This window comes from Marinobacter sp. SS13-12, assembly GCF_030227115.1.
Taxonomy (GTDB): Bacteria; Pseudomonadota; Gammaproteobacteria; order Pseudomonadales; family Oleiphilaceae; genus Marinobacter.
Genome location: NZ_JASSUA010000001.1, coordinates 1,611,767 through 1,669,437, shown reverse-complemented (window position 1 = coordinate 1,669,437; position 57,671 = coordinate 1,611,767). Strand labels below are relative to the sequence as shown.

Annotated in this window: 52 protein-coding genes and 1 pseudogene (2 of these 53 running past the window's edge); 24 read left to right on the top strand and 29 right to left on the bottom strand. The window is 58.1% G+C overall.

What is annotated here, in order from left to right; genetic code table 11:
* From QPL94_RS07640 to urtA, 13 genes and pseudogenes are all read right to left on the bottom strand, one after another.
* Positions 1-1,020 carry the 5' portion of a nucleoid-associated protein gene (locus tag QPL94_RS07640; protein WP_285356578.1) on the bottom strand. 39 nt of this gene lie to the left of the window's left edge, so the window shows 1,020 of its 1,059 coding nt (coding positions 1-1,020); the start codon lies at positions 1,018-1,020; the stop codon falls past the left edge of the window.
* Positions 1,021-1,205: 185 nt separating this feature from the next.
* A complete protein-coding gene (locus QPL94_RS07635) occupies positions 1,206-2,309 on the bottom strand; it encodes an FRG domain-containing protein (protein WP_285356577.1) in 1,104 nt (367 codons plus the stop codon).
* Between the two features lie 35 nt (positions 2,310-2,344).
* Positions 2,345-2,887: a hypothetical protein gene (locus tag QPL94_RS07630; RefSeq protein ID WP_285356576.1), complete on the bottom strand. Its 543-nt coding sequence runs from the start codon at positions 2,885-2,887 to the stop codon at positions 2,345-2,347.
* A 33-nt stretch (positions 2,888-2,920) separates the two neighbouring features.
* Complete coding sequence (locus QPL94_RS07625) at positions 2,921-3,388, bottom strand: BRCT domain-containing protein (protein WP_285356574.1); 468 nt, start codon at positions 3,386-3,388, stop codon at positions 2,921-2,923.
* 142 nt (positions 3,389-3,530) lie between these two features.
* Positions 3,531-4,031 (bottom strand): hypothetical protein, encoded by a 501-nt coding sequence (locus QPL94_RS07620; protein WP_285356573.1) that lies wholly within the window; start codon positions 4,029-4,031, stop codon positions 3,531-3,533.
* A 6-nt stretch (positions 4,032-4,037) separates the two neighbouring features.
* Positions 4,038-4,754: a nuclease-related domain-containing protein gene (locus QPL94_RS07615; RefSeq protein ID WP_285356572.1), complete on the bottom strand. Its 717-nt coding sequence runs from the start codon at positions 4,752-4,754 to the stop codon at positions 4,038-4,040.
* Between the two features lie 276 nt (positions 4,755-5,030).
* Positions 5,031-5,192: a hypothetical protein gene (locus QPL94_RS07610; RefSeq protein ID WP_285356570.1), complete on the bottom strand. Its 162-nt coding sequence runs from the start codon at positions 5,190-5,192 to the stop codon at positions 5,031-5,033.
* Positions 5,193-5,234: 42 nt separating this feature from the next.
* Positions 5,235-5,627: pseudogene (locus tag QPL94_RS07605) on the bottom strand (P-loop NTPase family protein).
* A gap of 14 nt (positions 5,628-5,641) precedes the next feature.
* Positions 5,642-6,340 (bottom strand): urea ABC transporter ATP-binding subunit UrtE, encoded by a 699-nt coding sequence (gene urtE / locus QPL94_RS07600; protein WP_285356569.1) that lies wholly within the window; start codon positions 6,338-6,340, stop codon positions 5,642-5,644.
* Positions 6,340-7,164 carry an urea ABC transporter ATP-binding protein UrtD gene (gene urtD / locus QPL94_RS07595; RefSeq protein WP_285356568.1) on the bottom strand — a complete coding sequence of 275 codons (825 nt, stop codon included), beginning with the start codon at positions 7,162-7,164 and terminating at the stop codon, positions 6,340-6,342. Before urtD ends, urtE begins: the two co-directional genes overlap by 1 nt.
* The gene (gene urtC, locus QPL94_RS07590) at positions 7,161-8,303 is read right to left on the bottom strand and encodes an urea ABC transporter permease subunit UrtC (RefSeq protein WP_285356567.1); all 1,143 of its coding nucleotides are present in this window, start codon (positions 8,301-8,303) and stop codon (positions 7,161-7,163) included. Before urtC ends, urtD begins: the two co-directional genes overlap by 4 nt.
* A 3-nt stretch (positions 8,304-8,306) precedes the next feature.
* Positions 8,307-9,905 carry an urea ABC transporter permease subunit UrtB gene (gene urtB / locus QPL94_RS07585; protein ID WP_285356566.1) on the bottom strand — a complete coding sequence of 533 codons (1,599 nt, stop codon included), beginning with the start codon at positions 9,903-9,905 and terminating at the stop codon, positions 8,307-8,309.
* Positions 9,906-10,006: 101 nt separating this feature from the next.
* A complete protein-coding gene (gene urtA / locus QPL94_RS07580) occupies positions 10,007-11,314 on the bottom strand; it encodes an urea ABC transporter substrate-binding protein (RefSeq protein ID WP_285356565.1) in 1,308 nt (435 codons plus the stop codon).
* Between the two features lie 350 nt (positions 11,315-11,664).
* Here urtA and atzF point away from each other — a divergent pair, with 350 nt between their 5' ends.
* From atzF to QPL94_RS07540, 8 genes are all read left to right on the top strand, one after another.
* Positions 11,665-13,518 carry an allophanate hydrolase gene (gene atzF, locus QPL94_RS07575; protein WP_285356564.1) on the top strand — a complete coding sequence of 618 codons (1,854 nt, stop codon included), beginning with the start codon at positions 11,665-11,667 and terminating at the stop codon, positions 13,516-13,518.
* Between the two features lie 14 nt (positions 13,519-13,532).
* Positions 13,533-17,165: an urea carboxylase gene (gene uca, locus QPL94_RS07570; RefSeq protein ID WP_285356563.1), complete on the top strand. Its 3,633-nt coding sequence runs from the start codon at positions 13,533-13,535 to the stop codon at positions 17,163-17,165.
* 320 nt (positions 17,166-17,485) lie between these two features.
* Positions 17,486-18,211 (top strand): GntR family transcriptional regulator, encoded by a 726-nt coding sequence (locus QPL94_RS07565; RefSeq protein WP_285356562.1) that lies wholly within the window; start codon positions 17,486-17,488, stop codon positions 18,209-18,211.
* Positions 18,212-18,632: 421 nt separating this feature from the next.
* Positions 18,633-18,902, top strand: a complete 270-nt coding sequence (locus QPL94_RS07560) for a ComEA family DNA-binding protein (RefSeq protein WP_350310610.1) — start codon at positions 18,633-18,635, stop codon at positions 18,900-18,902.
* A gap of 139 nt (positions 18,903-19,041) precedes the next feature.
* Entirely contained in the window at positions 19,042-19,821 is a 780-nt protein-coding gene (locus QPL94_RS07555; protein ID WP_137437258.1) for a (Fe-S)-binding protein, read from the top strand.
* Positions 19,818-21,281: a LutB/LldF family L-lactate oxidation iron-sulfur protein gene (locus QPL94_RS07550; protein WP_285356560.1), complete on the top strand. Its 1,464-nt coding sequence runs from the start codon at positions 19,818-19,820 to the stop codon at positions 21,279-21,281. The genes QPL94_RS07555 and QPL94_RS07550 overlap by 4 nt, the downstream gene beginning before the upstream one ends.
* Entirely contained in the window at positions 21,278-21,937 is a 660-nt protein-coding gene (locus QPL94_RS07545) for a LutC/YkgG family protein (protein ID WP_285356559.1), read from the top strand. Before QPL94_RS07550 ends, QPL94_RS07545 begins: the two co-directional genes overlap by 4 nt.
* Complete coding sequence (locus QPL94_RS07540; protein WP_285356558.1) at positions 21,934-22,854, top strand: DMT family transporter; 921 nt, start codon at positions 21,934-21,936, stop codon at positions 22,852-22,854. Before QPL94_RS07545 ends, QPL94_RS07540 begins: the two co-directional genes overlap by 4 nt.
* 19 nt (positions 22,855-22,873) lie before the next feature.
* Here the strand turns inward: QPL94_RS07540 and gloA are convergent, their stop codons facing one another.
* Together gloA and QPL94_RS07530 are read right to left on the bottom strand one after the other, a co-directional pair.
* A complete protein-coding gene (gloA, locus tag QPL94_RS07535; protein ID WP_285356557.1) occupies positions 22,874-23,431 on the bottom strand; it encodes a lactoylglutathione lyase in 558 nt (185 codons plus the stop codon).
* Between the two features lie 135 nt (positions 23,432-23,566).
* Positions 23,567-24,703 carry an alkane 1-monooxygenase gene (locus QPL94_RS07530; RefSeq protein WP_285356556.1) on the bottom strand — a complete coding sequence of 379 codons (1,137 nt, stop codon included), beginning with the start codon at positions 24,701-24,703 and terminating at the stop codon, positions 23,567-23,569.
* 204 nt (positions 24,704-24,907) lie between these two features.
* Between QPL94_RS07530 and QPL94_RS07525 the strand changes: the two genes are divergently transcribed.
* From QPL94_RS07525 to QPL94_RS07505, 5 genes are all read left to right on the top strand, one after another.
* Positions 24,908-25,573 (top strand): GntR family transcriptional regulator, encoded by a 666-nt coding sequence (locus QPL94_RS07525; protein ID WP_285356555.1) that lies wholly within the window; start codon positions 24,908-24,910, stop codon positions 25,571-25,573.
* A gap of 82 nt (positions 25,574-25,655) precedes the next feature.
* Positions 25,656-26,690: a DUF6160 family protein gene (locus QPL94_RS07520; protein WP_228263263.1), complete on the top strand. Its 1,035-nt coding sequence runs from the start codon at positions 25,656-25,658 to the stop codon at positions 26,688-26,690.
* Positions 26,691-26,744: 54 nt separating this feature from the next.
* Entirely contained in the window at positions 26,745-27,803 is a 1,059-nt protein-coding gene (locus QPL94_RS07515) for a lysylphosphatidylglycerol synthase transmembrane domain-containing protein (RefSeq protein ID WP_285356554.1), read from the top strand.
* Positions 27,800-30,019, top strand: coding sequence for a glycosyltransferase (locus QPL94_RS07510; RefSeq protein ID WP_285356553.1), 2,220 nt, complete (start codon positions 27,800-27,802; stop codon positions 30,017-30,019). The genes QPL94_RS07515 and QPL94_RS07510 overlap by 4 nt, the downstream gene beginning before the upstream one ends.
* Before the next feature lie 92 nt (positions 30,020-30,111).
* Positions 30,112-31,059 carry a YbgA family protein gene (locus tag QPL94_RS07505; RefSeq protein ID WP_285356552.1) on the top strand — a complete coding sequence of 316 codons (948 nt, stop codon included), beginning with the start codon at positions 30,112-30,114 and terminating at the stop codon, positions 31,057-31,059.
* 9 nt (positions 31,060-31,068) lie between these two features.
* Here QPL94_RS07505 and QPL94_RS07500 read toward each other — a convergent pair whose 3' ends face one another.
* The 4 genes from QPL94_RS07500 to QPL94_RS07485 form a co-directional block, all read right to left on the bottom strand.
* Positions 31,069-31,800 (bottom strand): DUF481 domain-containing protein, encoded by a 732-nt coding sequence (locus QPL94_RS07500; RefSeq protein WP_285356551.1) that lies wholly within the window; start codon positions 31,798-31,800, stop codon positions 31,069-31,071.
* A 21-nt stretch (positions 31,801-31,821) separates the two neighbouring features.
* Positions 31,822-32,832: an oxygen-dependent tRNA uridine(34) hydroxylase TrhO gene (trhO, locus tag QPL94_RS07495; protein WP_285356550.1), complete on the bottom strand. Its 1,011-nt coding sequence runs from the start codon at positions 32,830-32,832 to the stop codon at positions 31,822-31,824.
* 182 nt (positions 32,833-33,014) lie between these two features.
* Complete coding sequence (locus QPL94_RS07490) at positions 33,015-33,575, bottom strand: porin family protein (RefSeq protein ID WP_285356549.1); 561 nt, start codon at positions 33,573-33,575, stop codon at positions 33,015-33,017.
* A gap of 170 nt (positions 33,576-33,745) precedes the next feature.
* A complete protein-coding gene (locus QPL94_RS07485; protein ID WP_285356548.1) occupies positions 33,746-34,468 on the bottom strand; it encodes a DsbA family protein in 723 nt (240 codons plus the stop codon).
* 108 nt (positions 34,469-34,576) lie between these two features.
* Between QPL94_RS07485 and QPL94_RS07480 the strand changes: the two genes are divergently transcribed.
* Entirely contained in the window at positions 34,577-35,542 is a 966-nt protein-coding gene (locus tag QPL94_RS07480) for an NAD(P)H-dependent flavin oxidoreductase (protein ID WP_285356546.1), read from the top strand.
* Here the strand turns inward: QPL94_RS07480 and QPL94_RS07475 are convergent.
* The 4 genes from QPL94_RS07475 to QPL94_RS07460 are packed head-to-tail and all read right to left on the bottom strand — an operon-like array spanning position 35,539 to position 39,824.
* On the bottom strand, positions 35,539-37,047 hold the full coding sequence (locus QPL94_RS07475; RefSeq protein ID WP_285356545.1) for a DUF5666 domain-containing protein: 1,509 nt from the start codon (positions 37,045-37,047) through the stop codon (positions 35,539-35,541). The genes QPL94_RS07480 and QPL94_RS07475 overlap by 4 nt on opposite strands.
* A 38-nt stretch (positions 37,048-37,085) precedes the next feature.
* Positions 37,086-37,487 (bottom strand): hypothetical protein, encoded by a 402-nt coding sequence (locus tag QPL94_RS07470; protein ID WP_285356544.1) that lies wholly within the window; start codon positions 37,485-37,487, stop codon positions 37,086-37,088.
* The gene (locus QPL94_RS07465; RefSeq protein WP_285356543.1) at positions 37,484-38,341 is read right to left on the bottom strand and encodes a DUF6502 family protein; all 858 of its coding nucleotides are present in this window, start codon (positions 38,339-38,341) and stop codon (positions 37,484-37,486) included. Before QPL94_RS07465 ends, QPL94_RS07470 begins: the two co-directional genes overlap by 4 nt.
* 37 nt (positions 38,342-38,378) lie before the next feature.
* Positions 38,379-39,824 carry a DUF5666 domain-containing protein gene (locus QPL94_RS07460; protein ID WP_285356542.1) on the bottom strand — a complete coding sequence of 482 codons (1,446 nt, stop codon included), beginning with the start codon at positions 39,822-39,824 and terminating at the stop codon, positions 38,379-38,381.
* 162 nt (positions 39,825-39,986) lie between these two features.
* Here QPL94_RS07460 and QPL94_RS07455 point away from each other — a divergent pair, with 162 nt between their 5' ends.
* Positions 39,987-40,157 carry a DUF6435 family protein gene (locus tag QPL94_RS07455; protein ID WP_285356541.1) on the top strand — a complete coding sequence of 57 codons (171 nt, stop codon included), beginning with the start codon at positions 39,987-39,989 and terminating at the stop codon, positions 40,155-40,157.
* Positions 40,158-40,291: 134 nt separating this feature from the next.
* Here QPL94_RS07455 and QPL94_RS07450 read toward each other — a convergent pair whose 3' ends face one another.
* Complete coding sequence (locus tag QPL94_RS07450) at positions 40,292-40,636, bottom strand: chaperone modulator CbpM (RefSeq protein ID WP_285356538.1); 345 nt, start codon at positions 40,634-40,636, stop codon at positions 40,292-40,294.
* A gap of 12 nt (positions 40,637-40,648) precedes the next feature.
* Positions 40,649-41,632 (bottom strand): DnaJ C-terminal domain-containing protein, encoded by a 984-nt coding sequence (locus QPL94_RS07445; RefSeq protein ID WP_285356537.1) that lies wholly within the window; start codon positions 41,630-41,632, stop codon positions 40,649-40,651.
* 176 nt (positions 41,633-41,808) lie between these two features.
* Between QPL94_RS07445 and QPL94_RS07440 the strand changes: the two genes are divergently transcribed.
* On the top strand, positions 41,809-42,627 hold the full coding sequence (locus tag QPL94_RS07440) for a TVP38/TMEM64 family protein (RefSeq protein ID WP_285356536.1): 819 nt from the start codon (positions 41,809-41,811) through the stop codon (positions 42,625-42,627).
* Positions 42,624-44,864, top strand: a complete 2,241-nt coding sequence (locus QPL94_RS07435) for a hypothetical protein (protein WP_502881514.1) — start codon at positions 42,624-42,626, stop codon at positions 44,862-44,864. Before QPL94_RS07440 ends, QPL94_RS07435 begins: the two co-directional genes overlap by 4 nt.
* A gap of 9 nt (positions 44,865-44,873) precedes the next feature.
* On the opposite strand, the gene fba is transcribed toward QPL94_RS07435, so the two are convergent.
* The 4 genes from fba to tkt all read right to left on the bottom strand — a co-directional run bounded on the left by fba (position 44,874) and on the right by tkt (position 50,341).
* Entirely contained in the window at positions 44,874-45,938 is a 1,065-nt protein-coding gene (fba, locus tag QPL94_RS07430; protein ID WP_137435508.1) for a class II fructose-bisphosphate aldolase, read from the bottom strand.
* Positions 45,939-46,123: 185 nt separating this feature from the next.
* A complete protein-coding gene (locus QPL94_RS07425) occupies positions 46,124-47,284 on the bottom strand; it encodes a phosphoglycerate kinase (RefSeq protein ID WP_285356535.1) in 1,161 nt (386 codons plus the stop codon).
* A 28-nt stretch (positions 47,285-47,312) separates the two neighbouring features.
* The gene (gene gap / locus QPL94_RS07420; RefSeq protein WP_285356534.1) at positions 47,313-48,341 is read right to left on the bottom strand and encodes a type I glyceraldehyde-3-phosphate dehydrogenase; all 1,029 of its coding nucleotides are present in this window, start codon (positions 48,339-48,341) and stop codon (positions 47,313-47,315) included.
* Positions 48,341-50,341: a transketolase gene (gene tkt / locus QPL94_RS07415; protein WP_285356533.1), complete on the bottom strand. Its 2,001-nt coding sequence runs from the start codon at positions 50,339-50,341 to the stop codon at positions 48,341-48,343. Before tkt ends, gap begins: the two co-directional genes overlap by 1 nt.
* A 233-nt stretch (positions 50,342-50,574) precedes the next feature.
* On the opposite strand from tkt, the gene QPL94_RS07410 reads away from it, so the two are divergent.
* From QPL94_RS07410 to QPL94_RS07380, 7 genes are all read left to right on the top strand, one after another.
* Positions 50,575-51,576: an ArsR/SmtB family transcription factor gene (locus QPL94_RS07410; protein ID WP_285356531.1), complete on the top strand. Its 1,002-nt coding sequence runs from the start codon at positions 50,575-50,577 to the stop codon at positions 51,574-51,576.
* A gap of 149 nt (positions 51,577-51,725) precedes the next feature.
* Positions 51,726-52,916 (top strand): methionine adenosyltransferase, encoded by a 1,191-nt coding sequence (gene metK, locus QPL94_RS07405; RefSeq protein WP_137435513.1) that lies wholly within the window; start codon positions 51,726-51,728, stop codon positions 52,914-52,916.
* Between the two features lie 480 nt (positions 52,917-53,396).
* On the top strand, positions 53,397-54,791 hold the full coding sequence (gene ahcY, locus QPL94_RS07400; RefSeq protein WP_285356530.1) for an adenosylhomocysteinase: 1,395 nt from the start codon (positions 53,397-53,399) through the stop codon (positions 54,789-54,791).
* 15 nt (positions 54,792-54,806) lie between these two features.
* Entirely contained in the window at positions 54,807-55,676 is an 870-nt protein-coding gene (gene metF, locus QPL94_RS07395; RefSeq protein WP_285356529.1) for a methylenetetrahydrofolate reductase [NAD(P)H], read from the top strand.
* 312 nt (positions 55,677-55,988) lie between these two features.
* Positions 55,989-56,753, top strand: coding sequence for a transporter substrate-binding domain-containing protein (locus tag QPL94_RS07390; RefSeq protein ID WP_285356528.1), 765 nt, complete (start codon positions 55,989-55,991; stop codon positions 56,751-56,753).
* A 64-nt stretch (positions 56,754-56,817) separates the two neighbouring features.
* A complete protein-coding gene (locus tag QPL94_RS07385; protein ID WP_285356527.1) occupies positions 56,818-57,489 on the top strand; it encodes an amino acid ABC transporter permease in 672 nt (223 codons plus the stop codon).
* Positions 57,490-57,502: 13 nt separating this feature from the next.
* Positions 57,503-57,671: the 5' end (the start) of an amino acid ABC transporter ATP-binding protein gene (locus QPL94_RS07380; RefSeq protein ID WP_285356525.1), read on the top strand. It continues 578 nt past the right edge of the window; the window shows 169 of its 747 coding nt (coding positions 1-169); the start codon lies at positions 57,503-57,505; the stop codon falls past the right edge of the window.

Genomic DNA, 57,671 nt, shown 5'->3' with positions numbered 1-57,671 from the left:
AAGATCCTCAGGCAGCTCTGTAAATGTCAAGGATTTATCACCTTTATTGAACTGTATGGTTTTTCCAAGTAGATCACTATCAAAACTAATGCTAACTTTCTTACTGAACCCTTTATACCGCCTAAGCTTTCTTAAGGCATTCCTATCTATACTTATTTGATTGTTTAAATTATAAGGCTCGTTCTGGGCAATCTCAATAAAAGAACCTTTATCTTCCTCACTTTCAATGTAAATATTATCAAGGAAACTTGAAATGTTATCAATGTAAACAGGACGCCCTTCATCAAGCCATTTTAAGCATAGCTCTTCTACTTCTCTTTTCGCGTTTTCTGCCTTCGTGTCATTAAAACCGTGGATGAGGCAGTACTTCTTTGTAACGCTTACAAGATTATTAGTATCTTTTGTCGCTTTAATAGTCTCCGAACAACCAATAAACTCCCGAAAATATCCTGTAACTTCAGCAGTCGTCCGGCCAATCTTAAACGCTATATATCTGTCTGTTAACGGGTCACTCTCTTTCCATTGAGTAAGGTTGACCCTAGCGGCCATATGTAGCTTGTCGAGGTCTATCTCTTCAATTTCATCAAGAGAAAGATCTTTGATTTGAAGAGCATTTTTTCGTCTCAGAATAACTAAAGAGAGAAAGTCAAACCCATTGTGTTCATAAAAATTCAGCCACAGATAACCACCCTTACCCGTTTTTGTTTTTCCTAACTCTTCTTTTAAGTGGCGCGCCACTGACTTACTGAAAGCAACAAAATCGTTAAAACTTTCGCCGTTGTAGTACTTGTCAATCAACCTTTCAAGCTTCGGGAGATCGTCGTCTTCTTCCGCTGGCTCTTGAAAATTACCGGAACTTAAACCGGTTTTCCTGAAGAGGTTCGAAAGGGTTGTAACGAGGTTTTTTGAATGCTCGTCGATCGGGTTTTCGTCGTCCCGCGTGTCAAGGTAGATGTAGGAGCCTTCAAGAGTTGCTTTGGTTCGATCCACCTCATGGATGATTATGTTCTTTATTTCCATATAACAGCGCTCTTACTTTAGTGATATTTTTGTTGCGTCCAGCCATTTGATATAAGAGAAAGCAGATCCTCCGTCCCCAGTACTATCATGGCTTGATTCATACTCTGTGTTGACCCCTGCCCTCACTGCAATTCATTCACCCAGCGAATTAGGGCCCTACCTAGCTTCCTGTCCTCCTGCTTCTTCTAGGCATCAAAATTGACTTCTCTTAACGCCTCGCACACGCCATCTATTCCTGGAAAAATTGACCCAGCAGTTATGCCCATGAACTTGAGATCCTTCATAGCGGTCTCTCGCTCGCTGTAGGGAATGTCTACCGCGTAGATATATTTGGTGTTTTTCGTCAGTTCTCTAATCAGAATGTGGCTCTCGATATCCGCAACATTCGTTACAGTTGTAACGGCCTGCTGAGGGAATTGCCTGGGATTATTCATCGAGAGAAATTCCATAACTGAAAGATGTGGGCTTGGTAATGCGAGATGGGTGAGCTGCATAAAATCCTTCCTCCACGCACCGGCGTCAAAGAGAAATATCCTCACATAGCCATCTTCGTTCGAGTTCTTTTTGACATCGCGGAACCCGAAAAACGCTGCTACGTAGGGAGAGTAGGACCAGTCAAGAAGCGGCGTAGGGTATCCGTGGTGCTGCAAGAGGTTCAGGAACGCGCCGTTTTGATCTGGCACGGACAAATCGAAAAAGTGATCAGTCAGACCGCTTAACCGTCTATGGAGGGTGAAAATATCTTGGTTTACAAACTCGTTCAGTCGATAGCGCTCTCTTCGGTGAAATGCAGTTCTGAGAGGCCAAGCTTTTGATTGGCCACGAAAGAGAAAGGCTGAATCAGAAAATTCCGTCAGGTAAGCCTTGAAATCCGACCAAGTTTTAACGTACGCCTCGATCTTCGATCGCTCCGGCGCGTGAAACTTGGATGCGACACCGGAAAACAGGGTAGGATTCTCCACCGACTGGAGGTATATGTTACCGGCCTTCTTCCTAATAGTTACCTCTACCCGATCATTGTGAAACGTATCTTCGGGATAAAGGTCCTTAATATTTTCCCATGTAGTCTGTCGCGCGTTTCTAGGATCAATAGGATACACATTCGCTGTGATGCGGTGATGCTCCCCCCTGTCGATAGTTGACGCATAGCCAACTGATGCCGGAACCTCTTTCTCGTAAGGGGCTATGTAAATCTCACACTCGAAATGATCGCCGACCTCATCGATATTGGCGATCATCTCCCCTTCGACATTTTGCCCTTTATATGTCCCTGTCCACTGACCTCGCACGCGCAACCCCTCTTAACTGCGTTTTTCTGAGCAATTCACTTTTTTTCTTTGCTGAAAAGCTTGTCAATGTCTTTAAAGTCTCTGAAGAACATTCTTATACCCTCCGGCAGCCAAGCTCTCCAGCCAGTCTCATGCCTGATGCCGAGCTCATCCGAACCAATAATCTTCACCATCCTCATACAGCGATCGATAGCGGCGTTCGTTTCGTCCAGATACTCAACAAAGTGCCCATGCTCATCTGCTTTGCCCAAATCCGCATTCATCTTTCTGATGACTGCCAACACTTCCGACGAAATAATAAAATCTGCGCTATCAGCTATCCGCCAAACTTTTCTACGGGCAGCTTCAAATCTACTCCAGAGCTCTGCTTCAGCTTCTTTTGAAAGTTCCTTGCCACTTCCACCAACTGACAAATACTCTGACGGCATCATTCCCATTTCGTGAAGCGAGTCGATCAACTCGACATAAGCATCAGCTTTTCTTTCCCACCACCTTTCCCTTCTAAACCGCAGAACCGTAAGCCAACTCGTGAGAACGGCGGCAACGACAGCGATGGTGATTCCACTAAAAAAGTCCATTTCTCAACCCTGTTACAAATGCTGAATCTGGCGCTAGCACTCAAACTCCCAGGACTCGGGAAGCACTCCAGTCTCAACCATCGTTCTCAATCCCGACTCCTCAATAACCAGGCAACCCTTATCCCGCGCTCTGCTCACTTTAGAAGGACCTGCGCTCGGACCACAGCACAGGAATGCCAGGTCTTTGGTTACGTCCTTCCGGACGAGCATCTGGTTGTCGCTAGCGAATGCTTCAAGAGTCGCGCGCTGCGCTTTTTGAAAGCCGGTAAAACAGATCTGTGGGCGTGTCTCGATCTTAGGTGGCGGCGGCGTGTACGGGACAGTGATCGCCACTTCACTACCGCCGAGATAGCGATTGATTCGATCCTTTCGAAAGGTCCGGAACTGTTCATCAACGGTGCAAACACCCTGGATATAACGTCCCGATTCATTCCAGCCAGATACTGTCCAGTCGGTCGTGTGTCCCCTAGAATCCGTGTAATTGAACGAGATGGCTTCCATTCTCACTCTTCGGTTCATCCCAACTATCCAATTATTGCTAAAAAACCCGACCACCGCGCCAGTAGCACTGTCCCACAATCTCCACCTGGTTCAGATTCTCCGGGTGACGGACTATGGGAGGCTGGTTACATGATCTTCAGAATTATTTTCCAAACTTCAACTCCCGATAAACCCCACACTTCTCTCTCTTATCCCGCAAAACCCTCGGTTCTCGGCTCCCCATAGCCGCCACAGTGGCCGCATTGCAGGTCTGTCTCGCCTTCTCAAACTCAGTCCCGACCAAAGCAGCACTCACACTCGCAATCGTCGGCTTAAACGACATAGAGGCATTGCAATACATCGTCCGAAACTTTCCATGCTTCCAGTTCTGCTGTGGCGGTTTGGAGAGCTCCGAACAAAGCGCACCGAAGAGTTCTTTGGCCTTCAGGCTGCAATTGGAGAAAGCTTTCAGGTTTTGGCTAAGGTTGCCGCAAACGCTTTTATCCCTGACTCGCCAAAGCTGGTACTGAAAGGCGACATTCACACCTTCGTATTCGATTTCGACGGGCGTAATCTGGGTGCCGAATCTTTCGGCAACATGATCCTGAACATTGGTCTGCACCGTGCTCAGGTAAGCGGCAAACAAATACGAAACTGGATCCAATTCTCGCTACTCCGGCTGAAGGTTCAGCACTCCACGGCACGTCGGAAACCCCAAACAGCCCCAAAACTCTTTCCCACTATTTTCCCCACGTTTGACCATGCGGCGAACCATCTCGCCATGGCATTTGGGGCAACGAACTGCGTTATCTTTCTCATCAACAATTGTCCTGACGTGCTTCACATGCTCCCGATGCGTCTTGAACGAAACCTTTAACCGCCCCGAAGCAATCATCTCAACCATCTCCCGAACTTGCTGCGTAATCAGTACCTTTTCGGTATGCGACTTAATAAATCGCAGATACTCGCCACTCCGGGTGACATTCGCCGGCATCTCGGTCTTGAAGGTCACATCACCCACAAACACCACCACTGAATGAATCTGCGCGTCAGTCAGCCCGAGTAGTGCCTGAAGGGTTTTCATATGCTTGTAGTTTTGGTGAAGCGGGTTCTGGAATTTCTGGGAGTGTCGATAGATCTTCTGGGTCCATTGGCGCTGTTTGGCATTGCCAAAGATCCAGCCTTTCATGTTCTTTGTTTCCACCACAAACACGCCGTATTCGGAGACGATGATGTGGTCAATCTGTGTAGTTCCGTCTTCAGTGGGCAGGGTGACGTTATTGATCAGGTGGTAATCGTCTTTATCCAGGAACAGGCGAGCGCAGACGTTAACAACGAACTCTCCCAGATGGCCTTTAAACCAGGGAGAGCGCAGGATGGCTACCATCAGTATGAGTGGTATAAAATACCAGAGGTGTAGAAGAGGCTGTAACTGTGTGAGTACTGAGGGGCCCATAGGACATTATCCCTAACAATCGGCGCTTCCGTAGTGTTTAGCTACCTACACTAGACCATCTCCGTGCTTTTTTCCTGCCTCAATTACAAAAAAACATATTTTTTATGCCACAAAAAGCTGTCCGGTCATCCCGAACAGCTACCTGTTTTCCCTACGCTTTTTCGGACTCCTCAAGGTAGAGCAACATGGGCACTACCAATGGAGACCTCAGTCTTTAGCGCCTCGCTTTGCTCGCTTCAGCGTATAGACAGCAACGATGCCGGAGGCTCCAATCGCAAACAGGCGTCCAATATGCCGGCCGTCGCCAATGGCTTCGTGGCAGGAATGGGCGGAGGCCGGGGTGGCGGAAACCATCAGTCCGGTGGACATCAGTAGTCGGGTGAATGTGCTCGTGGTCTTTTCACCTTTATCTTAAGCGGTTTCGGTAAGTTGGTTCGGGCGTCTTTCGGTCAGCAGGCCGCGCTCCAGAATAAAGCTGATAATCGTCTCAAGCCCTACCCCGTCATACAGGTTGGTGAACACGAAGGGCCTTTAGCCGCGCATGTTCTTTGAATCCCGGTCCATCACATCCGGGAAAGCATGTACCTGTTCGGCGCTGTTGATCTGGTTGAGGATCAGCAGGTCGGATTTGGTGATGCCGGGGCCGCCTTTGCGGAGGATCTTGTCGCCACCGGATTCGACCAGTATCAGCTCGAGGTGGCGGCTTTGCAGATCGTTGATGGCGGTGTGGGGGCAGTCGCCGGTTTCCTCGCCGAGGTCGTAGTGGTCTTTCAGGGCCTCGCACAATCGGCGCAATAGTGCGATTTTCCGATAGCCCCTTACACCGTAAGATGCTTTTTGATCAGCTCATCGGTAAGACCACCGATTTCGTCTTCAGCAACCCGCCTCCCCCGATCCAAAATCGCAAACCGATCCGCATACTTCCGCGCAAACGGCAACTTCTGCTCAACCAGCAGAACCGTCAGGCCATCCTCCTCAATCAGCCTGCGAATAACCTCCCCAATCTGCGCCACTATGTTCGGCTGAATGCCCTCCCCCGGCTCGTCCAGAATCAGCAGCCTGGGCTCGATCACCAGCGCCCGGCCAATGGCCAGCTGCTGTTGCTGCCCACCAGATAGATCACCACCTCTGCGATTCTTCATTTCCTTCAGCACCGGAAACAACTCATACACCCGCTCGGGAATTTTCTTGCTGCCATCTGCACGCACGGCCAGGCCGGTGCGCAGGTTTTCTTCCACGGTCAGCAGCGGGAATATCTGCCTTCCCTGGGGCACGTAGCCAATACCGAGGCGTGAGCGGTCTTCAATTTTCTTTTTGGTGAGTTCCACATCCTGGGCGAATTCGATGCTGCCGCTTTTGGTGGCTTCCTCGCCCATGATGCATTTCATCAGGGTGGTTTTGCCCACGCCGTTGCGGCCCATTACGCAGGTGCATTGGCCCTGGGGTACGTCCAGGTCCAGATCCCAGAGGGTGTGGCTTTCGCCGTAGTATTGGTTGAGCTTCTGGATCTTGAGCATTACGCCTCCTCCCCCAGGTATACCTTGATCACTTCCGGGTCGTTGGAGACCTGGTCCATGGTGCCTTCGGCCAGCACGCTGCCCTGGTGCAGAACGGTCACCTGGCGGGCGATGGAGCGCACAAAGCCCATGTCGTGCTCCACCACCACAACGGACTGTTTGCCGGCCAGGCTGGTGAGCAGTTCGGCGGTGCGTTCCATTTCCTGTTCGGTCATGCCCGCGACCGGCTCGTCCACCAGCAGCAGCCTTGGCCTCTGCATCAGCAGCATGCCGATTTCCAGCCACTGTTTCTGACCGTGGGAGAGGATGCCGGCGAGTCTGTCCCGCAGTTGTTGCAGGCCGATGGTTTCCAGCACTTCGTCGATGCGGTCCCGGTATTCCGGTTTCATGATGGCGGTCAGGGTGGGCAGGATGCGTTTGTCGGCGGCCATGGCCAGTTCCAGGTTTTCGAACACGGTGAGTGCTTCGAACACGGTGGGTTTCTGGAACTTGCGGCCGATGCCCAGGCTGGCGATGTCCGGCTCGTTCTTGGTGAGCAGGTTGTGGCGGCTGCCGAACCATACGGAGCCCGTGTCCGGGCGTGTTTTGCCGGTGATGATGTCCATCATAGTGGTTTTGCCCGCGCCGTTGGGGCCGATGATGCAGCGCAGTTCGCCGTCATCCACCGTGAGGTTGAGGTTGTTGATGGCCTTGAAGCCGTCAAAGCTTACGTTCACGCCTTCCATGTACAGGATGGGGCCGTGGCGCACGTCGACTGGCGAGGCCACGGGGGCAAGGAAGTCGAACACGCGGTCGCGATGGGTGAGTTGCTCCAGCATGCTCATGCGGTGGCCTCCTGTGCTTCGGGCGTTTCGGTGTCGTTGTTATCCGGCTTCTGGCGTTTCTGCAGCAGGCCGGCGATGCCCTTGGGCAGGAACACGGTCACCAGCACGAACAGGCCGCCGAGCATCAACAGCCAGGCGTCCGGCATGACGCCGGTGAACACGGTTTTGGCGTAGTTCACCAGGATGGCGCCGATCACCGCGCCGTAGAGAGTTGCGCGGCCACCCAGGGCCACCCACACCACGATTTCGATGGAGAACAGCGGCGAGAATTCGCTGGGGTTGATGATGCCCACCTGCGGCACGTACAGCGCCCCGGCCACACCCGCCAGCATGGCGGACACCACGAACACGAACAGCTGCACCCGTTCCACCCTGTAACCCAGGAAGCGGGTGCGGGCTTCGGCGTCGCGGCAGGCGATGCTGACCCGGCCCAGTTTGCTGGCCACGATGGCGCGGCAGATCACGTAGCCGATGGCCAGGGCGATGCCGGTAGCGATGAACAGCCCCAACCGTGTGGCGTCGGTGCGCAGGTTGAAGCCCAGGATATCGCGGAAGTCTGTCAGGCCGTTGTTGCCGCCAAAGCCCATTTCATTGCGGAAGAAGGCCAGCATCAGCGCAAAGGTCAGCGCCTGGGTGATGATGGAGAGGTACACGCCGGTCACCCGCGAGCGGAAGGCCAGGAAGCCGAACACCAGCGCCAGAATGCCCGGTGCCAGCAGCACCATGATGAAGGCGAACCAGGCCATGTCGAAGCCCAGCCAGTACCAGGGCAGTTCGTCCCAGTTCAGGAACACCATGAAGTCCGGCAGGATGGGGTCGCCGTAGGTGCCGCGGTCACCAATCTGGCGCATCAGGTACATGCCCATGGCGTAGCCACCGAGGGCAAAGAAGGCGCCGTGGCCCAGGCTGAGGATACCGAGGTAACCCCACACCAGGTCCACCGCGACCGCCAGCAAGGCATAGCACAGGTACTTGCCCAGCAGGGTGACGGTGTAGGCGCTGACATGCAGGGCGCTGTCCTGGGGCATGAACAGGTGGAGGAAAGTCACCACCACCAGGGCCGCGAACAGTACGCCCAGGAATATCTGCGTGGAACGCTCCTGAAAGGGCCGGAGCAGCCAGTTCTGTGATACCGCCATAACTCAGCCCTCCGCTGCCCGGCCTTTCTGGGGGAAGAGCCCCTTTGGCCGTTTCTGGATGAATAGAATGATGAACACCAGCACGATGATCTTGGCGAGTACGGCACCGGCCCAGGGTTCCAGCAGCTGGTTGATGGTGCCCAGGGAGAGCCCGGCAATCAGCGTGCCCCAGAGGTTGCCCACGCCACCGAACACCACCACCATGAAGGAGTCGATGATGTAGTTCTGGCCCAGGTTGGGGCCGACGTTGGTGAGCTGGGAAAGCGCCACCCCGGCCAGGCCGGCAACGCCGGAGCCCAGGGCAAAGGTCATGATGTCTACCCGCGTAGCGCGGATGCCCATGGAGCGGGCCATGTTGCGGTTCTGGGTCACAGCGCGCACTTCCAGGCCCAGGCGGGTCTTGCGCATGATCAGCATCAGTGCCGCGAAAACCACCAGCGCGAAGCCCAGCACGTACAGGCGATTGAGGGTGAGCGAGAGTGCGTCGTTGATCACCAGCGAGCCGCTCATCCACTCCGGCGTGACCACGGTACGGTTCTGGGGGGAGATCACGGTACGCACCAGTTGCTGCAGGATCAGGCTGATACCGAAGGTGGCCAGCAGGGTTTCCAGGGGGCGGCCCTTCAAATACTGGATCACGCTGCGTTCGATGATGATGCCTGCGGTGGCGGCCACCAAAAAGCCGGCGGGAATCGAGAGAATCAGTGCCAGGCCGGGCTGGCCGGGGAAGAGCTGCTGCATGCCCCAGGTGGTGTAGGCGCCCAGCATGATCAGTTCGCCGTGGGCCATGTTGATCACGCCCATCACGCCGAAGGTGATGGCCAGGCCGATGGCGGCGAGTACCAGAACCGAGCCGAGGCTGAGGCCAAAATAGAGGGTCTCTGCAGCACGGTTCAGTTTCAGTTTCTGTTCGATGGTGCTCAGTGCCTGTTTGGCCTTGGTGGCCAGCGCAGGATTCTCGCCCCGGACGGCCTCGTTGAGGGCGGCGCGGGCACGGGGGTGCAGGCTGCCGGCCAGCACGTCCACGGCCTCCAGGTTGCCCTCGCCCACCCGGTAAATGGCCAGGGCTTCTTCAATTCGGTTGCGCACTTTTGCGCTCTCTTCCAGTTCCAGACGCGCTTCCAGCGGCTCGACCAGGGAGGCGTCCACCTTGCCCATCATGTCCTGTGCGGAGGCTTCACGCACGTTCGGGTCCGGGGCGTTCAGGTCCAGCATGGCCAGTATGCCTTCAAGCTGGCCACGAATGCGGTTGTTGATGGCGACCCTGTCCAGCTCACGGCGGGACATGTCGTCCATGTTCTCTCCGGTCAGCGGGTTGGCAATTGTCCAGTCGCGGCCCCGGTTGTTCAGCACCACGACGACCTGGCCCGTGTCTTTTACCCGGCTCAGGCGGTTGTTGCCGTAGGCTTCAAGCCAGCCCCTGGCTCTGGAATCACCGCTGCTGACGATGGCCTGGATGGCCTGCTCCACTTGGCTGGCCGGCGCTTCTGCGAGGTTGAACAGCAGTTGCTTGCCGGGATCGTCCTGCTGTGCGGTGGCAGGAAGTGAGAGCACGGAAGCCAGGGCAATAAGCAGCAATGTGAGCGATCGGAGGATGCCCATAATCTGTCCTGTCTGTTGAAAGCGGGTTGCGGAGGCGACAACCGGGGGCCGCGTACTGGCCACCCCCGGTCTGCCTGTATTGCTATATCAGCTGCTAGGCCTTACTCGTCGGCAGCCGCCATTTCGCCGGCGGAGGCGCCGCAACTGCCGGTTTTGGTGTTGAAGGTTCCGCAGAACATCGGCTTGCGCCAGTCGGCAATCAGGTCCCTTGAACCGGGCAGGTAGTCAGACCAGGCATCGCCAGCGACGGTGGACGGGGTTTCCCAGACCACGGAGAACTGGCCGTTGTCCTGGATTTCGCCAATCAGCACCGGCTTGGTGATGTGGTGGTTGGGCATCATGGCGGCGTAGCCACCGGTCAGGTTGGGTACGGATACACCGATGATGGCGTCTTTCACGGCGTCCACGTCGGTGGTGCCGGCTTTTTTGACGGCCTCGATGTACATGTTGAAGCCGATGTAGTGGGCTTCCATCGGGTCGTTGGTGACGGCTTCTTCGTCACCGGTGTGTGCCACCCACTGATCGATGAAGTCGTAGTTGGCGTCGCTGTCCACGCTCATGAAGTAGTTCCAGGCAGCCAGGTGGCCAACCAGCGGGCCGGTGTCGATACCGGAGAGCTCCTGCTCACCCACAGAGAAGGCAACCACCGGGATGTCGGAGGCGGAGATGCCCTGGTTGCCCAGTTCGCGGTAGAACGGCACGTTGGCGTCGCCGTTGATGGTGGAGACCACGGCGGTCTTCTTGCCAGCGGAACCGAAGCGCTTGATGTCAGACACGATGTTCTGCCAGTCGGAATGCCCGAAAGGCGTGTAGTTGATCATGATGTCTTCCTTGGCCACGCCCATGTCCATCAGGTAGGTCTCAAGGATCTTGTTGGTGGTGCGCGGGTAGACGTAGTCCGTGCCCGCCAGTACCCAGCGTTCAACACCGATGTTGTTCATCAGGTAGTTCACCGCAGGAATCGCCTGCTGGTTGGGAGCGGCGCCGGTGTAGAAGACGTTCTCGGAAGACTCTTCACCTTCGTACTGAACCGGGTAGAACAGCAGGCCGTTGAGTTCCTCCACCACCGGCAGTACGGATTTGCGGGACACCGAAGTCCAGTTGCCGAAGATCACGTCGACCTTTTCCTGGGCCAGCAGCTCGCGGGCTTTTTCCGCAAACAGTGGCCAGTTGGAGGCCGGGTCTACTACCACCGCTTCCAGTTGGCGGCCGAGCACGCCGCCTTCGGCGTTCTGCTTTTCAATGAGCATTTCCACGGTGTCTTTCAGGACCGTTTCACTGATGGCCATGGTGCCGGAGAGTGAGTGAAGGATACCGACCTTGATCGGGTCCTCGGCGGCCATGGCGTTAAGGGAGACAGAGAGGGCCAGCGCTGAGAGGCCAAGTTTCACGTGTTTTTTGATGGTCATGTTGTGCGTCCTTGTTTGCAGGTTGGTTCGTGCCATTCGCTTGAGTAAACGCACTCCTGCCACTGCATCTGTCGTTCCAGCTTTCACTGAACCCCATCCAAAACAGCAAGTTATCTAGTATACAAGCTATCCGGCACCTCCCTTCCCGCGTTCCAGAAGCCACAAATCTTCGGTTTCCGGGCCTTTTTCTGGTGCATCTGCCCATCGATAGTGCGCCCTCAAAATGTCTCCTTTCTTGCCATATCCACATATCTATCTGTTTCTATTGGTTATTTTTAAATCCACTTCGAATGGCACGGGCATTGCCATTGCTCATGTATACAAGTTGATAACGCACATGAGGACGAACCATGCCCGCAACACTCGGATGGACCATTGAGGACTGGCGGAACGCCTATCAATCGGGCGCTACGCCCGAGAAACTGCTAGGCGAACTGGTCGCCAGCCTGGATACAGCCGACAACGCCTGGATTGCACTGTCAGGGAGCACGCAGTTGCAGGCGGCGTTGTTCGATCTGGCGGGTACCCTTAACAAGGTGGGTGGCGATATCAGCCGCCTGCCGCTGTATGGCGTTCCTTTCGCAGCGAAGGACAATATTGACGCTGTCGGGTTCGAAACCACGGCAGGCTGCCCGGCCTATGCCTATTCGCCGGAAGAGGACGCCACGGTGATTGCCCGGCTGAAGGCCGCAGGTGCCGTGCTGATCGGCAAGACCAACCTCGACCAGTTTGCCACCGGGCTGGTGGGCACACGCTCGCCTTATGGGGCGGTCTCCAATGCTTTCAATCCGGATGTGATCAGCGGGGGCTCCAGCTCGGGTTCGGCCTCTGTTACGGCACGCGGCCTGGTGCCGTTTGCGTTGGGCACGGACACCGCCGGCTCCGGCCGGGTGCCCGCCGGGCTGAACAATCTGGTGGGGTTGAAGCCCACCAAAGGGCTGTTCAGCATCCACGGGGTGGTGCCGGCCTGTCGTTCCCTGGATTGTGTGTCGATTTTTGCGCTGACCGTGAACGACGCCGGTCGGGTGGCCGATGCCATGGACGGTTTTGATGCCGACGATGCCTTCTCCCGCAAGGCGCCCTATGCCCTGCCCCTGGATGGCCCGGCCATTCGTCGCCCCGGCCCGATCAAGCGCCTGGCCATTCCCGAACACCCGCAATGGTTTGGTGACCAGCAGGCAGAAGCCGCCTGGAACACGGCCATCAGCCAGTGGCGCCAGCAGAATGTGGAGCTGGTGCCCCTGGACTTCAGCCCCATGCTGGAACTGGCAGCCCTGCTCTATGAAGGCCCCTGGGTGGCAGAGCGCCATGCCGCGGTGGAATCCTTCATGGCCAGCCATGGCAACGAGATGAACCCGGTGGTGAAAAGCATCATCGCCAACGCCGGCAAGTTCACGGCCACGGATACCTTCGGGGCCCAGTACCGCAAGGAAGAACTGCTGCGCCAGATTGATGAATTGCTGGCCGATGTGGATGCCCTGCTGGTGCCCACCGCCCCCACGGCGCCGACCATTGAAGCGGTCAACAACGACCCGGTCACGCTGAACAGCCAGCTGGGCACCTACACCAATTTCGTCAACCTGGCGGACTTCAGTGCCCTGGCCATTCCCGCCGGCTTCCGGGACGATGGCCTGCCCTTCGGCGTTACCCTGATCAGCGGCGCCTGGAAAGACACCGAACTGCAGCACCTGGCCTGCCAGTGGCTGAATGCCCACCCCACCCCATTGGGCGCCACCGACAAACCCCGGCCGGAAGAAACACCCGGCGCGGAGATTTCCACGCCCACCATCCAGGTGGCGGTGGTCGGTGCGCACCTTAGCGGCATGCCTTTGAACACCCAGCTCACCGAGCGTTACTCCGCACTACTGGAGCAGACCACCACCTCCGCCAACTACCGCCTCTATGCCCTGCCCAACACCACGCCGCCCAAGCCCGGGCTGAAGCGGGTGGCAGATGGGGAGGGCCGGCAAATCATCGTGGAAGTGTGGGAAATGCCGGCCTCGGCGTTCGGCTCCTTTGTGGACCTGATCCCGGCGCCGCTGGGCATCGGCAATGTGGAACTGGCGGATGGCCGCTGGGTGAACGGTTTTATCTGCGAAGGCTACGGCTTTGAAGGCGCCCGGGACGTGACCGAGTTCGGCGGCTGGCGCGCTTACATCACTTCCCTCAATTCTGGCAATTCCGGCACATCCGGCAAGGCTTAAGGAGATTCCACACCATGTTCAGCAAAGTACTGATCGCCAACCGCGGTGAAATCGCCGTTCGCACCATCCGTACCCTCAAGGCCATGGGCGTTGCCAGCGTGGCCGTGCATTCCCATGAAGACCGCCACAGCCTGCATGTGACAACGGCCGATGAAGCGGTCGCCCTGACAGGCAACGGCGCCAGCGAAACCTATCTCGACAAGGCGCAGATACTCGCCGCCGCCAGACAGACCGGTGCCGAGGCCATCATTCCCGGTTACGGCTTTCTTTCTGAGAACGCCGACTTCGCGGAAACCTGTGAGGCCGAAGGCATTGTGTTCATCGGCCCCACGCCAACCCAGATGCGCGAGTTCGGCCTGAAACACCGGGCCCGGGAACTGGCGGAAGCCGCCGGCGTGCCCCTGGCACCGGGTAGCGGCCTGCTGGACAGCCTGGACGAAGCGGTTGCCGTAGCCAACAAGCTGGGCTACCCGGTGATGCTGAAAAGCACCGCCGGCGGTGGCGGCATCGGCCTGACCCGGTGCAACAGCGAAGCCGAACTGCGGGACGCCTTTGAAACCGTGCGCCGCCAGGGCCAGAGCTTCTTCAATGACAGTGGCGTGTTCCTGGAGCGCTTCATCGCCCGCGCCCGCCATGTGGAAGTGCAGATGTTCGGAGATGGCGAAGGCAATGTGGTCGCCCTGGGTGAACGGGACTGTTCTCTGCAACGTCGCAACCAGAAAGTAGTGGAAGAAACCCCGGCCCCGAACCTGCCAGCCGCCACCCGCCAGCAAATGCTGGACGCGGCCGTGTCTCTCGGCCAGTCGGTGAATTACCGCTCCGCCGGCACCGTGGAATACATCTACGACGCCGACCGGGACGAGTTCTATTTCCTGGAAGTGAATACCCGCTTACAGGTGGAGCATCCGGTGACCGAGTCTGTTACCGGCCTGGACCTGATCGAGTGGATGCTGAAGATCGCCGCCGGCGAAAGCCCGGACCTGGCCAGTTTCGAGCCGGAACTGAACGGCGCGTCCATGGAAGTGCGCATCTACGCCGAAGACCCGCTGAAAGACTTCCAGCCCTCCCCGGGCGAGCTGACTGATGTGCACTGGCCGGAAGACGGCGTGCGCATCGATACCTGGGTGGAAAACGGCAGCCAGGTCTCGGCCCACTACGACCCGATGATCGCCAAGCTGATCGTCCACGGCAAAGATCGCGCCGACGCCCTGGCCAAACTCAAAGCCGCCCTGGCAGAGACCCGGTTGATGGGCATCGCCACCAACCTGGATTACCTGCGCCAGGTGGTGGCCCAGCAAAGCTTTGCCGATGGCATTGTTTCTACGCGTGCGCTGGAGAGCTTCGAGTTCAAACCCTCGGTGGCGGAAGTGGTCAAACCCGGTACCTATACCACCGTGCAGGATTACCCCGGCCGTGTGGGCTACTGGAACATTGGCGTGCCACCGAGTGGCCCGATGGACGATTACGCTTTCCGCATTGCCAACCGTATCGTGGGTAACCACTTTGAGGCGGCGGGTCTGGAAGCAACGCTGATCGGCCCCAGCCTGAAGTTCCACAAGGACTCGGTGGTGGCCCTGACCGGTGCGCTGACCGAAGCCACGCTGGACGACAAAGCGGTGGAATTCTGGAAACCCATCACCGTAAAAGCCGGCCAGGTTCTGGCGGTGGGTAAGGCCATCAAGGGTTGTCGCACCTATCTGGCGGTTCGCGGCGGGTTCGATGTGCCGGTGTACCTGGGCAGCCGCTCCACCTTCGCCCTTGGCCAGTTCGGCGGCCATGGCGGCCGGCCATTGCGCCCCGGTGACATGCTGGGCATCAGCCAGATCAGCCTGCCGGCCTGCACCACGACGGCACCAACCCACGACCCGGCCCCGGCGGACCCGGACCTGATCCCGGATTATCCCGACCACTGGGAAATCGGCGTGCTCTATGGCCCTCATGGCGCCCCGGATTTCTTCACCGAAACGTCCATCGAGAAGTTCTTCGAGCAAGACTGGGAAGTGCACTACAACTCCAACCGCCTGGGCATCCGCCTGAACGGCCCCAAACCCGAATTCACCCGGGAAGACGGCGGCGAAGCTGGCCTGCACCCCTCCAACATCCACGACTGCGAATACGCCATCGGCTCCATCAACTTCACCGGCGACATGCCCGTGATCCTGACCAAGGACGGCCCCAGCCTGGGCGGCTTCGTATGCCCGGTGACCATCGCCAAGGCGGAACTGTGGAAAGTTGGCCAGGTAAAACCCGGCGACACTATCCGCTTCGTGGCCATCGATAACGATACCGCCGTCAAACTGTCCAAACGCCAGGAACTGGCCATCAACAGCCTGATGGCGCCACCGGTGCCGAAGCTGATGGCTCCGGATCTCGCACCGCTGAACGGCCTGTCCGCTACCATCCTCGCCCACCTGGAGGAAACCGACGGCCGCCCGGAAGTCACCTACCGCCAGGCCGGCGACCAGTACATATTGCTGGAATACGGCCCCAACGTGATGGACCTGGGCGTGCGTTTGCGCATCCATGCCCTGATGGAAGCCATCGCTGATGTGCAACCCGCGGGACTACTGGAACTGTCCCCGGGTGTGCGTTCCCTGCAGCTAAGATACGACGCCCGCATCTTGCCGCAGCAGGCACTGATGGAATACCTGCTGGACCTGGAAGCCACCCTGCCGCCCACGGACGAACTGAAAGTCCGCAGCCGCGTCATCCACCTGCCCATGGCCTTCGAAGACACCGCCACCCTCGAAGCGGTGGACAAATACCGCCAGTCCGTCCGCGACACTGCACCCTGGTTGCCCAATAACGTTGACTTCATGCAACGCATCAACGGCCTGGCAACGCGGGAAGAAGTGGCGGATGTATTGTTTTCGGCAAGATACCTGGTACTGGGCCTGGGCGACGTCTACCTGGGCGCCCCCTGCGCCGTGCCCCTGGACCCAAGGCACCGCCTGTTAACGTCCAAATACAACCCGGCCAGAACCTACACCGCCGAAGGCACCGTGGGTATCGGCGGCGTCTACATGTGCATCTACGGCATGGACTCCCCGGGCGGCTACCAGCTGGTCGGCCGCACCCTGCCCATCTGGAACAAATACCTCAAAAACCCCCAGTTCGCCGAAGGCGCCCCCTGGCTGCTGCGGTTCTTTGACCAGGTGTGCTACTACCCCGTTTCCGAAGCCGAACTGGACGACATGCGAGACCAGTTCCGCGCCGGCCAGCTGACAGTAAAGATCGAAGAAGAAACCTTCGACCTCAAAACCCACCAGGCCTTCCTCGACGCCAACGCCGACTCCATCGCCGACTTCCGCAAACTGCAGCAGGCAGCCTATGCCAAAGAAGTGGCCCTGTGGAAAGACAGTGAAGCGGCGGAACTCGACAAATTGGCCAAGGCACCGCCGAAAGCGGATGTGTCTGACCTCGAGCGATTCGGGGAACTGGTGAGTGCGGAGATCGCCGGCAACATCTGGAAGTGCCTGGTAAAGCCCGGGGATACCGTGGCAGAGGGTGATCCACTGGTGATCGTCGAGGCCATGAAAATGGAATTCGAAATAAACGCCACACTTGCCGGCCAGATCAGCGCCATGCATGTTGAGCCCGGCAAGGCCGTTACTCCCGGCGAACCTCTGTTGAGCATCAAAGTTTAGCTTGGGAGTTTGACCTCTTAATGTGCTGGCCTCCTGCTTTGGAGTGCCGCCGCTGGGGGAAGGCCTGTCACAGACACGCCGTGAACCCATCCATGGGGGCTTGAGCGCAGCATCCCTGCTGCGCACAGTCTGTGACAGGCCTTCCCCCACCGGCTTTTCCAGGCTTGAGTGACTGCGGTTTGAAGAAAAACTATGTTTGGAGCGGAGACAGGTGCTTAATCCTGGCCTGGGCTCTACCCGAGTTTTGAAACCCTCACCCCGCCAGCCGGCCCCAGAGGCCAAGCACCAAACCAAGAGGCCCCGCAGACAAAGGAACGAGCATGGCAACAACCACCAAAAGAAAAGAGTCCATGGCAGACAGGGTTTATGAAGCCCTGAAGGACGACATCTTTGAGTTTCGGCTGATCCCCGGCGACAAATTCAGCGAGGGAGATGTGGGAACGCGCCTGAAGGCCAGCCGTACGCCCGTACGGGAAGCCCTGTATCGGCTGCAGCGGGAAGGCTTCGTGGAGGTGCTGTTCCGCAGCGGCTGGCAGGTGAAGCCATTCGACTTCCAGCAGGTCGAAGAACTCTACGACCTGCGCATCACCCTCGAACGGGCCGCGATGCACAAGATCTGCCAGTTGCAGGAAATGCCACAGACCGTCAGAACCCTCACCGCCATCTGGAACCCGGACCACCCCTCCGAACGCGCAGTCGGCAGCACCGTTAGAGCACTGGATGAAAGCTTCCATTGCGACCTGGTCAGCGCCGCCGGCAACCGGGAAATGACACGGATTCACCGGGAAATCACCGACCGCCTGCGAATCATCCGTCGGCTGGACTTTACCCGCGACGACAGGATTGATGCCACTTACCTGGAACACGCCGAAATACTCGAGGCCATTCGGGCCGGCCATGCGGTGGAGGCGGCGGATCGGTTAACAAACCATATCCGCATCAGTCAGAAGGCCGTGCGGGAGATCACCATGGAGAAGATCCGCGAGGCCGCTGAAGCCCACCAGTCGTCATCAAGGTCCAGCCTGGAAAATGCCGCAAAAACATGAACCTATATTCATTTATAGGGTGCCGGGGAAGATTACAAATCTGTAAGAGATATCGCACAGACCACAGAGCGAATGTCCGATTTCTCGATAACCGTTCCCACGTAGAATGGTCAGCGTCAAGGATGAGAAGCCGGCAAGGACCGCTGGCTCAGGGAAGATAACTCCACGGAACAGGAGTTGCCCAGGGAATCAGGGCTTACAGGGACGACTCACAGGGAAGACGCGCACAGGATGGTGCGCAAGCCTGAAGGATCAGGCATGGGGTCAGCCACGGATTCAGGATCACATGGAATGTGTTCCGGTCCGTGCACTTGTCCCCCTCTCACTCCCCAGTTTCCTGCTTCTTGCTCCATCAGCTCCGCCGCTTTTGCGTCCTGACGAATAATCAGACACGTAAATTCACTCTCAGGAGCCTACTAGAATGAAACGCACCCCGATTATGGCCATGATGGTCCTTCTGTTCAGCCTGTTCGCCGGTTTTGCCCACGCTGAGCCCGCCACCATCAATATCAACACCGCAGACATTGAAACCCTGGCCAGCCTCAACGGCATCGGGCAGAGCAAGGCCGAAGCCATCGTGGCCTATCGCGATGCCAACGGGCCTTTCCAGTCCAGCGAAGACCTCACCAACGTCAAGGGCATTGGCGAGCGCACGGTTGAAAAGAACGCCGAGCGCCTGACGGTCAAATAAGCCTGGCGGGCAGTGGCCTGGCGCCGCTGCCCCCTTCCTCCCCCTCCACGGAAACTTCCCATAAAGTCGCCTGGCAACACCCGGCTTGCCGCCCTATCATTGTGAGTTACTAACAACGATAAGGATGAGCGGCAGCGAAATGGTTGATCCCATCAAGGTATACCCGGCCAAACCCTCCAAAGTCTATTTCTACGGCACCTGTCTGGTAGACATGTTCTACCCGGACGCAGGCATGGCCGGCATTCAGCTACTGGAGCGGGAAGGGATCGAGGTGATCTACCCCGAAGACCAGACCTGTTGCGGCCAGCCTGCCTATACCTCCGGTTACCACGACGAAGCCCGCGCGGTTGCAAAGGCCCAGCTCGGGCTGTTCCCGGAAGACTGGCCGATTGTGGTGCCTTCCGGTTCCTGTGGCGGCATGATGCGAAAGCACTACCCCGCGCTGTTCAAGGATACCGCCGACGACGTGAAGGCGGCGGAGATTGCCGGGCGGATTTGGGAGCTGACGGATTTCCTGGTGAACGTGTGCCACATCAAACTGGATGACCTGGGCGAGCCCACGACCGTGGCCATGCATACCTCCTGTTCTGCGCGCCGGGAAATGGGCGTGGCGGAAGTGGGCCCGAAACTGCTGGGGCAACTGAAGAACGTCAACCTGGTGGAACAGGTACGGGCTGAGGAGTGCTGCGGTTTTGGCGGTACCTTTGCCATACGTCATCCGGAGATTTCCGGCGCCATGGTCAGTGAAAAAGTGGACACCCTCGTGGACACCGGCGCCAAGGAATTCGTCACCACCGATTGCGGCTGCCTGATGAACATTGACGGCTACGCCGAGAAGAACCACAAGCCTGTCACCGGCCAGCACATTCTGAGCTTTCTCTGGGAACGCACCAACGGCGATGGGGGCAAACGCTCATGAGCGAAACAGCACAGAACTCCTCACAGCACTCCTCACAGCACTCCGCCCATCACATCGATGTAAAGGAATTCCACCCGCGCGCCCGGGCGGCCATCCATAACCCGCAGATTCGCCAGAACTTCCGCAAGGCGATGGACGGGCTGATGACCAAGCGCAAGTCCGCGTTCGAGGGCTGGGACCTGGAGACCCTGCGGGATCTGGGGGCCAATATCCGCCTGCGGGCGCTGGCCAACCTGCCGGACCTGCTGGAGCAGCTGGAACAGAAACTGACCGAGAACGGCATTACCGTGCACTGGGCCACCGATGGTGACGAGGCCTGCGAGATCGTGCGGGACATTTGTCTGGCCCGGAACGCCAAGAGCGTGATCAAGGGCAAGTCCATGGTGTCCGAGGAAATGGAGCTGAACCATTACCTTGAGGAACAGGGTATTGAGGCCCTGGAGTCGGATCTGGGCGAATACATCGTGCAGCTTGCTGACGAAACGCCGTCTCACATCATCATGCCGGCGATTCACAAGAACACCGAAGAGATTTCCCAGCTCCTGCACAACAAGACCGGCACCGACCTGTCCCACGATGTGGAATACCTGACCGCCAGTGCCCGTTTGCAGTTGCGCGAGAAATTCATGAATGCGGATGTGGGCGTCTCCGGCGTGAACTTCGCCGTTGCCGAAACCGGCACCCTGTGCCTGGTGGAGAACGAAGGCAACGGGCGTATGACCACAACCGTGCCGCCCTGCCACATTGCCGTGACCGGCATCGAGAAGGTGGTGCCCAACCTGGAGGACGTGACCGCCCTGCTGGCACTGCTGACCCGCTCGGCCACCGGCCAGCACATCACCACCTACTTCAACATGATTTCCGGCCCCCGCAAGGCTGATGAGCTGGACGGACCGGAAGAGGTCCATGTAGTGCTGGTGGACAATGGCCGCTCCACCATCTACCAGGACGACGAACTGCTGGACACCCTGCGCTGCATCCGTTGTGGCGCCTGCATGAACCATTGCCCGGTCTATACCCGTGTGGGTGGCCATACCTACGGCACCACCTACCCTGGCCCCATCGGCGCGATCCTGATGCCCCACATGGTGGGCCTCGACGAAGGGCGGCACCTGCCCACGGCTTCCAGCCTTTGCGGCGCCTGTGGCGAAGTCTGCCCGGTGAAGATTCCCATCCCGGACCTGCTGGTGCGCCTGCGCCAGGAATCCGTGGACGGTGATATGGTGCACCCCGCGAAGGTTGCTGGCCATGGCGCCAAGCGCGGCGCCGTGGAAGCCATGATCTGGAAAGGCTGGAGCTGGATGCATGCCCGGCCAGGGATCTACCGGTTGGGCACCGCCCTGGGCGCACGTTTTCGCAAACTGCAGCCGGGTAAGATCGGCGGCTGGACACAATACCGTACAGCTCCGAAGCTGGCCGCCAAAACCCTCCACGAACGGATGAAGGAGCGCAGCCAGTGAGTTCCCGTGACGCTATCCTGCAACGCCTGCGCCACCGCTCCGGCGGCGAGCTGACCGCTCCGGAATGTGACTTTTCGGTGCTTGACCGGCCCGAGTGGAGCACGGCTGAAAAGCTGGACATGTTCGAGCAGACCATCGAATCCGTCCATGGCGAAGTACACCGCACCACCGAGGCCGGCTGGATTGACCGGCTGGCTGAAATCCTGCAATCCCGGGGGGCCCAGACCCTACTGATTGCGAAGGATCACGAGATCGGCAAAGCCTTGCAGAGCGCCACGAAAGGCCGTGAAGACCTGCCGCACCTGCTTATCTACGACGAGCCGGTGGAAAGCTGGCAGGAAACCCTGTTCAGCGAAGTGGACGCAGGCATTACTTCCACCCGTGGCGGCATTGCCGAAACCGGCTCGCTGATCCTGTGGCCTTCGGTGGATGAACCGCGGCTGATGAGTCTGGTACCCCCTATTCATATTGCCGTGCTGAAGGCCAGTGAGCTTTACACCACCTTCCATCAGGCCATGCAGTCCCAGGGTTGGGCCACTGGCATGCCGACCAATGCGCTGTTAATCTCCGGGCCATCCAAAACCGCCGATATCGAGCAGACCCTTGCCTACGGTGTCCATGGTCCCAAGGAGTTGATCGTACTGGTTATTGAATGATCCGAGGCGCATTACTGATCGCCCTGGCCGCCCTGCTCTGGGCGACCACGGGTATTGTTGCAAAATTCCTGTTTACCGGGTCCGACCTGCAGGCGGTGACGCTTGCTTTTCTGCGCCTGGCAGTGGCACTGCCGTTTTTCTTTGTGCTGATGCGCAGGGAACAGCGGTCACTGGCCCGCAGCTCCACCCCCTTACCGAAATTTACCCGCAAGGCACTGATGCCACTGGTCGCCCTGGGTCTCTTCCAGGCTATCTACCAGGGCAGTTACTTGATGGCCGTGGATATGACCGGTGCCGGTATCGCCACGCTGATTGCCCTGTGCCTGGCTCCGGTGCTGGTGGCCATCATGGCGGCGCCGCTGCTGGGTGAAAAACCCGGGCTGGTGACCATTCTGGCCCTGGCAGCGGCCATAGCCGGCACCGCCATGCTGGTGGTCAGTGATATGGACAGCACCGGCACGCTGCGCCTGGGGGGTATCCTGATGGCGATTCTGGCGGCCCTGGTGTACGCCGGGTTCACGCTCACCAGTCGCCATACCTCCACGGGCACTCCGGTATTTACCACGGCATTTATCTGCTTTTTTACGGCGGCGCTCATCCTGTTGCCGGTCGTGGCCATAAGCGGTGGTTTTGACGGGCTGGACAACCTCGGGTTCGGGCAATGGCTGATGGTGGCTTACATCGGCATTGTGCCGACCTGCCTGGGGTATGTGAGCTTTTTCAGTGGCATGAAGACAACGCCGGCAACGCTGTCCAGCATTATCGTGACCCTGGAGCCACTGTTCGTGGCGCTGCTGGCCTGGCTGTTCCTGGGCGAGAAACTGGGAATAATCGGGATCACCGGCGCGCTGATTCTCACGGCGGCGGTGATAGTGGCATCCAGAAGCAGTGCCGGGAACCGTTCCGACACTGCCTGATACGGCGGTTCAATCCGGCTTACGCGTCCTCTGCTGCCCGGCGCTGTTTTTCAAGCATGTTCGGCTGCAGGATTTCGATCCAGTAACCATCCGGGTCCTTGACGAACGCCAGTCCTTTCATCTTGCCGTCGTCCGGCTTCTTGGCGAATTCCACGCCGAGCTTTTCAAGGCGGTCACAGGCACTGTAAACATCCGGCACGGCAACGCCGATGTGGCCAAAGCCCTGGGGCTCGTCGTTACCGTTGTGGTAGCTGAACTCTTTCTGGTCCTCGGTGCCCCAGTTGTGGGTCAGCTCCAGCATGGCTTCGCGGCCGAAGATGAAGGTGGTGCGGTAAGCATCATCGTGGGGCACCATGTTGGCCTGGCGGTCGTCCAGGTAGGCCAGGAAGTAGAGCGTGAATTTCATTTCCGGGAAGTCGAGTTTTCTGACGAGGCGCATGCCCATTACCCGGGTGTAGAAGTCCATGGAGCGCTCGGGGTCTTTGATGCGCATCATGGTCTGGTTGAAGACGTAGCCTTCGGTTTCGGGTACTGGTGCTTCGTGCAGGCCTGGGGCTTGTTCGAAGTGCTTGGGCATGGGGTGCTCCCTTTTTTATGCGTTCAGGATTCAACATTATACCTGTGTGCGTTTCGGGAAGATTTCAAGGGCGGGAGTTAACGTATAAAAAAAGACCCCACAGTCAGAGACACAAACCTGTGGGGCCTTGAAAACCTACACCAGCTGGTGCTCTTCGCCTTCGTAGTAGGCCTCTACCCTTGGGTTCATCACCTTCTTCCACAGTGGCGGAATCATTGCCAGGACAACCATGGCGGCGTAGCCGGCCGGGAGCTGCGGGGCAATTTCGTGGTGACGGAGCACCTGGTAGCGGCGCTTGGCCCAGGCGTGGTGGTCGCTGTGGCGCTGCAGGTGGAACAGGAACACGTTGGTGAGGAAGTAGTTGGAGTTCCAGCTGTGCTCCGGGCCGGTGCGTTCGTAGCGGCCGTTTTCGAGTTTGCGGCGGTGGAGGCCGTAGTGTTCGAGGTAATTGACGATTTCCAGCAGGTTCAGGGCGATGAAGCTCTGACCCAGGAAGAACGCAGCGCCCAGCCAGCCGAAGGCGACGGTGAAGGCGGCCAGTGCCAGCGCGGAGATGCTGTACCACCAGATCAGTTCGTTGCGCCAGCTGAAGGCTTTGTGGCCTTTCTTCTGCAGGCGTTTGGCTTCCAGCTTCCAGGCGTTCATGAAGTTGCGGGCGTAGGCCTGGGGCAGGAAGTTATAGAGCGACTGGTTGTAACGCGAGGACGAAGCGTCTTCGGGGGTGGAGACGTGTACGTGGTGGCCGCGCAGGTGTTCGACCTTGAAGCCCGCATAGCACACCAGGGACAGCAGGAAGCCGCCGGCCCAAGTTTCAAGTTTGCCGTCTTTATGGATAAGTTCGTGGGCGACGTTGATGCCCAGGCCACCGACGATGCCGACGGAAAAGATCCAGCCAATGCCGCCGGCCACACTGAAGGTACCGGAGGCCAACACGAACATGCTCCACACCAGCAACACCGCAAAGGCAGCAACCCAGCCCAGGGTGATGAACTTGTAGAAGACTTCCGAGTTCATGCGGGGCGTGTCTGTTTCCTCGTCCGGGTTGAGGGCATCTTTGCCCAGCAGCAGGTCGAGGATGGGGATGATGCCGAACACCACCACCGGAACGCCCCAGGCGAACAGGTTCACCGATCCGGTGGCCTGCCCGGCCGCCAGCAATAACGGTGGTAGCGCCAGAGGCACCATCGCAATCAGATAGCTGTATTTCTTGAGTGTCAGCAGCACCTTCCGGCGTGCGGATTCGGTGCCCAGGGTCAATGGTTTGGTACTCACGGGTCTTCCCTCATTGGCTGTTGCATTGGATCTTGGTGATCGCTTGTTGTTATCTGCATTATTGTCCTACAATATTACAGTCGTCAACCCATGAATGGTATTTTTTGATCAATATCAGGTTTGGCCGGCGGTAACTTCCTGACAATCCAAGACTAAATGGCTGTGATAAACTCAATCCGCATTTCCCCTGTTCAGAGAGCCCTTATGGATTTTCAGGTTCCCAACACCCTTGCCGAGCAGATTGCCAACTACCTGGCCGAGCGCATCATGACCGGCCAGATCCGGCCCGGAGAGCGCTTGCAGGAGGCCACCACCGCCAACGAGCTGAAGGTGAGCCGGGCTTCGGTGAAGGAGGCGCTGTACACGCTGGAGCGCTGGCACCTGATCGAGATCACCCCGCGCAAGGGCGCATCCGCCACCAGGCTGGACGCGGTGCATGCGGCTGAGCTCTATGATGTGTACATGCACCTGCTGATCATGCTGGCACGGCGCCTGTGTGAGCGTTGGCAGGAGGAAGACAAGGCGGAGTTATTGCTGGCTGTTGAAAAGGTGACCGGCCAGATGCAGAGCAAGGACGCCAATATCACCGCTGTTGTGGAAGCCAGCTTCAATGTGATGGAGGTGTGCTGCGGGGTGGTGGGCAACCCCTATCTCACCGAGGCGCTGACCAACTTCAAGCCCGCCGTCAGCCGGGCGTATTACCTGAGTGCGGACCGTTACCGGCAGGACCTGGACCGGACCGGCCTGTTTTTCACCCGCCTGACGAAGGCCATCCTGGCGCGGGATGCTGATGACTCCGAGACACTGGTGGCCGAGTTTGGCGCCCATCAGAAAGCGTTGATCCAGCAGGCGCTGGCCTCTTCGGCCTGACCAGGTCTGTGATCCAACTCACAGACAGCTGTTGTTATCACGCTTACTGTAACAGTCTGTAACAATAATAATCGGGGCCACCATGACACGTCGAAACACCCGAAAGCGCCTGGAACAAGTCACGCCTGCCCTGGGCAGGTTCTTTACCCTGAGTCTCGCTGCCAGCCTGTCACTGCCTGTGATGGCGGATTTCCGGCCGCTGGATGACACCACGATGGGTGAAGTCACCGGCCAGACCGGTGTCACCATCGAGATGGAAACCAGGGTCGAGATGGACCGCCTGAGCTGGACCGATGAAGGCTCACTGAACGTTGATGGCATCCGCCTCTCCGGCCACAACGACACCGTGCTGGACAACCTCAAGTTCACCCTGGATATCGCCGGCCAGGATGAAGTGCTGACCCACGGCTTTTCCGAGATTGCCCGCCGTGCGGACGCTGGCCTGCTGGACACGTCCAATCCGGACGTCGCTGACGCCCTGGCCCGCTATGCAGTGGGCGGTGGTTACGGCAAACAGTTCGACAGCGGCGACCTGGTGATTCACCTGGGCGCCACGGACTACGGCGACCCCACCAGCCTGGACGATTACCTGCAGGCGGTAGACTTTGAACTGGCCGTAGACAGCGTTGAGGCCACCGGTTCCGCCGGCACCGCCAGCCTGTTTTCCAACGTGATGCTGCAAGGCTACATCGGCCCAACGGACCTGGTGATCCGCAACCAGGGCAACAACACCCGCACGCTGGCCAATGGCAACGAGGTGTCCGGTTCGGAACTGCAGCTCGACACCCACTTCGAGATCACCGACGGCAGCCTGGACTGGGATGCCGCCGACGTCATCCTGCTGTTCAACTTTGCCGCAGTTGGCATTGAGGGACTGCAGATCCATAACCGCCGGGGCGACGACACGCTGGGGCACTTCGGGATGGCCAGCGCCACCGCGAAGCTCTCGCGTGGTACCAGCGCAGTGTCCGGCAAGGAAGGGTTGTCCATCCATGACGTGGATTTCCGCGCCGATATCGATATGCCGGTGTTCAAGGTAGGTGGCACCAGCATTGGTTCGGTGCAATTCACGGACTTTGCCATAAAAAACACCACCATGATGGTGTATGGCCACTAGACAAGCCCCCCGCTAACAACAGTAAACTGCCCGTCTCCTAATGGCGGGCAGGTCATGACCAACATCCCGGATCAAGATTACCAACAACGCGCGTCCTGGCGCAGGCTGACTGCTTTCAGCCTGATTTTTATTGCCATGACGGCGGCCGGGCTTTACGCGGTGTACGACCAGTTTGCCGGGCGTAGCGTCACCTTTGACATGCGCCTGGTTTCCACGCAAGCCCTTGTATCCATTGTTGCCCTGCTGATCGTTTATTTCACGGCCGACGGGCTACGGCTGCACTTTACCCTGCGGGCCCTGGGGCACCGCTTGCCCTTCCCGGTGATTTTCCGGCTGGTGTTCATCAACCTGTTCTTCTCCAACGTCACCCCCATGGCCACCGGCGGCGGCTTTGCGCAGATCTGGTACCTGCAGCATCATGGGGTTCCGGTGGGCCGGGCCACGGCAGCAACCACCATCCGCACTGTCATCGCGGTGATCTTCATTTTTTCCCTCACGCCGGTCTTTCTGCTTACCCTCAGCGCACTGGATAACCAGCCCCTGGTGGGCGAACTGGGGCCGATACTGGCTTTGCTGATCCTCCTCTATCTCGGTTTTTTCATGGTGGTTCTGTTCCGCACGCAGTGGTTGATTGGCCCACTGGGGCGACTGCTAGGCTTATTGCACCGGTTCCATCTGATCAGTGAGCGCAGGCATCGTCGCTGGCAATTCAAGGCCAAACGGGAGATGCTGCGTTTCGCCCTCAGCTTTGGCCATTACCTCAATGGGCCAAAACAGTTTGTTGCGCTGTCAGTGATATTCACCTTCATATTCCTGCTCAGCCTGTTCAGTTTTCCGGCGCTGCTGATCTCGGCACTGGATTACGATGTAGACTATATGGTGAGCACGGGCCTGCTGGTGGTAACCACATTCGTGATGTATTTTTCACCAACACCCGGTGCATCCGGCATATCGGAAGGCGTATTCGGCAGTTTCTTCCGCGACATACTCACCGCCAATCACCTGGTACTGGTGACCATCAGCTGGCGATTCATCACCATCTATATCGGAATGCTGACAGGGCTTGTGGTTCTGCAGCGGGAACTGGTGAGGAACCGAAAGGAAGCCCCATGACACGGCGTCATCCGCTAAAAATCCTGTTCTACGTCACCCTGGCGATCGTCGTGCTGCTGATCGGGTACAAGGGCTACCTGAATTTTTTCGAGCCGGATTTCGAGGCTCTGCACACGGAGCAGGTAGCCCGTATCAGTGACGAACTGTCCGGTACCGGCGGTTTCAGCTTTGCGGTTGTGGGCAATATCAACAACTCCATTGGCGTTTTCGAAGAGCGCATGATTCCGGTACTCAACCAGTCTGACCTGGACTTTGTCGTTTCTGCCGGCAACGCCGTCAGCGGGGGTGGCGAGGACAAGTACCGGGCCATCCAGGGCACCCTGTCCCACCTGGAGATCCCCTACCTGCTCACCTTTGGTGAGAATGAGTACGAAAACTTCGGCAGCTACCGGTTTTACGACCACTTCGGCCCCCACTTCTTCAGCATAAAGGCGGGCGGTGCCCGGCTTATATTCCTGGACAGCACCGGCAAAACACCCTGGCAGTGGCAGATCCGCTGGCTGAACGACCTGTTGGATCAGGAGCCCAACCAGTTGCGTTTTCTGTTCATCGGGCACCCGTTGCTGGAACCGGATCAGCAGGCCCCGTTCGAGCAGGACGACGATTTCCTCGAGCCGCCGGAGTTCCGGCAAGCCCTGCTTGAGGCCATTGCCAGGCACGATGTGGATATGGTGTTCTCCGCCAACCTGTCCCTGTATGCCGACCAGGTTCAGGGCGATACCCGTTTCATCACCACCGGTGGGGCCGGGGGGCTGGTGCTCAACGATGACACCAGCTTCTACCATTACGTGCGCGTGGATGTGAGCGAAGACGGAGCAATCAGCCACTCACTGGAACGACTGGAGGCTGCGCAGCATCCGGTGCTGAGCACGCTGGAATCCCTCTGGTTCTTCATCTACTCCCTGTTCTATGTTGGCTATGTGAACTTCATCCTGCTGGTCGCTGTATTCGTGCTGATCAGCATCAAGCTCTATACCGCCATTTTCGTGGAGAAAGACTACTACCCGGACTATGACCTGGACCCACAACCCTGGCTGTCCCGGCCATTGCGGGTTGCCATGTTTACCAACAACTACCTGCCGTTTATCGGCGGCGTCCCCATCTCTATCGAGCGCTTGCGCAAAGGCCTGGAAACCCTGGGCGATGCCATCCTGATTGTGTGCCCGCGGTATCGTGACCAGCCCAGGCAGGAAACCAACGTGGTTCGGGTTCCGTCACTGCTGTCCATGGGAGAGAATCGCGAGTTCCGGCTGGCCAATATTTTCCTTTCTCAGATCCGTAAGCGACTGAGGGCCTTCAAGCCGGACATCATCCACCTGCACCACCCCATCTGGCTCGGTGGGTCCCTGGGGTTGTTCATCGCCCGGCGCCTTAAAGTACCGGCGGTGTACACCTACCACACGCGCCTTGAGCATTACGCACACTTTGTTCCCCTGCCGGGCAACCTGTTCCGCAATCTGATCTCTCACGAGCTGATCAGACACTTCGCCAACAAATGCGATGGCGTTATCGTGCCCACCTACTCCACCGAGGAGTACCTGCGGATGATTGGCGTCAAGAGCCCCGTGTTTGTTCAGCCGACTGGCATCGAGTACCAGCGCTTCCAGGAAGTGGATGATGAAGATGTCCGCAAGTTACGGGATTCCCTGGGGATCGGTGATGAAACCGTGTTTATCAGCGTCTCGCGACTGTCCAACGAAAAGAACATCGATTTCATGATCAATGCCATCGATGAGCTGCGCCGGCGTTCCGATCGCCCTTTCCGTTTTCTGATGATTGGCGAGGGCCACCAGCATCAGCGGCTTCAGCAGCGTATCGATGAACTGGGATTACAAAAGCACTTTACACTGGTTGGCTCCATCCCCCCGGATGATATGGCCACCTGGTATCACCTGGGCGATGCCTTCCTGTTTGCCTCCAAATCCGAAACCCAGGGCATGGTTATTCTGGAAGCCATGGCCGCCGGGCTGCCAGTGGTTGCAGTGCGTTCGAGCGGCATCGATGATGTCGTGCGCCATGGCCACAATGGATTCAAGACGCCGGAGAAACAGGACCAGTGGTGTGAGCGCGTTCAGCAACTGCTGGAGGATGAAGCGCTACGCGAAAAACTGGCCGCCCACGCCCTGGAATTTGCTGCGGATTATTCGGTGGAGCAGTTTGCCCGGGATGTGCGGGAAATCTATGCCCTTATCCTGGCACGTTCGGCTTCCCGGTGACCGTATCAAGGTTACACTTCCAACACAGAATATGATCGGTTTAGACTGGGAAAACGTACCTGTAAGGTACCTTTTAATTCCGGAGACAGACTGTGACAGGCATTCCCGTTGGTATCAGCACCTGCCTGCTGGGCAAGGAAGTCCGCCATGATGGCGGCCACAAGCATTCCCGCTTTTGCACCCAGGTACTTTCCCGCCATTTTGATTTCCGCTCCATCTGCCCGGAGCTGGAAGCAGGGCTGGGTGTGCCCCGCCCCGCTATCCATCTGCGGGAATACCAGGATGGCCTGAAGCTGATCGAATCCAAAGGCACGGCAGACCATACCGACGCCATGCAGGGATTTATCGACCAGGTAATGCCTACTCTGGCGGATCTTCGCGGATATATCCTGATGGCCAAATCACCCAGTTGCGGCATGGAGCGCATCAAGGTGCACAACGCTGATGGCAATGTGACCCGCCGCGATGGCCGGGGTCTGTTTGCGGAGGCACTTATGCATCACTACCCGTTGCTGCCGGTAGAGGAAGAAGGCCGCCTGAACGACGATGCACTGCGGGAAAACTTCGTTGAGCGTGTGTTCGCCTACGATGACTGGATGCAGAACGTGGCCGGTGACAACCTCACTGCCCGTGCCCTGATTGAGTTCCACACCCGCCACAAATTCCAGCTGCTGGCCCACTCCGAGAAAATCTACCGCCAGTTGGGGCCAATGCTCGGGGATCTGAAATCAGAGCCGCTGAAAGACATTGCCGCCCGATACATTGCCTCCTTCATGGAAGCAATGACCCTGCGGGTGAGCCGCGGCTCCCATGTGAATGCCATGCAGCACCTGATGGGCTACCTGCGTGATTCCATGGCCGATGAAGACCGGAAGGTGCTGATGGAGCAGATCGAGGCTTACCACCGGGGTGAAGTGCCCCTGGTGGTGCCGATGACGCTGCTGCGGATGGCCCAGCGGCGGGAACCGGTGGACTACCTCCATACCCAGAAATACCTGACCCCCTACCCGGACGAGCTCGGGCTCCGGAACCGTGTTTAACGGCTCGAATCAGAAGCCGTAAAGCAGCGACAGGGAGATTTCGGTATCGGTGTCGTCCGAACCCTCAGGCTCATCCGAAATGTGCTGTACCAGGTAGGCCAGTTTCATTGAAAGGTTACCAACAACCGTGGCCTGCACGGAGGTTTCGGACTCTGTCACGGTGTTGTTTTCGTCCAGGCCGATTTCTGTGCTCAGCTTCTGGCGAAACAGGGCATTCTCAGACAACGCGTAGTCGAACTGGCCCGCCAGCCGGGCGATGGCCTCTTCTTCGTCCCGATTGCCGTCTGAATCAGGCTCCTCCAGTTTGTTGAACCGGTAACCGACACCGGCCGACAAGTCGAGGAAGGAGCGCTCACCGCGCTGCCAGACCCGGTTACCATAACCGGTGGTCATTGATGACTGGAAGTCGTAGCCGGAGAAGCGGTCGTCCTCATAGGCGCCCCGCAGAAACACGTACTGACTTCCTTCGAACTTATAATCGGTCTGCAGCTCGCCCCGGTACTTCTCGGCAGTGGTCTCATCCTCTGTCTCGGAGAAGGTAGACCGGAACTCACCCTTGTTGCGCCACTCGTCCTCTTCGTATACCAGGCCAAGGCGACTGTTAATGTTGGTTTCCTCGGTGTTGCCGGAGGTGATCAGCACACCAACCTCACCTTCACCTTCCCAGCCTTCATAATCCTGACCAAACACCATCGGTGACACGGCCAGCAACACAATCGCAAGGGTTGTTCTGAACTGCATGAAATCTCCTTGATTTAACGATCAGGGTTTCGCATAACGCTCGCCCAAAGCACTTTTTCGGGCCTGCTGTTCACGCTCTGCCTTTTTTCGGGCCTTTCGCTCTGCAATGATGCGTGCAGCTTCGCCACCGACATGGGCTTCGCCCCGCTCCTCTGCCAGACGCATTTGCCGCTCACGCTCGGCAAAGCGGGCTTTCTGCGCTTCTGTCAGTGAGTCGATACAGCGGTGACAACTCACCCCCTGCTCATACTCCGGGCGCTGCTTGTCTTCCTCGGTGATCGGCCGGCGGCAGGCATGGCATTGGTCGTATTCGCCTCGCTCCAGCTTGTGGTTCACCGTTACCCGGTCATCAAACACAAAGCACTCACCGCGCCACAGGCTCTGTGATTCCGGGACTTCTTCCAGGTACCTGAGAATGCCACCCTTGAGGTGATACACCTCCTCAAAGCCCTGCTCTTTCAGGAACGCCGTGGATTTCTCGCAGCGGATGCCCCCGGTGCAGAACATGGCGACCTTCTTGTGCTTTGACGGATCCAGGTTCTCCTTCACATACTCGGGGAACTCACGGAAGGTATCTGTGGCCGGGTTCCTGGCATTCTCGAAGGTCCCGATCTCCACTTCGTACTGGTTACGGGTGTCCACAACCATTACGTCCGGGTCTGAGATCAGATCATTCCACTCTTTCGCGTCCACATAGGTGCCCACGATGCGTTTCGGGTCGATACCTTCCACACCCATGGTGACGATCTCTTTCTTCAGCTTCACCTTGGTGCGCTTGAAGGGCTGGATATCCACAAAGGATTCCTTGTAGTCGATGCCCTCAAATCGATCATCCGCATCCAGCCAGTTGCGGATGGCATCCACACCCTCACGGCTGCCGGCGATGGTGCCGTTGATGCCTTCACGGGCGAGCAATAAGGTGCCGTGCACATCCCTTTCAAGCATCAGATCCAGCAGCGGCTGGCGAAGGGCTTTGTAATCATTCAGAACTGCGAACTTGTATAGCGCGCAGACAACAACATCCTGGCTCATGAGTCTGGTTACTCCTGCGGGCCGGACCGTAAATCCGGAGCATGGTTAATAATCGCCCAAGGGCGCGAGGCAGCCATTCTAACGAATCCGGGCGCAGGAAAGTATTACGGGGAGTTACAGGGGCAATTCTGAGCAGAACCCGGCACCCGGGAGGGCGCCGGGAAATCACGTGCTGACGCAGATCAGAACAGTACTGCGAAACCGATGGAGACACCGGAGATTTCCGCGCCGTCCTTGTCGATATACTGCATGTACTCGCCGTTGACCTGGAAATCCTGATTGATGTTCAGGTTGGCACCCACGCCGAAGGAAAGGTCGGACTCTGAAGCAGATGCGCTGGCAGAGCCACCAGGGCCTGTTGCGGATGCCGTCAGCTCACCCTTGGTTGCACCCACAATGGCGTAGGGATACACCGGGCTTTCATTGGGGAGGCCAAGTACCATATAGCCGCCTACCAGGTAATCAATCTCAAGGTCCAGAGAGGCACCATTGAAACTGGTAGAATCGTCTTTTGCACCAAAACCCGCACGGAACTCGGCAGCCAGATAGGGATTGATCCGCACCCCGGCTTTACCGACGAGCGCACCCAGATCAAAATCCTCAGAGAGACCGTCCTCTTCATAAGTCACGAAGGCGTAGTTCAGGCCGACATAGCCGCCTTCAACAGCGTCCTGAGCGGAAGCACCGGATGCAAACGATGCCAATACGGCAAACGCAGACCCCAAAACAATCTTGTTCTTCATTGCTTACTCCTTTATAGGGCCAGCCCAGCGACCCCAACCACATGTGTTTATCCATCATTTTTCGGGCGGGTGGATAATAATTCATTTTTCACTCCGTTTCTTTGAGGCCAAACAAAAAACTCCCGCAAAGCGGGAGTTTTCAGGAACTTGAAGAAGGAGTGAGAGAGCCCTCAGTCAGCCAGTTCACGCTCCACAACGGCGGATAGCTGCCCCCAGCCCGGACGGGTCAGGCGGACGTTATCGACGAGCACGGTCGGCGTGCTGGTGACACGGAGTTGCATCGCTACGCGCCGGCTCTGCTCGATTTCTTCAATGTGCAGGTCGGTATTCATACAACGGCGGAACCTGCGCTCTTCCAGCCCCAGGTCATTCGCGTACCGGCTAAAGGTGTCTACGGGACTACCGGAACCACTCCACTCGGTCTGCATATCAAACAGCTGGTCATGCATTTCCCAGTAGGCGCCCTGGTCACCGGCACAGCGTGCTGCCTGGGCGGCAGGCATGGCGTTGTCGTGTTGCTGAAGCGGCAGGTCAAAGTACACAAACCGCACCTTGCCAGAATCGACGTACTCCTGCTTCAACTGCTGGGTGGCGTCTGAAAAGCGGGCACAGGCCGGGCACTGGTAATCCGCAAACTCCCGCACGACCACAGGCGCATCATCGTCACCCATTGATACCCCGTAACGATCCAGCTCAGCAGGAAACGGATCGGCGTTGGGGGCTGCAACCGGCAATTCATTGGACGTGGGGGACGGGTTTGCGGTGAGGAAAAACACACCAACCGCAACAAACACCAGAACAATAACGCCAAGGCCGGCATAGAGTGGCTTGCGATCTTTCTGCTTGCGGGGCGGTGGCGCACCGGTTTCCTTTCTTCTTTTTGCTTCGCCCATGATGGAGCTCCTTGTTGTTTATTCGTTTCTGATCGTTTTCAGGCGGTAATGAGCACGCTAAGATCCTTTATACCGTACATAAGTTCCAACAGAAATTAAGGAATTCTCATGGCGTTACCTGAATCACTGACAAGCTCGCTGAACCTTCCCCTGGTTGCGGCACCGATGTTTCTGATCTCCGGCCCGGAGATGGCGCTTGCCTGCTGCAAACAGGGGATCGTTGGTAGCTTCCCCGCGTTGAACCAGCGCAGCAGCGAGGATTTCGAGAAATGGGTGATTCAGATGAACGAGGGCCTGGAAGACTTCCGCCAGACCCATCCGGACCAGAGAATCGCGCCCTATGCGGTCAACCTGATTGTCCACCGCACCAACCCACGCTGGGAGGCCGACCTGGAACTGTGCGTGAAACACCAGGTGCCCATTGTGATCACTTCCCTTGGCGCAGCCACACGCGTGACCGAAGCCGTGCACAGCTACGGCGGCCTGGTTTTCCACGATGTGACCAACCAGAAACACGCCCGCAAGGCAGCGGAAGCGGGAGTGGATGGCATTATAGCGGTCTCCGCCGGTGCGGGCGGCCATGCCGGCACCATCAACCCGTTCGTGCTGGTGCATGAAATTCGCGAGGTATTTGACGGTATTATCCTGCTCGCTGGCGGCTTGTCCAAAGGCGAAGATATCCTGGCAGCCCAGGCCATGGGCGCAGACCTGTGCTACATGGGCACCCGGTTTATCAACACGACTGAATCACAGGCGGAAGCGGCCTACCAGAACATGATTATTGAGGCGGTATCCGGGGACATCATTCATACTCCGGCGGTTTCAGGTATTCCTGCCAACTTCATGCGCCAGAGCCTGGAAGCGGCAGGCTACCCCATGGACAAACTGAACCAGGCCGGAGAGCTCGACTACGGTGAAAAGCTGAAGCCGGTGGATGACGAGGCCAAGGCCTGGAAAACCGTCTGGTCCGCCGGCCAGGGGGTTAGCCAGATTACGGATGTGGTTACGGTCAGTAATCTGGTTGAACGTATTGGCAACGAATATCGGGAAGCCCGTTCGCGGCTTTGCGGTTAGTCGTCGTCATCTTCTTCGAGTTCGATTTCGGTGGCCACCAAGTTTCCATTGTTGAGCTGATCGTATTCGACCTCGATGAGAGGGCGCTCTCCGTCATCGACCAGGCTGAGCAAAGCATCAAAGGTGGTGTCGTCAAACTCTGTTCCAGTGCTGGTCTCGATGCTTACGCCCAGAACATTGAATGCAGTGCCTTGAATGCTTCGCAAGCGACCGACGAGTTCGAACTCTCCGTCAGCCTGGTCATCATCAATCTCAACCTTGAATGCTTCGAGGTAAACACCACCATCGGTGTTGACTCGCTCGATACCGCTGACCTCAACCTTTTCAGGGCCACCAAGATCCTCGAGTCTGATGTTGTTTGCATCCTCGCGGACCATCGCGGTAAGAGGTGTGACCTGAACCAGAACCCCTCCGATTCGGAAGCTCTGCTCATTCACATTGACACTGTTAACGCCAATGCGCCCCTCAACTTCTGACTCGCCTTCGCGCAGCGCGATTTCTTCTGCTTCAACTGTCCCATCGTCGAGGAAGTCGCCTTCCACCTGAATCAGAAGATCAGGCGTTAGGTCCTCCTCGGTCAGCCCGTCGTCAAAGTGAGTATCGTCGGTCACTCGGACGAACAGGCCGTTGATCTCGAAAAGGCGGGTTTGCGGATTAATTGCCGAGCTTACCGGACCGGCAAATTCGATGTCATCGTCATCGCCCCTGCGATATCGACGAAGATCGTCCTCTGCAATCTCACTGGCGAAGAGCACATCACCTTCAAAGCTTCCTTCAACTTCAACAAAGGGGTTGCCGGCAAGTTCGGAAATGCCGATTCCGTCAAACCCGGTATCATCACGGTCACACGCGACCGTAATATCTCCTATTTCGAATCTGCACAGGTCCGCATCAAAATTGCTGACCTGGCCCTCAAGTTCAATTTCATTTTCCAGGTCAAAGGTCCCTGATGCAGAGTCAGAAAGAGCGCCCACGAAGCTGGCCCTGAACTCCCCATTTGGCAGTCGCCAGGCGCTGACCCTGACGAAATCGCCGCTGATCAGCTCGATAACCTGTTTGCCTTTTACCACCGTCTGGTTATCGATGTGAACAACCAGGCCATAGATGCTGAGCCTGGCGGTCTTGGTTGCCGGGTCCCAGGGCTGCGTAATGACGACTTCTCCCCGGAGCGTATCGTCATACTCAACGCGGTTGGCCGTACCCTGACCATCATCCCGCCACTCACCATCAACCCTCAGAATCATACCCTCGTCCAGTTCCGACTCTGTGGTTATGCCGTCATCGCTCTGAACCTGTCCGTTCAGACTGCCGGTATCAAACCGGACCCCGTTAACAAACACACTCCCGAACCCCGAAACCGGCCCCACACTGGACCCCGTGCCACGGATGCCGCCGTCCGCGACATCAAGGCTGTCACTGCCGCTGCCTCCGCATGCGGTCAGGATACCGATGGCCAGTGCGCTTAACGAAAAACGGGTAGTCACGTGGGTGGACTTCGGTTTCATGGAGGTGTCTCCCTGGCCAGCAACGGGGCCAACATTATTCATCGGAAATCGTTACTACGCCGGCGCAGGGCCCTGCCGGCTTCCATCTGTTCTTCTGTGTCGGGAATCATACCGTCCTCGTGGGGCACTTCCGGGACGTAGGCGCTGCGGCGCAACAGCAGGCAGCCGCTTTCATGCTGCTCGACGATTCCCTTGCGAAGCAGCTCGTTAAAGATGACCGTCGGCACCAGATCACGATTCACCAGCCCGACCAGGGCGTTGAAACCCGCCTCATCCGAACTGGCCAGTGGCAGCAGCGTGGGATGGTTGTTGGCATCCAGAAAAGGGCTGCTGATCCAGCGCCGGACGACTTCCCTTGCACTGGCGGATAGCAGCGTGGTGACCAGATCCGTGGGCTGCCAACAGTGCCCGGTTCGTGGAACGGTTTCACGGTTTGTCATGTATGTTCTCCACTGCCATCTGGCTGAACAGGGTCTTCAAAGTAGAAAATGCCCACTCCGGTTCTGACAGCTTCCCCTGTCGCCTTGTTATCACCATGGCCTGCAATATCGCGGTCGTAAGGTCCCAGCCACGTATCGAGCTGTTCCAGCATGGCCTGTGACTGTTGCGCCGCATACCGGCGCCAGCGCCCCATGACTTCCGGCGGGATATTGTCGTATACCAGCGTTCTCTGGAACAGGGGCTGACCATCAGCCTCGCTGCCCACCAGATTGTGATCAATGGTCGCTATAAGATCTGATACGTCCTCTCCGAAGATCTGGAGCATTTCTTCGCTGTCACCCGCCGGAACATAAGCCCTTTGGCGCAATGCCAGCTTCCCGGAGGCCTCGGTTGCCACCACGCCTACCCGCATCAGTTCTTCCAGGACTGCTCGCGGGGTCATATCGCCGCTGTAGCGCTTCACGAGCTCACTGAAGCTGAGCGGGCCATCGAATGGAAGTTCTGCCGGCGCGCCCTCACCGGTCTGGAATGCACAATCATGAACCCATCCGGAAACCACGCGCGAGGCACGGTTTTCATGCCGGGCGCCCGGGTTACCATCATGTTCCCCTGCCAGGATTTCCCGCTGCTTTCTGACTTCCTTTCGCGTGAGCCCCGTCATCACCGCAGCGCGGGAATCCGTTGGCTTTTTACGGTTGTCGGCGAAATCTTCCAGGGCGGCCTCCACGTAGGCACGCCTGACCAGCTCTGAGAACTCCGCAAACGGAATACCGTTGCGGAGCAGCAGGCGTGTCATGGGGCGCAGAATGCGATACAGCGCCCTATGCAGGGGGGTGGTATCGGAGCTTTTCATATTTGGGATTGTATTCCCATAGAGACATCAACACCAATCAGTCATCTTCTTCGATCTCGTCGATCACATAGTCACCGCCAGCATTTCGGAAGTAATCGATCTCTACCTGATTCCCCACGCTGATATCAGAGAGATTCGCGTCACCACGGAGCAATGTGAGGCCAAGGACCGTGATGGAGCTGTCGGTAACGGCTGTTACCCGTCCTTCCATCTCATAGCCATCGTCATCATCGTCGTCTTCACGCTCGATCTTGATGGCTTCCAGGTAATCGCCTCCGGACGAGCGCTGGCGACCTTCCACCTCAATGAAATCGCCAACACGAAGGCTTTCGATATCGCGGGTTCTCATCGTGATGCTGTCATCATCGTCGTCATCGTCATCTTCGATGAGCGTGTTGCCGGTCAGCACCACACGAACGCCGCTGACGACCAGTTCGTCCTCACTCTTCGATTCAATGACACCGTCCAGTTCTGCATCACCGTCACGAGGCTCGATCTCTTCGGCTACCAGCACACCGTTACGGAAACTGCCCTCGACTTTCACCAGCAGGCCATCGCCAAGCTCACTTTCCCGCAGGCCATCGTCAAACCCGGTACCGCTATTCACCCGGACAGTAATTCCGTTGAGGCTGAACTGCCGGCTGACATCGTCGTAGTCACCGGAAATGGCCCCGGCAATCTCGACATCATCGTCGTCATCGAAGAGGTCGTCTTCATCCTCGATTTCCTCTGCGATCAACACCCCGTTCTGGATATAACCTTCAACCTCAACAACGATGCCGTTTGCGAGATCGTCCCGTTCCAGATCGTCATCGAACTCGGCGCTCTGGTAATCCACATCAATGCCGTTGATCTGGAAGGTCTGGGCAACTGCGTCCAGATTGCGGACCACACCTTCAACTTCCACTTCGTTGCCATCGCCGAAATCATCGCTCACTGGCTTCACGCCCACGTAACTGGCGCGGAAAGTGCCATCATCAAGGCGCCAGGCACTGATCCGAACCCGGTAGGTGCCAGGGCTGACACCATCCAGTTCGGCCGGCGTGGCGCCCTTGAAGACGGTCTGCCCGTCCACCAGGATTTCCTGCCCGGCGACTATCAGCGTGCCGTCACCGTCAAGCAGGTCCGGACCGTTCCAGGTAGCGGACTGCAATTCGCCGCGGAGAGTATCGTCGTAATCCAGGCGATCGGCCTCGCCCTGTCCATCGTCGTCCCAGCGGCCACGAACCTTGAGAATCATGCCTTTCTCGAGCTGGGTCTCCCGCTCGATGCCGTCGTCGCTGTTAACACTGCCATTGGTATTAAACCGGGTGCCGTTTACGTACACACTGCCAAACCCGGACACCGGCCCGACACTGGTTCCGGAGGATGCGGTGTCACTACTGGACGAACCGGAACCACCACCGCCACAGGCGGCCAGGGAGCCTGCGATAACACCGGTCATGGCCAGTTTGATTGCTGTTGCTAACGGATCGCGTTTCATAGGTCTTCTCCTTTTTTATTGGGATTATTTTCCCAAACCTATAATTGGGAAATTATTCCCATTTATAGGGGTTGTCCAGCTTCTGAACATGAAGATTTTGTGAACTTTCCGGCCCCATGGGCGTAAGCTACTGAACAGACGAATGAAAACAGGGGAAAAATAATGCTGGGATTTCTGAAGGGCGATCCGAAGAAAAAGCTGCAGAAAGAGTATGAAGCGAAGCTGCAAAAAGCGCTGCACGCCCAACGCAACGGCGACCTGCGCACCCATGGCACGCTGATGGAGGAAGCAGAGAAAATTTACGCGGAACTGCAGAAGTTAGAGAAGGACTGACCTCCCAAGTTTGGCGGGAGGTCCGGCTGGTAACCCCTGTTCAAAACCGTGGAGCGCCAGGGATGGCGCGACCGAGCCCTACATGGACGTATTTACGGGCGTGTTTTGAACAGGGGTTGCCAGCCGGACCGGGGCTAGGAGTCTCCCATAAAATGCCGAAGCTGCCGGTTAAGGCGATCGACTTCACGTCGCATTTCCTGGACCTCATCAAGAAGCTCCAGAGACATCGCCAGGCCAGGCAGGTTCATCTTCAGATCCCGCTGCAAACGCTGGGCCTTGCGGAGACGGGCCAGGGCGTCAAGATCGAACTGCCATTGGCGTGCTTCCGGTGATTCCTCCACAGGAGCGATCACACCGTAGTTCACCAGTTTGATAACGAACTCCGCGTGGCAATCCCCACGCTCGCAGACCTCCCGCAAGGTGAATGTAGCGGTTGGTTCCACCAGTTCGACGCTCAGAATCCGGTCTTTATCAGTCATCCTTCACCCCGCTCACACATGCAGTTTGCTGCGTGGATTGAACCCTTTTTCAGCCTCGGCCAGCTGTTTGTACAGCGCCTCGGCTTCTTCGCTGTGCCGCTCCGGCATCACGATCTGCAGCACCACAAGTTGGTCCCCCGGATGCTTGCCTGGCAGGCCTTTGCCCTTGAGCCGCAATTTGCGGCCGCTGGAAGAGCCCTTGGGCACCTTGACGTTCACCTTCGAGCCAACGGTGGGCACCGTGACCGAGGCACCGAGAGCGGCCTCCCAGGGAGCGATGGGCACCGTCACCAGTATATCCCGGCCTTCCACCGTGAACAGGGGGTGCGGCGCGTATTCCACTTCGATAAACAGGTCGCCATTCTCCGCACCACCGATGCCGGGGGCGCCCTGACCTTTCAGGCGGATATGTTGCCCTTCCCTCATGCCGGCGGGGATCTTCACGTTCAGGGTTTTCTGACGTGGCACTACCCGGCCGTTGGCGTCCGGCTCATGGACACTGAACGACACCTGCTTATCGCAGCCATGGAAAGCCTCCTCCAGGAACAGCGCCAGCCGGGCGTGAACATCTTCACCCCGCATGCGCATGGAGTGGCGCTGGCCGCCGAAGCCACCACCAAAGCCTGCTCCCGGGCCGGCTCCCCTGCGACGGCCACCGCCGAAGATTTCCTCAAAGAAGTCGCTGAACTGCGCCGCATCGGCTTCGGTATAACCACCGCCACCAAAGCCGGACGCACTCTCCCAACCGGGAGGACGCTCAAACGACCCGTCCTGACGGGCGCCGTAATTCTTCAGCTCATCGTATTCGGCACGTTTTTCGGGGTCTTTCAGTACTTCATAGGCCTCACCCACGTCTTTGAATTTGTCGGACGCATCTGCTTCCTTACTGACATCCGGATGATATTTCCGGGCCAGTTTGCGGTAGGCCTTTTTGATCTCCTCGGGGGAGGCAGACTCACTCACACCAAGCACGGCGTAATAGTCTTTGAAGTCCATTCTATTCCTCACACCTGTTTAGAATGCTGGGCATTGTTTACCCGGTTACTACCACTATATTTGATGAGGAAGTGAAAATTACAAGGTGCGGACCTATCAGAATTGATGCGTATCAGTTGTCTGGCCATGGTTGTCCGCTTGTTTTCACCCCTTGGCCTATCTAGGCTTGATAAGAGATGACAAACACTTCAGGCAGGATGTGCCCCCCATATTCGTTTCCGTTACAGGAGGTGATCTCCATTACCCAAGAAGCAGATCTGGAGCGAAGGGCCGGCTGGAAGCGTTCTCCCATACTCGGGATGCTGGCCAGCATCGTTTTTGTGGGCATTATTCTTGCGATCCTCTATTTCCTGGGGATCCATGAACGGGTCGTGGTCATGCTTCAGTGGTTTGAAGACCAGGGCGCCTGGGCTGCCCTGTTATTCATTCTGCTGATGACGGTGACTGTGGTTGCCCTGCTGCCCGGCGTTTTGTTTACCACTGGCGCGGGCTTCGTATTCGGGGTGATGGAAGGCACCGTGTATGTGGTCACCGGGACGGTGTTGGGGGCTTCCCTGGCTTTCCTGATAGCCCGGCACCTTTTTGGCGAACGGGCAAAAGAATTTGTGATGGCCAGAGCACGCCTGCGGCTGATGAGCAATGAGCTGACGCCCCATGGCTGGAAAATCGTGCTTCTGACCCGGCTGATTCCGTTTTTTCCCAGCAAGCTTTCAAACTATTTCTTCGGCCTAACGCGATTTTCGTTTCGTGGCTTTGTGGGAGGATCCGCCATAGGTTTCATACCTTTCTCACTTCATAACGTTTACCTGGGGTCTATCGCAGCCGACCTGACCGTTCTGGGAGTACGGGAGACCAGCCGGTCCCCTCTGGAGTGGGCCATATACGGCGCCGGGTTCGCCGGCACCCTGGCTGCTGTCATTTACCTCAACATCCTCGCCCGCCGCGCCCTGTCCAAATACGCTGACGAAGAGCACAGCCTGGAGATCAAACAGTGACCTGGATGAAATGGCTACCCTGGCGTTTTGTGGTTAAAACCGTCGCCCGCAAACACGGCTTTCTGGACCCCATCGCCCTGCTCTCAAGACTCCATGGATTCGCCCAGCCCTCGGAAGTCGGAGAACCCATCGAGCTGCTGCGGGCCGGTGTGGTTTTCCATGCCCGGGGCCTGATCAACAGCCGGGTTATCCAGCACAACCTGGACTGGGTCTGGCCCTACTGGATCGAGCGGCAATTTGACCCAAAGGATCCTTCGTTCATTCCCCGGGCGTTTTCCATTACCCATATCAACCTCAGCAACCGGAACTGGACGGCGGTGGGGCACCCTGACTGCGACGAACTGCCAATCGTGGACCCGAGAGGCCTGCTGACACCGTTTTATGACAGCTGGTCACTGGACGGCTGGCTGCTGGCTGACGACGGCCGCTGCCTGCTGCCCTCACGGGCAAAGGATTCGCGCCAGTGGCAGGATGTGGGCGATGTAATCAGCGTCAATACCGAGTCATCCATGGACGGCCTGGAACTCGGCAGCAAAGCCTGGGTGGAGCTGGAATCCGGCGTTCCGGTGTGCAAATTCCGGCTGCGGGCAAAGTCGCAGGTGGCCGGTTCACTGGTGCTGGCACTGCGGCCGTCCAATCCCGAGGGAGTGAGTTTCATAAACCGCGTCAGTCTCTCGAAAGATCGGGATGCCTGGACGGTGGAGGGCGATCGCTCAGTCACCTTCAGCGCCCCCGCCGAACGACACCATGTCTCGGATTACCATAACGGTGACGTGCACATTCATCTGACCGACCGTGAGGACCAGACCGAGGGCGTCTGTGATGTGGGCATGGCCACCGCGGCAGCGCTGTTTTCCGTGAAGGCCGGGGAAGCCCGCGAAATCACCGCCAGCATTCCCCTGAGCGACACCCGGGCACGGCTACCCCTGGCCGATGCCTGGCAGACAGAACGGGAAGGCCACGCCCGCCTTGTGTGCCCCGAACCTCACTATCAGTTTCTCTATGATGCTGCGGTTGCGTCTCTGATCCTCCACTCTCCGGACGATGTCTATCCCGGCCCATTCACCTACAAGCGGTTCTGGTTCCGCGATGCGGCCTTCATCATCAACGCGTTACTGAGCATCGGACTGACCGGACGGGCTGAGCGGGCCCTGTCCCGCTTCCCCCAACGCCAGACCAGTCGCGGTTATTTCCGCTCCCAGGAGGGCGAGTGGGACGCCAACGGCGAAGTGCTCTGGATACTCAAACGCTTTTTCGACCTGACGGGTCGTCGCCCGGACAAGCACTGGCATGCCCCCATAAGCCGTGGCGCCCGGTGGATTACCAACAAGCGCCTGCGCGAGGAAACCGAAGCGCCCCATGCGGGGTTACTGCCGGCAGGTTTCAGCGCTGAACACCTGGGCCCGAATGATTACTATTACTGGGATGACTTCTGGGGCATCGCGGGGCTCCATGCCGCTGCGGACATGCTGGCAGTCGACAGCCCGGAAGACAGCCGGGCTTTCCGGGACGATGCCGTCGATTTTACGAAGGCAGTCGACCGCAGCCTGGAGCGCTGCCAGACGCGTCTGAAGCGGCCAGGCATGCCAGCCTCCCCCTACCGGCGCCTGGATGCGGGCGCCATAGGTTCCCTGGCGGCAGGTTACCCGACCCAGATTTGCGCTCCCGATGATCCGCGACTGCTGGACTGCGCTGAATTTCTGCTGGAGCGGTGTTTCGTCGACGGCGCCTTCTACCAGGACATGATCCACTCCGGTCTGAACGCCTACCTGACCCTGCACGTGGCCCAGGTGCTTCTGCGGGCGGGTGATCCCCGCTATCTCCAGCTGATGGATTCGGTAGCCGAACTGGCCTCGCCTACCGGCCAGTGGCCCGAAGCCATCCATCCCGGCACCCTTGGCGGGTGCATGGGGGATGGGCACCACGTGTGGGCATCGGCGGAATGGGTACTGATGGTGCGCAACTGCTTTGTGCGGGAAGAAGGGGAACGCCTGGTGCTCTGTGGTGGTATACCCGGGCGCTGGCTGGAACAGAACGAGACCATCAGCTTCGGGCCCGCGCCAACAGGCTTTGGCACTGTCTCCGTCAGCATAATGCCGGACCCAGCTGGTTCACACAGAGTGGAATGGACGGCCGAGTGGCACACTGAGGAGCCGCCGATCGAGGTGAAGCTGCCAGGGTACAAACCGGTGGTCGCGAGCCCGGATACGGGCTCGGCGACACTGGAAAGACTCTGACTACAACGTTTACTTGACCTTGGGGTCCAACTCGCCAGAAGCGTAACGCTCGAACATGCGCTCGAGGTTGACCGGTTTGATCTTGCTGGCGTTGCCTGCAGTTCCGAAGGCTTCGTAGCGGGCAACGCAGACTTCCGTCATTGCCTTCATGGTTTCCTTCAGGAATTTGCGCGGGTCGAACTCGGCCGGGTTCTGCGCCAGGAAACGACGGGTTGCACCAGTGCTGGCCAGACGCAGGTCGGTGTCGATGTTGACCTTGCGAACGCCATGCTTGATGCCTTCCACGATTTCCTCAACCGGCACACCATAGGTCTCGGGAATTGCACCACCGTATTCGTTGATGATCTTCAGCCACTCCTGGGGAACAGAGCTGGAGCCGTGCATCACCAGGTGAGTATCCGGAATGCGGGCGTGGATGGCCTTGATCTGGTCGATGGCCAGGATGTCACCGGTCGGGGGACGGGTGAACTTGTAGGCGCCGTGGCTGGTGCCAATGGCGATGGCCAGGGCGTCGACGTGGGTTTTCTTGACGAAATCCGCGGCTTCTTCCGGGTCGGTCAGCATCTGGCTGTGATCCAGGGTGCCTTCGGCGCCGATGCCGTCTTCTTCACCGGCCTGGCCGGTTTCCAGGGAGCCGAGGCAACCCAGTTCGCCCTCAACGGAAACGCCACAGGCGTGAGCCATTTCCACGGTGCGGCGGGTAACGTCCACGTTGTACTCGTAGTCGGTAGGAGTCTTACCGTCTTCACCCAGTGAACCATCCATCATCACCGAGCTGAAGCCCAGTTGAATGGAGCGCTGGCATACGGAAGGGCTGGTGCCATGGTCCTGGTGCATGACCACTGGAATATGGGGAAACTCCTCAATGGCCGCCAGAATGAGGTGACGCAGGAAAGGAGCACCGGCGTACTTGCGGGCGCCGGCAGAGGCCTGAACAATCACCGGAGAGTCGGTCTTATCGGCCGCCTCCATGATCGCGCGCATCTGCTCAAGGTTGTTCACGTTGTAAGCCGGCACACCGTAACCATGCTCGGCGGCGTGATCCAATAGTTGCCGCATCGAAATCAGGGCCATGGGGGTTGTCTCCTCGATTAATTAAATGTGTCTGGCAGACTTTCTGGTTTGGAGTCTGCTTCGGAGGGCCGGAACACTCTTCCGGGACACGCCGTGAATACGTCCCTGTAGGCTCGTAAAAAACATCCCTGTTTTTTACGGTCCCGGAAGAGTGTTCCGGCCCTCCTTGCGATTCAGACTTGTGCTTAGGCGCCGCGCTCTTCTAAAACGGCAACTGCCGGTAGCGTTTTTCCTTCCACGAATTCCAGGAAGGCACCGCCGCCGGTGGAAATGTACGAGATTTTGTCACTTACACCGTACTTGTCAACGGCGGCGACAGTATCACCACCGCCAGCCAGTGAGAAGGCATCGCTTTCAGCGATGGCTTTCGCCAGGGACTGGGTGCCGTTGCTGAACTGGTCGAATTCGAAGACGCCGACCGGGCCATTCCACAGGATGGTTTTGGAGGACTTCAACAGGCCGGCGAATTTGGAGGCGGTTTCCGGGCCGACATCCAGAATCATGTCGTCTTCAGTGACCTCATCGATTTTCTTGGTGGTGGCCTTCGCTGTCTCGGCGAACTCGCTGGCAACCACCACATCCACAGGCAGCGGAATTTCCACGCGGGAGGCGATTTCCCGGGCGGTGTCGATCAGGTCGTGTTCGCACAGGGATTTGCCTACCGGGTGACCGGCAGCTGCCAGGAAGGTGTTGGCGATACCGCCACCGACGATGATCGAGTCGCAGACTTTTTCCAGCGCGTTCAGTACGTCCAGCTTGGTGGACACCTTGGAGCCGCCAACGATGGCGACGACGGGCCTGGCCGGGTTGTCCAGGGCCTTGCCGAGTGCTTCCAGTTCGGCCGCCAGCAGCGGGCCGGCGCAGGCTTCGGGCGCGAAACGGGCAACACCATGGGTTGAGGCCTGGGCGCGGTGGGCGGTGCCGAAGGCATCCATTACATACACATCGCACAGGGCGGCGTACTTTTTGGAGAGTTCTTCGTCGTCTTTCTTTTCGCCTTTATTGAAGCGCACGTTCTCAAACAGAACCACTTCGCCTTCGGCCACTTCAACGCCGTCCAGGTAATCGGTGATCAGGCGCACGTCCTGGCCCAGCAGCTTGCCCAGGTGCTCAGCCACCGGCTTCATGGAGGAGGCTTCGTCGTAAACGCCTTCTTCCGGGCGACCCAGGTGGGACATCAGCATAACCCTGGCGCCAGCGTCTTTTGCGGCCTTGATGGTGGGCAGCGAAGCGCGGATGCGGGCGTCGCTGGAGACTGCACCATTCTTTACCGGTACGTTCAGGTCTTCACGGATCAGTACCCGCTTGCCTGCGAGGTCCAGATCGGTCATTCTCTTGATAGCCATAATGTTCATCCCCTGATCAAAAACAGTTTCAGTGACCGGACAACCAGTGCTTGCTGACGTCCAGCATCCGATTTGCAAACCCCCATTCGTTATCAAACCAGCACAGCACCTTCACCATGGTGCCGCCGGTTACACGGGTCTGGCCTCCGTCCACGATTCCGGAATGGGCGTCGTGGTTAAAATCGGAGCTGGCCAGCAGCTCATCGGTGTAGCCCAGAATGCGTTTCAGCGGCCCATGGGCCGCGTTTTTTAATAGATTATTCACCGCCTCCACCGAGGTGTTTTGCCGAACGTTCACTACCATATCGATGGCCGACACGTTCATGGTGGGCACGCGCATGGCCACGGAGCTGAACCTGCCCTCCATATGGGGAAGCAGGCGTTCGATGCCTTTGGCCAGGCCGGTGTCAACGGGAACGATGTTGTGCAGGGCGCTACGGGTGCGGCGCAGGTCCTGGTGATGGTAGGCATCAATAACCGGCTGGTCGTTCATCGCGGCGTGGATGGTGGTGGTGCTCCCCTGCTCCACACCCAGGGCCTCATCCAGTATCTGGATGACTGGCACCAGGCAGTTGGTGGTGCAGGAGGCTGCAGCCACGATGCGGTCCGTCTCGGTTAACTGGTCCTGGTTCACGCCATAAACCACCGTGCGATCCACATCGGATTCGGCTGGCTGTGAAAACAGCAGGCGGGCAGCACCGGAGTTCAGGTGTTGCTCGGCTGTGGCCCGGTCGGTGAAGGCACCGGAGCACTCCAACACCAGATCCACACCCAGTTCACCCCACGGCAAGTCTGAAGCCTCGGCATGGCGAACTACGCGAATCTGGTCACCGTTCACCACCAGGGAGTCGCCCTCGACCCTTATCTCGCCCTGGAATCGGCCATGGGTCGAGTCATAGCGGGTGAGGTGGGCAATGGTGTCGATATCCGCCAGCTCGTTAATCGCGACCACCTGCAGGTTGTCGCGAAAACCGTTCTCATAGAGCGCCCGCAGGACGCACTGGCCGATACGGCCGTATCCATTGATGGCGATGCGATACGGTGCAGCGGTACTCATCAGGCTTCCAGCAGCTCCCCGGCGACGGCGATCACGTTGTCGACCGTAAATCCGAACTCCCTGAACAGCTCGCCCGCAGGTGCGGACTCACCGAAGGTGCTCATGCCCACAATGCGGCCGTCCAGGCCAACGTACTTGTACCAGTAGTCTTCGATGCCGGCTTCGATGGCAACGCGGTTGGTCACTTCCAGTGGCAGGACTTCCTGCTTGTAGGCCGCGCTTTGGGCATCGAAGGTGTCAGTGCTCGGCATGGAAACCACGCGCACCTTGTTCCCTTTCTCCCGCAGTGCAGCTGCCGCGTCCTGAGCCAACCCGAGCTCGCCACCAGTGGCAATCAGGATCAGATCCGGAGTGCCTTCGCTGTCAGACAGAATGTAGCCACCTTTGGCCACATTCTGCAGCTGGGTCGCGTCACGATCCTGATGGGGCAGCCCCTGCCGGGAGAACACCAGGGCCGTCGGACCGTCGGTGCGCTCAAGTGCAGCTTTCCAGGCAACAGCGGATTCCACCGTGTCGGCCGGGCGCCAGGTGCTCATGTTCGGCGTGGTGCGCAGGCTGGCCAGCTGTTCGATGGGCTGGTGCGTGGGGCCGTCTTCGCCCAGGCCGATGGAGTCGTGGGTGAAGACATAGATGGAGCGCTGCTTCATCAGGGCTGCCATGCGCACGGCGTTGCGGCAGTACTCCATGAAGATCAGGAAGGTGGCGCCATAGGGCACAAAGCCACCGTGCAGGGCAATGCCGTTCATGATGGCGGCCATGCCGAATTCGCGAACGCCGTAGTAAATATAGTTACCGCTGGCATCCTCTTTGGTCACCGGCTTGCTGCCATCCCAGATGGTGAGGTTGGAGCCGGCAAGGTCAGCGGAGCCGCCCAGCAGTTCCGGCAGCAGTGGGCCATAGGCGTTCAGGGTGTTCTGGGAAGCCTTGCGGCTGGCGACAGTCTCGCCCTTGTCCTGACACTCCTGGATGTAGGCCTGGGCCTTTTCCGAGAAGTCCGCTGGCAGCTCACCGGCCATACGGCGCTTGAACTCGGCAGCCAGTTCCGGCTCGGCCTTCTCGTAGGCAGCGAAGGCCTGCTCCCACTCGGACTGAGCAGCCGCACCCTTCTCGCGGGCATCCCAGGCGCCATAGATTTCTGACGGAATTTCAAAGGCACCGTGGTTCCAGCCCAGCTTTTCGCGGGTCAGGGCGACTTCGTCTTCACCCAGCGCGGCGCCGTGACAGGCTTCGGTGCCCTGCTTGTTGGGGGAGCCGAAACCGATAATGGTCTTGCAGCAGATCAGGGTGGGCTGAGACGTGTTGGCCCGGGCCGCTTCAATGGCACTGCGGACCGCTTCCGGGTTATGGCCATCAACCTCGGGAATCACCTGCCAGCCGTAGGACTCAAAACGCTTGGGGGTGTCGTCGGTAAACCAGCCGTCGACCTCGCCGTCAATGGAAATGCCATTGTCGTCATAGAACATGACCAGCTTGCCCAGGCCCAGGGTGCCGGCAAGGGAGGACACTTCGTGGGAGATACCCTCCATCAGGCAGCCATCGCCCAGGAAGGCGTAGGTGTAGTGATCAACAATGTTGTGGCCGGGACGGTTGAACTGCTCGCCCAGGGCCTTCTCCGCCAGTGCAAAGCCAACCGCGTTGGCAATACCCTGCCCCAGCGGACCGGTGGTGGTTTCTACACCCGGCGTGTAGCCGTACTCCGGGTGACCCGGGGTTTTGGAGTGCAGTTGACGGAAGTTCTTGATGTCATCGATGGAGACGTCATAGCCAGTCAGGTGCAACAGGGAGTACTGCAGCATGGAGCCGTGGCCATTGGACAGCACAAAACGGTCACGGTTGGCCCACTTGGGGTTGGCCGGATTGTGGCTGAGGAAATCATTCCAGAGTACCTCGGCGATGTCCGCCATACCCATGGGCGCGCCCGGGTGGCCGGATTTGGCTTTCTGAACCGCATCCATGCTCAGCGCGCGAATGGCGTTGGCGAGATCTGTGCGAGATGGCATTGACGTTTCTCCAGTTTTGGTCGGCAAAAAGGTGAACAGTTAAAAAGAAGGCGCGTATTTTCGCCGATTAGTGACCACCGGGGCAAATCGGCGTTACTCTTTTTGTGCCTCTTTCAGGCAGCGGAAATTGGTGGCAGGAATTTTGGCTGATTTTTCAAACAGATCTAACTCTATATCAATTTTTTTTGATATAGATATTGCCTGACCGGCCAGACATCCCTAAACTTCCTCCCATGACATCCATGACCACGCACGCAAATGACCTGTCCTCCATGGACGCCCTGGCACCGATCTTCAAGGCGAGCGGTGATCCGTTGCGCCTTGAAATCCTGCGTGTGTTGCGCCGGGACACCTTTGGCGTTCTGGAGCTGAGCCAGTTGTTCGATATGCGCCAGTCCGGTATGAGCCACCACCTCAAAGTGATGCACAAGGCCGGTCTGCTGGAACCCCAGCGCGAGGGCAACGCCATCTTCTACCGGCGCCCCCTGAACCTGGAGAGCGACAAGCTCACCGACCAGACCATTCGCCAGGTATTTGAAACGGTCGATCGTATTCCCCTGCCACAACACCTGCAGGGAAAAATCGAGGCCATCCGTAACCAGCGTGCTGACCAGTCCCAGGCTTTCTTCGCCCGCTATGCGGAAAAATTCCGCGAGCAACAGGAACTGATTGCCGCGTTCGAGTTGTACGCCGAACCGGTGGCCAACCTGATCCGCAACCGATCCACCCGGCATGACTGGAAAACCGCCCTGGAAATCGGACCGGGTGAAGGCGCATTTCTGCCAGTGCTGTCGACCATCTGCGAGCATGTGGTGGCCCTGGATAACTCCCGCGACATGCTCGCCAAAGCCACACGCACCTGCATCGACGAGCGCCTGAACAACGTCGACCTGATCGAAGGCGTGACCGACAACCTGCTTGCCCGGGGAGACGATTTCGACCTGGTGGTGGCCAACATGGTGCTGCACCACGTGCCCAGTCCTGCTGACATCTTCCTGGACGCCGCAGCACTGATGAAAACCGGCGGCTGCCTGATGATCAGCGACCTGTGCAGCCACGACCAGGACTGGGCCAAGGAAGCCTGCGGCGACCTGTGGCTGGGCTTCGAACCGGAAGAGCTCACGAGCTGGGCCGCAGAAGCCGGCCTGGTTGCTGGTGAGTCTTTGTTTATCGGCCTGCGCAACGGATTCCAGGTGCAGGTAAGAGAATTCTGGAAAAACCCGGGGGCTGCCTGAAACCAGAAATGAAAACTGTATCAATTTTTTTTGATATAGAATTGTGCAGACTCTGAAAACTGATTTACGATAGCGACATTAAAACAGCCGGCAGAAAGCAAACACCCGACGCCGGCGCGAATTTGCAACGCTCACAGAGGAGCAACCCTATGTCTGATTACAGCGTCTTTACCTCCGAATCGGTCTCTGAAGGCCATCCTGACAAACTGGCAGACCAGATTTCTGATGCCGTACTCGACGCCATCCTCGTGGACGACCCCCACGCCCGGGTTGCCTGCGAAACCATGGTAAAAACCGGCGTTGCCATTATTGGCGGGGAAATCACCACCAGTTCCTGGGTTGATCTGGAAGACCTGGTCCGTGAGGTCATCAAGGACATCGGCTACACCTCGTCCGACGTGGGCTACGACGGCGACACCTGCGGCATTATCAACATCATCGGCAAGCAGTCCGTGGACATCGCCCAGGGCGTTGACCGCAAGAAGCCGGAAGACCAGGGCGCCGGTGACCAGGGCCTGATGTTCGGCTACGCCAGCAACGAAACCGACGTACTGATGCCGGCGCCGATCACCTTCTCGCACCGCCTGGTCCAGCGCCAGGCCGAAGCCCGCAAGAGCGGCCTGCTGCCATGGCTGCGCCCGGATGCGAAAAGCCAGGTCACCTGCCGCTACGAAAACGGCAAGGTTTCCGGTATCGACGCCGTGGTGCTGTCCACCCAGCACGACCCGGACGTCACCCAGGCGGACCTGAAAGAAGCAGTGATGGAGCTGATCGTCAAGAACGCACTGCCGGCAGAGCTGCTGCACAAGGACACCCAGTTCCACATCAATCCGACCGGCAAGTTCGTGATCGGCGGCCCGGTTGGTGACTGTGGCCTGACCGGTCGCAAGATCATCGTCGACACCTACGGCGGAATGGCCCGCCACGGCGGCGGCGCCTTCTCCGGCAAGGACCCCTCCAAGGTGGACCGCTCTGCAGCCTACGCTGGCCGTTACGTCGCCAAGAACATCGTCGCGGCCGGCCTGGCCGAAAAGTGCGAGATCCAGGTGTCCTACGCCATCGGCGTTGCGCAGCCAACATCGATCTCCCTGAACACCTTTGGCACTGGCAAGATCAGCGACGACAAGATCATCGAACTGATCCGCCAGAACTTCGACCTGCGGCCGTATGCCATCACCAACATGCTGGACCTGCTGCACCCGATGTACCGTGCAACAGCGGCCTACGGCCACTTCGGGCGTGAGCCGGTTGAGATGACGGTTGGCGGCAAGACCTTTACCTCCTTCCCATGGGAGAAGACGGATCGGGCGGATCTTCTTAAGGATGCCGCTGGTATCTGATTTGGGCTTGGGCCTCGGTTTGGGCCTGGGCTTGGGATAGCCCGCTACTGATGGGGGTGGCGGCGCTGAGGGATCCCTTTCATGGACACGCTACAAGCACGTCCGTGTGCGCTTGGGGTCGGCCATCCTTGGCCTCCCACAGTCCATGAAAGGGGTCCCTCACCACCGCTTCGCATTGTGGTGAGGGCTTCTCGAGACAAACGGCATAAACGTTTTAGGTCTCCAGCCATAATTTCGACGGAGACGGTTTTAAAGGCCAATTTGATGGCCTTGGTCGTACAGACGGCGATCACCAAAATTTGAACGAGGCGGTGGGGGAATTCTCTCCCCGGAATGTGGGAGGCCATGGATGGCCGACCTCAAGCGCACATGGATGTGCTCGTAGCGTTTCCGGGGAGAGAATTCCCCCACCGCCGACACACCGAATTGAGAGGCCACGGAAACAACCACCGAGGCCAAAGAAACGACAGGAGCAACACCATGAGCACTCCAGCAGAAAAACTGAAGCAATTCGACGACTACAAAGTTCGCGATATTTCACTGGCGGCCTGGGGCCGCAAGGAAATCAACATCGCTGAAGGCGAGATGCCTGCGCTGATCAAGCTCCGTGAGAAATACAAGGGTGAGCAGCCGCTCAAAGGCGCCAACGTCATGGGTTGTATCCACATGACCATCCAGACCGCCGTATTGATCGAAACCCTGATCGAACTGGGCGCCAACGTGCGCTGGTCATCGTGCAACATCTTCTCCACCCAGGACCAGGCTGCAGCGGCCATCGCTGAGCGTGGCATTCCCGTGTTTGCCTGGAAAGGCGAAACCGACGAAGAGTACGACTGGTGCCTCGAGCGTACCGTCGGTGCCGACGTGGAAGGCTGGGAACCCAACATGATTCTGGATGACGGCGGCGACCTGACAGCACTGCTGCACGAGAAGTACCCGGAAGTCCTGGCCAAGTGCCACGGTGTGACCGAAGAAACCACTACCGGCGTACATCGTCTGCAGGAAATGATGCGTGACGGCAAGCTGAAGGTGCCGGCCATCAACGTTAACGACGCCGTGACCAAGTCCAAGAACGACAACAAGTACGGTTGTCGCCACAGCCTGAACGACGCCATCAAGCGTGCCACCGACCACCTGATGGCCGGCAAGAAAGCGCTGGTGATTGGTTACGGTGACGTGGGCAAGGGCTCTGCCGCTTCCCTGCGTCAGGAAGGCATGATCGTCAAGATCACCGAAGCCGACCCGATCTGTGCCATGCAGGCGTGCATGGACGGTTTCGAAGTGGTGTCTCCGTACCTCGACGGCGTGAACACCGGCACCGAAGCCGGCGTGGACAAAGCACTGCTGCAGAATACCGATTTGCTGGTGACCACCACCGGCAACATGAACGTGTGTGATGCCAACATGCTCAAGGCTTTGAAGAGCGGTGCCGTGGTGTGCAATATCGGCCACTTCGACAACGAGATCGATACCGCCTACATGCGCAAGAACTGGGAGTGGGACGAGGTCAAACCGCAGGTACACGTGGTGTATCGCGACAAGGCCACCAACGACCACCTGATCCTGCTGTCCGAAGGCCGCCTGGTGAACCTGGGCAACGCCACCGGCCACCCGTCACGGATCATGGATGGCTCGTTCGCCAACCAGGTGCTGGCGCAGATGTACCTGTTCGAGCGCAAGTTTGCTGACCTGCCGGAAGACGCCCGTGAGAAGGGCATCTACGTTCAGGTTCTGCCCAAGCAGCTGGACGAGGAAGTGGCCCGTGCCATGGTGGAAGGTTTTGGTGGCGTGATCACCAAGATGACACCGGAGCAGGCGAGTTACATTGGTGTACCGGTCGAAGGCCCGTACAAGCCGGAAAGTTACAAGTACTGATCAGGTAGTAGCAGCATGGAAACCCAGAAACAGTTCAAGCGCCGCTTCAGCTTTGAGTTTTTCCCGCCCAAGACCGACAAGGGCTGGGAAAAGTTGCAGGGCGTTCGCGACACGCTGGCAGAGGTTGACCCGGATTTCTTCTCGGTCACCTTTGGTGCCGGCGGCTCCACCCGGGACCGCACCGTGCAAACGGTGCTGGATCTGCACAAGCGGGGCGTGTCCACCGCCCCGCACCTGTCCTGCGTGGGCGCCACCCGCGACAGCATTGCGGAACTGCTGGATGTGTACCGTGACAACGGCATCAACCGCATCGTCGCCCTGCGGGGCGATATGCCTTCGGGCATGGGTGCGGCCGGTGAACTTCGCTACGCCAATGAGCTGGTGACTTTCATCCGCGAGCACAGCGGCGATACCTTCAATATTGAAGTGGCGGCCTACCCGGAGTTCCATCCCCAGGCCCGGACCGCAGAAGATGATCTGAAGAACTTCGCCCGCAAGGTCGAAGCCGGCGCCAACAGCGCCATCACCCAGTACTTCTTCAATGCGGACAGCTACTTCTACTTTATTGACCGGCTGGAAAAGATGGGCGTTACCATTCCGGTGGTGCCGGGCATCATGCCCATCGTCAACTTCTCCAACCTGACCCGCTTCTCCGACATGTGCGGCGCGGAAATCCCCCGCTGGATTCGCAAGCAGCTGGAAGCCTACGGCGACGACAGCGACAGCATCCGCAAGTTCGGAGAGGAATTGGTCACCCGCATGTGCGAGAAATTGCTCGCCGCCGGGGCGCCGGGGTTGCACTTCTATACCCTGAACCAGGCCGAGCCCAGTGTCAGTATCTGGAAGAACCTGGGGCTTGGTGAGCGGGAGAAGATTGCTTTTTGATGGGTCTTCCATGTTGTCGGATTACGGTCCTTCGGACCTAATCCGACCTACACTCTATGCCGGCAATTTTGCAGTAACCCGTAGGTCGGATTAGGCCCAATGGGCCGTAATCCGACAACTTCCTCCAGCCTTCTCCTCCTGCCTCTCCGCTCCTCCAACCAATTGATTTCCTGTACATCTCTGACCTATGGTCTAAAGTATAAAAGTTGCAGTTCCATTAACTGCCCCCGGGAAGAACTGGCTTGATCAGCCTGCATTTCCGGAGCACTCCACCAGGTGCACGGGCAACAAAAGCAAAAAACAGGAGATTGTATGAGCACCAAATGGATTAAAACAGTTGGCGCAACCCTGGCATTCACCGTGGCCGCAGGAACCGTCAGCGCAGAGACCCTGCGTGTTGTCACCGACCCCAGCTTCGTACCTTTCGAGATGATGGACCAGGAAACCGGTGAGATGATCGGGTTCGATATGGAGATCATCCGCGAAGTGGCCGATCGTGCCGGCTTTGAGATCGACCTGAACACCATGGACTTCAATGGCATCATCCCTGCCCTGCAGACCGGTAACGTGGATATCGCCATCGCAGGTATTACCATTACCGAAGAGCGTGAGGAAATCGTTGATTTTTCCGACCCGTATTACGATTCCGGCCTGCGGATTATGGTGCGCCAGGACAACGATGAGGTCGAAGAGATTTCCGACCTCGAAGGCAAGAAGATCGGCACCAAAATTGGCAGCACCAGTTACGACTACCTGATGAAAACCCTGGACGAGGACGGCGGTGTGACCCCGTACCCGGGCAGTTCTGACATGTACATGGCGCTTATGTCCGGCGCTGTTGACGCAGTGTTCTACGACGCACCAAACGTAGGCTACTTCGCCAAGACCCGAGGCGAAGGCAAGGTCAAAACCGTTGGTGAGCTTTACGAAGGCCAGCAGTACGGCATCGCCCTGAAAGACGGCAGCGAATGGGTAGACGACGTGAATCACGCTCTGGCTGAGATGAAGGAAGACGGCACCTACAAAGATATCTACGAGAAATGGTTCGGCCCCTTGCCGGAAGACAAGGAAAACTGAAAAACCAAAGCCGGGGCGCACAACGCCCCGGCTGGCCACTCCCCATCCAACGGAGATATCCACTGTGGAATTCCAGTTTCAGTTTGACTGGCAGGCTGCCATCAACGCGATTCCTTACCTGCTTAAAGGTATTCCCTACACCCTTCTTATTTCCTTTGGCGGCCTCGCCATCGGCTTTGTGCTCGGTATCATTTTTGGCCTACTGAGTATCAATAAAAAATGGTTCTTTCGCTGGCCTGCCACCGCCTACATCGAAATTTTTCGCGGCACCCCGATTCTGGTTCAGGTGCTGTTCATCTTCTATGGTTTGCCCGATCTGGTCGGCGGCCCCATTGACCCGCTGACTGCCGGTATTGCAGCTATTGCCCTGAACTCCGGTGCCTATATCTCCGAAGTTGTCCGGGGCGGCGTGCAGTCCATCGACAAGGGCCAGACTGAAGCCGGCCTGTCCCTGGGCCTGTCACGGTCCCAGACCTTCTGGTCGATCATCTGGCCCCAGGCTTTCCGCCGCATGATCCCGCCCCTGGGCAATCAGGCGATCGTGAGCATCAAGGACACCTCCCTGTTCTCGGTGATTGGTGTGGGCGAACTGGTTCGTCAGGGCCAGGTGTATATCGCCAATACCTTTACCGCCTTCGAGGTCTACTTCGTGGTGGCGCTCATGTACCTCGCGATTACCCTCTCCCTCTCTCTCGTGCTCCGCTTCATCGAGCGGCGCGGACTGGCTTCTGTCTGAAGGATAGGTACCCATGACACAGATCGTGCAAATGCGGGGCATGAACAAGTACTTCGGTACCCTGCATGTCCTCAAGGAAATTGACCTGACCGTTGAAGCCGGCGAAGTGGTGGTCATCATCGGCGCCAGTGGCTCCGGCAAATCGACGCTCATCCGCTGCGTCAACGGCCTGGAAGAGTTTG

Coding starts and splice junctions, on each gene's coding strand:
- QPL94_RS07630 (WP_285356576.1), bottom strand. CDS start 2,887: ATGGACTTTTTTAGTGGAATCACCATCGCTGTCGTTGCCGCCGTTCTC.
- QPL94_RS07625 (WP_285356574.1), bottom strand. CDS start 3,388: ATGGAAGCCATCTCGTTCAATTACACGGATTCTAGGGGACACACGACC.
- QPL94_RS07615 (WP_285356572.1), bottom strand. CDS start 4,754: ATGGTAGCCATCCTGCGCTCTCCCTGGTTTAAAGGCCATCTGGGAGAG.
- QPL94_RS07610 (WP_285356570.1), bottom strand. CDS start 5,192: ATGTCCACCGGACTGATGGTTTCCGCCACCCCGGCCTCCGCCCATTCC.
- urtE (WP_285356569.1), bottom strand. CDS start 6,340: ATGCTCAAGATCCAGAAGCTCAACCAATACTACGGCGAAAGCCACACC.
- urtD (WP_285356568.1), bottom strand. CDS start 7,164: ATGAGCATGCTGGAGCAACTCACCCATCGCGACCGCGTGTTCGACTTC.
- urtC (WP_285356567.1), bottom strand. CDS start 8,303: ATGGCGGTATCACAGAACTGGCTGCTCCGGCCCTTTCAGGAGCGTTCC.
- urtB (WP_285356566.1), bottom strand. CDS start 9,905: ATGGGCATCCTCCGATCGCTCACATTGCTGCTTATTGCCCTGGCTTCC.
- urtA (WP_285356565.1), bottom strand. CDS start 11,314: ATGACCATCAAAAAACACGTGAAACTTGGCCTCTCAGCGCTGGCCCTC.
- atzF (WP_285356564.1), top strand. CDS start 11,665: ATGCCCGCAACACTCGGATGGACCATTGAGGACTGGCGGAACGCCTAT.
- uca (WP_285356563.1), top strand. CDS start 13,533: ATGTTCAGCAAAGTACTGATCGCCAACCGCGGTGAAATCGCCGTTCGC.
- QPL94_RS07565 (WP_285356562.1), top strand. CDS start 17,486: ATGGCAACAACCACCAAAAGAAAAGAGTCCATGGCAGACAGGGTTTAT.
- QPL94_RS07560 (WP_350310610.1), top strand. CDS start 18,633: ATGAAACGCACCCCGATTATGGCCATGATGGTCCTTCTGTTCAGCCTG.
- QPL94_RS07555 (WP_137437258.1), top strand. CDS start 19,042: ATGGTTGATCCCATCAAGGTATACCCGGCCAAACCCTCCAAAGTCTAT.
- QPL94_RS07550 (WP_285356560.1), top strand. CDS start 19,818: ATGAGCGAAACAGCACAGAACTCCTCACAGCACTCCTCACAGCACTCC.
- QPL94_RS07540 (WP_285356558.1), top strand. CDS start 21,934: ATGATCCGAGGCGCATTACTGATCGCCCTGGCCGCCCTGCTCTGGGCG.
- gloA (WP_285356557.1), bottom strand. CDS start 23,431: ATGCCCAAGCACTTCGAACAAGCCCCAGGCCTGCACGAAGCACCAGTA.
- QPL94_RS07525 (WP_285356555.1), top strand. CDS start 24,908: ATGGATTTTCAGGTTCCCAACACCCTTGCCGAGCAGATTGCCAACTAC.
- QPL94_RS07520 (WP_228263263.1), top strand. CDS start 25,656: ATGACACGTCGAAACACCCGAAAGCGCCTGGAACAAGTCACGCCTGCC.
- QPL94_RS07515 (WP_285356554.1), top strand. CDS start 26,745: ATGACCAACATCCCGGATCAAGATTACCAACAACGCGCGTCCTGGCGC.
- QPL94_RS07510 (WP_285356553.1), top strand. CDS start 27,800: ATGACACGGCGTCATCCGCTAAAAATCCTGTTCTACGTCACCCTGGCG.
- QPL94_RS07500 (WP_285356551.1), bottom strand. CDS start 31,800: ATGCAGTTCAGAACAACCCTTGCGATTGTGTTGCTGGCCGTGTCACCG.
- trhO (WP_285356550.1), bottom strand. CDS start 32,832: ATGAGCCAGGATGTTGTTGTCTGCGCGCTATACAAGTTCGCAGTTCTG.
- QPL94_RS07490 (WP_285356549.1), bottom strand. CDS start 33,575: ATGAAGAACAAGATTGTTTTGGGGTCTGCGTTTGCCGTATTGGCATCG.
- QPL94_RS07485 (WP_285356548.1), bottom strand. CDS start 34,468: ATGGGCGAAGCAAAAAGAAGAAAGGAAACCGGTGCGCCACCGCCCCGC.
- QPL94_RS07480 (WP_285356546.1), top strand. CDS start 34,577: ATGGCGTTACCTGAATCACTGACAAGCTCGCTGAACCTTCCCCTGGTT.
- QPL94_RS07475 (WP_285356545.1), bottom strand. CDS start 37,047: ATGAAACCGAAGTCCACCCACGTGACTACCCGTTTTTCGTTAAGCGCA.
- QPL94_RS07470 (WP_285356544.1), bottom strand. CDS start 37,487: ATGACAAACCGTGAAACCGTTCCACGAACCGGGCACTGTTGGCAGCCC.
- QPL94_RS07465 (WP_285356543.1), bottom strand. CDS start 38,341: ATGAAAAGCTCCGATACCACCCCCCTGCATAGGGCGCTGTATCGCATT.
- QPL94_RS07460 (WP_285356542.1), bottom strand. CDS start 39,824: ATGAAACGCGATCCGTTAGCAACAGCAATCAAACTGGCCATGACCGGT.
- QPL94_RS07455 (WP_285356541.1), top strand. CDS start 39,987: ATGCTGGGATTTCTGAAGGGCGATCCGAAGAAAAAGCTGCAGAAAGAG.
- QPL94_RS07450 (WP_285356538.1), bottom strand. CDS start 40,636: ATGACTGATAAAGACCGGATTCTGAGCGTCGAACTGGTGGAACCAACC.
- QPL94_RS07445 (WP_285356537.1), bottom strand. CDS start 41,632: ATGGACTTCAAAGACTATTACGCCGTGCTTGGTGTGAGTGAGTCTGCC.
- QPL94_RS07440 (WP_285356536.1), top strand. CDS start 41,809: ATGACAAACACTTCAGGCAGGATGTGCCCCCCATATTCGTTTCCGTTA.
- fba (WP_137435508.1), bottom strand. CDS start 45,938: ATGGCCCTGATTTCGATGCGGCAACTATTGGATCACGCCGCCGAGCAT.
- QPL94_RS07425 (WP_285356535.1), bottom strand. CDS start 47,284: ATGGCTATCAAGAGAATGACCGATCTGGACCTCGCAGGCAAGCGGGTA.
- gap (WP_285356534.1), bottom strand. CDS start 48,341: ATGAGTACCGCTGCACCGTATCGCATCGCCATCAATGGATACGGCCGT.
- tkt (WP_285356533.1), bottom strand. CDS start 50,341: ATGCCATCTCGCACAGATCTCGCCAACGCCATTCGCGCGCTGAGCATG.
- QPL94_RS07410 (WP_285356531.1), top strand. CDS start 50,575: ATGACATCCATGACCACGCACGCAAATGACCTGTCCTCCATGGACGCC.
- metK (WP_137435513.1), top strand. CDS start 51,726: ATGTCTGATTACAGCGTCTTTACCTCCGAATCGGTCTCTGAAGGCCAT.
- ahcY (WP_285356530.1), top strand. CDS start 53,397: ATGAGCACTCCAGCAGAAAAACTGAAGCAATTCGACGACTACAAAGTT.
- metF (WP_285356529.1), top strand. CDS start 54,807: ATGGAAACCCAGAAACAGTTCAAGCGCCGCTTCAGCTTTGAGTTTTTC.
- QPL94_RS07390 (WP_285356528.1), top strand. CDS start 55,989: ATGAGCACCAAATGGATTAAAACAGTTGGCGCAACCCTGGCATTCACC.